This is a genomic window from Azotobacter vinelandii CA (genome assembly GCF_000380335.1).
GTDB lineage: Bacteria > Pseudomonadota > Gammaproteobacteria > Pseudomonadales > Pseudomonadaceae > Azotobacter > Azotobacter vinelandii.
The window spans coordinates 4,796,320-4,850,120 of sequence record NC_021149.1 but is presented as its reverse complement, the minus strand read 5'-3'; the positions used below and the strand labels follow the sequence as shown (position 1 = coordinate 4,850,120).

Below are 53,801 nucleotides of genomic sequence, written 5' to 3'. Positions count from 1 at the left end.
CTGCCGCCGCCACCAGCAGGGCGCGCTTGGCCGCAGCCTGGCCCTGCACCTCGGCGAGGTCGGGGTAGGGAAGCGTCTGTCGCAGCAGGCCGCTGGACCGGTAGGGCGCGAGCGGGGTCCGGCCGTTCAGGTGGGCGGCCAGTTCCAGCAGGTGGTCGATCGCCAGCACGTTCAGGCCCGACGCCAGGCTGGCCTCTTCGGCGTTCGCCCGCGGCACCACCAGGGTGCGTCCGGCGGCGCGCGCGGCCAGCGCGGCGGGCAGCACGCCCCGGACCGGGCGCAGGCCGCCGGAGAGGGCCAGTTCGCCCAGGCATTCCAGGCCGTCCAGCGACCCCGCGGGCAATTGCTCGCTGGCGGCGAGGATGCCGAGGGCGATGGCCAGGTCGAAGCGTCCGCCGTCCTTGGGCAGGTCGGCGGGCGCCAGGTTGAGGGTGATACGCCGTGCCGGAAAATCGAAGCCGGAGGTGAGGATGGCGCTGCGCACGCGGTCCTTGCTCTCGCGGACCGCAGTTTCCGGCAGGCCGACCAGGGTCAGCGCCGGCAGGCCGTTGGCCAGGTGCGCCTCCACGGTGACGGCGGGCGCCTCGACGCCCACCTGGGCGCGGCTGTGGACGATGGCCAGGGACATGGATCTCTCCTTGATCGCATTCCCCGCGCGGTCAGGCCGCGGGCGGGGCGGGGGGCTGTTTGCCCAGGCGCGTCTCGAGTTCGACGACCTTGGCTTCCAGGGCTTCCAGACGGGCGCGGGTGCGGGCGAGGACTGCCATCTGGCTGTCGAACTCCTCCCGGCTGACCAGATCGAGCTTGCTGAAGGCGCTCTGCAGCAAGGCCTTGAGCTGGGCTTCGAGTTCCCGGGGCGGGAGCGGCGTCTCGCCGCCGAGCAGGCGGGAAGCATGGGTGCTGAGGGTGTCGAACAGGGCTTTGGGCGGCAGCATGGTGCGGTTCCGGAATCAGTCGGCCGGCAGTGTAACACGGGCCGTCGACAGGGCTGTCGGGCCGTGCGCGCACGGTTTTCGTGCGGGGGAGCATGTGCCCGTGCGTCGGGTGGGTGCGACATCTTTTCGCGCCCCATCCGGCGAAAGATCCATAACCACGTCGACGATAGGGGTTTTGGCCGTTTGTCGATGGCGGTATGATTTTTGCCTTTGCGAAGACATGGCACTCCGAGGCGTTGGCCAGACACGGATGCCGTCGAGCGGGCCGGTCAGAGGCGGTCACGCGAAAGCCGAACACTGCGCTTAAACTTGAATCGGGATCGTTTATTCCTGGGGCAAGTCCACTTACACGGAGATATGTTTCATGAAGCTAGTCACTGCCATCATCAAGCCGTTCAAGCTGGACGACGTACGCGAATCGCTGTCGGAGATTGGGGTGCAGGGCATCACCGTTACCGAGGTCAAGGGGTTCGGCCGGCAGAAGGGCCATACCGAACTGTACCGGGGTGCGGAATACGTAGTCGACTTTCTGCCCAAGGTGAAGATCGACGTGGCCATCGAGGACAGTCAGCTCGACCATGTCATCGAGGCCATCACCAAGGCCGCCAACACCGGCAAGATCGGTGACGGCAAGATTTTCGTCGTCAATCTGGAACAAGCCATCCGCATCCGTACCGGCGAAACCGGCACCGACGCGATCTGAGCCCACGATCCCCCCGCCCCAGGAGAATAATCAATGACGCTGCGCAAAGGCGCAGGGCTTGCTGCCCTTTCTTCCCTCTTCCTGCCCGTCATGGCCAGCGCCCAGGAGGCTACGCTGGATTCGGGCGATACCGCCTGGATGCTGACCGCCACGGCGCTGGTGCTGTTCATGACCATTCCCGGCCTGGCGCTGTTCTACGGCGGCATGGTGCGTTCGAAGAACCTGCTCTCGGTGATGATGCAATGCTTCGCCATCACCGGCCTGATCAGCGTGCTCTGGGTCCTGTTCGGTTATAGCTTGGCCTTCGACACCGCCGGCATGGAGGAGGGGGTGCTCAACTTCAGTTCCTTCGTCGGCGGTCTGGACAAGGCCTTCCTCAGTGGCCTGACCACCGACAGCCTGGTCGGCACCTTTCCCGAAAGCGTCTTCATCACCTTCCAGATGACCTTCGCCATCATCACTCCGGCGCTGATCACCGGTGCCTTCGCCGAGCGCATGAAGTTCTCGTCGATGCTGGTGTTCATGTCGGCCTGGTTCCTGCTGGTCTACGCACCGATCGCCCATATGGTCTGGAGCGGCAACGGCGCGCTGATGTGGGATTGGGGCGTGCTCGACTTCGCCGGCGGCACCGTGGTGCACATCAACGCCGGTGTCGCCGGCCTGGTCGCCTGCCTGGTGCTGGGCAAGCGCAAGGGCTACCCCGGAGTCGCCATGACCCCGCACAACCTCGGCTACACCCTGGTCGGCGCGGCCATGCTCTGGGTCGGCTGGTTCGGCTTCAACGCCGGCTCGGCGATCGCCGCCAACGGCACCGCCGGCATGGCCATGCTGGTGACCCAGATCGCCACCGCCGCCGCCGCGCTGGCCTGGATGGCCGCCGAGTGGCTGACCCACGGCAAGCCGAGCGCCCTGGGCATCGCCTCCGGCGTGGTCGCCGGCCTGGTGGCCATCACCCCGGCCGCCGGTACCGTCGGCCCGATGGGCGCCCTGGTGATCGGCCTGGCTTCCGGCTCGATCTGTTTCTACTGCGCCACTGCCGTGAAGCGCCGCTTCGGCTATGACGATTCTCTCGACGCCTTCGGCGTGCACGGTGTCGGCGGCATCGTCGGCGCGGTGCTGACCGGCCTGTTCGCGGCTCCGGCCCTGGGCGGTTTCGGCGAAATCGACAGTATCGCCAGCCAACTGTGGATCCAGATCAAGGGCGTGCTCTTCACCGTGATCTACACCGGCGTCGCCACCTTCGTGATCCTCAAGGCGATCGAGCGGGTGATAGGCCTGCGCATCAGCGAAGAGGAAGAAACCATGGGTCTCGACCTCTCCCTGCACAACGAGCGCGGTTACAACCTCTGAGTGTCGGGAGGGCGGCTAGCCGGCCGCCGTTCCCGCCGCGGCCTCGCTCCCATCCAGGGGAGCAGCCGTCAAAAGGGCGCCTCGGGCGCCCTTTGCTTTTTTCCGTGCCGCGCTAGAATTCCCGCGGCACGATTCAGGAGCTGAGGCGGATGTGGCAACAGACGACCGTCATTCTGCGGGCACGGCCACGCGGTTTCCATCTGGTGACCGAGGAGATCCTCGTCGGTCTGCCGGAGCTGGCCTCCTGCCGGGTGGGACTGCTGCACCTCTGGCTGCAGCACACCTCGGCCTCGTTGACGATCAATGAGAATGCCGATGCGGCGGTACGGCGCGATTTCGAGCGCTTCTTCAACCGTCTGGTGCCCCAGGGCGAGGGCGGCTACGAGCATGACTACGAGGGGCCGGACGATCTGCCGGCGCACTTCAAGGCCAGCCTGCTCGGCTGTCAACTGCTCCTGCCGGTGACGGCCGGGCGTCTCGCGCTGGGGACCTGGCAGGGAATCTATCTCGGCGAGCACCGTGATCAGGGCGGTGCCCGTCGTGTCCTGGCCACGCTGCAGGGCCGGGGGAACTGATTTTTTCGGCGGGGCTCTCAGAGCAGGGATCGCCCATCAGATTTGCAACGTCCGTGGGCCAGGGTCCAGGCGATCGCTGGCGGGACTATAACCAACATGCTGTACCCAAGTCGTGAGGTCGAACATGAGCGATGAAGAACTGGAACAGGAAGAGCTGGAGGCGGGAGAGGAGGACGAAGGCGAAGAGCTGAGTGCCGCCGACGAAGCGGCTGGCGAGGAGGACGACGGTAGCGATCGAGTGGCGGCTTCCGGCAAGAAGTCCAAGAATGCGCCGGAAGCCGAGGAAATGCCCAGCATCGAGGCCAAGCAGAAGGACCGCGAAGCGCTGGCGAGGGCCATGGAGGAATTCCTGGCACGTGGCGGCAAGGTGCAGGAGGTCGAGCCGAACGTGGTCGCCGACCCACCGAAGAAGCCCGACAACAAGTATGGCAGTCGCCCCATCTGAGCCTCTCGGCCGGTTGGTGGCGCAAGGGCGGCCCGGGAGCAATCCCCGGCCGCCTTTTTCATGTCCTCAGTCCAGGCGCAATGGGTAGCTGAGCAGCAGGACGTGCAGCAGGTTGACCGCTCCGTGCAGCAGCACGGCCGCACCGAGCCGTCCGGAGCACTGCATGACCCCACCGTAGCCGAGCCCGGCCACGCCGGCGAGCAGGGCGAACGGCAGACCGAAGGGCGCATGGGCCAGGCCGAAGAGGACGGCGCCCAGCGCGATGCCCCGGGCCGGGCCGAAACGCCGTACCAGCGCGCCCTGCAGCAGACCGCGGAACAGCAGTTCCTCGGTCGGTACCGTCACGCCGAGGTTCACCGCCAGCCAGACCGGCAGCTCGGCGGGCCATTTCGGCTGCCAGGCCACCAGGCCGATGGCCAGGGCCAAAGCCGGTACGCCGAGCAGCGTCGCCAGGGTACAGATCCAGGCTCGGCTCGCTTGCGTCCCGGCGCGGTAACGCCCGGCGGACTCCGTCCACCACCAGCCGAGCAGGGTGGCGCCGAGCAGCAGTTTGTCCCATGACAGGCGCACGCCGTAGGGCGGCGCATCGGGGCTGAATCGACGGGGTTCGGCGAGCCACAGCGGTGTGAAGCCGGGCAGCAGGTGGGCGGCCAGGGCCAGGCCGGCGAGCAGCGTGCCGGCGAGCCAGGGACCCTGCGCCAGATGCTGCCGGGCCTGGAGCACCCAGGCGGCGAACGGGATGCCGACGAGCAGGCCGACGGGCTGGATGCCCCCGGCGAGGCTGCCGGCGACCAGCACCAGAGCCGCTGGCAGCAGGCGGTAACGGCTGGGCACAGCCCAGGCGCGGAACACGTTGGGAGTGGGCCCGGGCACGGGCCGTCAGCCGGCCTGCCAGCGGCCGAGCAGCGCCGGCAGCTCCGCCAGGCTGGCGATCTGCGCATCCGGTGTTCCCGCGTGGCTCCAGGGCTTGCCGCCGGGGTTATACCAGATCGCGCGCAGACCGGCGCGCTGGGCGCCCTGGATGTCGTCGTCGGGATGATCGCCGATGTGCACCGTTTCTTCGGCACTCGCTCCGCCGCGCCGCAGGGCCTCATGGAAGGGCTGCGGGTCGGGCTTGCCGATGCCCAGATCCTCGGCGCAGAGGATGAAGTGGAAATAGTCGGCCAGGCCCAGCCGGCGCACATCGGCATTGCCGTTGGTCAGCACGCCGAGGCGGTAGCGGTCGGCGAGGATTGCCAGGGTCGGCCGCGTCTCGGGGAAGAACTCGATGCGGTGGCGCGCGGCGAGGAAGGTCTCGAAGGCCAGTCCGGCCAGTTCGCGGGCTTCGGGCGCGGGATAGCCGGCCTCTTCCAGGGCATGCGAAAGCACGCGGCGGCGCAGTTCGCTGATGCGGTGCTTGAGCGACGGGTCGCCTTCGACCAGGCGGGCGCGGATCGGCTGCAGGTGTTCGACCGGTACCGCGCCGAGCAGCGGCGCATGGCGGCCCAGCCAGTCGCGCAGTTCGGCTTCGGCGCTTTCGATGACCGGGGCGAGGTTCCACAGGGTGTCGTCGAGGTCGAAGGTGATCAGGCGGATGCTCATGAGGTGTCGTCCTTGCGACGGCGCGCCCGCGGATGGGCCTGGTCGTAGACCGCCGCCAGGTGCTGGAAATCGAGATGGGTATAGATCTGGGTAGTGGCGATATCGGCATGGCCGAGCAGTTCCTGCACGGCGCGCAGGTCCTGGGAGGACTCCAGCAGATGGCTGGCGAAGCTGTGGCGCAGCATGTGCGGATGCAGATGCTGGCCGAGTTCGCGCACGCCGGCCTGGCGTACCCGCAACTGTACGGCGCGCGGGGTCAGGCGGCGCCCCGTGCGGCCGACGAACAGGGCGCCGTCGGCCGGACGCGCCTGTGCCCGCAAGGACAGCCAGGCCCGCAGCGCCTCGCGCGCCTTGCTGCCGATCGGCAGGTCGCGGGCCTTGTTGCCCTTGCCGTGCACCCGCACCAGGCCGGCGGCCAGGTCGAGGCGATCCAAGTCCAGGCCGACCAGTTCCGAAAGGCGCAGGCCGGAAGAGTAGAAGAGTTCGAGCATGGCCTGGTCGCGGCGGGCGATGAAGTCGTCCTCGACGGCGCCGTCGAGCAATTGCTGGGTGCGGTCGGCGTCCAGGGTGCGCGGCAGCCGGCGCTCGCCCTTGGGCGGACTCAGGCCGGCGGCGGGATCGTGCCGGCAGCGGCCCTCGCGCAGCAGGTAGCGGTAGAAGCCGCGCAGCGCCGAGAGCAGGCGCGCCAGACTGCGGCTGGAGTGACCCTGCAGGTGCAGCCTGGCGATCAGCCGGCGCAGACGGCCGGCGTCCAGCGCGCTCCAGGCGTCCAGTCCTTCCCGTTCGCAATGGGCGTGAACCTTGGCGAGGTCGCGGCGGTAACCGTCGAGGGTATGCTGCGACACCTGGCGCTCGTTGCGCAGGTGGTCGAGGAAGGCGTCGAGATCGGCCTGCATGCCCTAACGGACCGGGCGCAGCGGGCTGTTGGCCAGGCGCGGCAGCAGCCGGGCGAGGACGTCGGCGATGTAGCCGAGGAAGAGGGTGCCGAGGCTGCTCTTGTAGTGCTGCGGATCGGGACTGCCGACCGCCAGCACGCCGTGCAGGCCTTGGTGGTCGAGGGCAGCCACGGCGGCCGAGCCGATCTGCGGGCGACGTTCCTCGCCGAACAGGAAGCCCAGTTCGTGGCTGCGCAGCACGCCGCACATCGGCTTGCCGCAGGCCAGCAGGCCGCCGATGGTCTGCAGGGCGTCCTCGGTATCGACCCAGCGGCCGGCCGGGCTGGCGTTCTCGCCGAACAGGATCAGCCCGACGAAGGGGATCTGGAATTCGTGGCGCAGGCCGTCCTCGACCAGGCCGACCGCTTCCTCCAGGTTGGTCGCGTCGAGCAGGTCGAGCACCAGGCGCCGGGTCTTCTCGAACAGGCGGTCGTTGTCGCGGGCCACGTCCATCAACTGTCCCAGGCGTTCCCGCAACTCGTGGTTGCGTTCGCGCAGCAGTCCCAACTGGCGCTCCACCAGCGATACCGCCGCGCCGCTCGGATGGGGGACCTGCATTTCCGCCAGCAGTTCTTCCCGTCCCTGGAAGAACCGCGGATTCCGGCGCAGGAATTCTGCGACGGCCGTGGCGTCGACGGGCTCTTGGAGCGGCTCACTCATTTTTGCTACATCCTCATAGACGTACCTGGCCTTCGTATACGCGCACCGCCGGGCCGGTCATCATGACCGACTGATCCGGGCCGGCCCAGGCGATGGACAGCCGGCCACCGGGCAGGTCGACCAGCACCGGCGAGTCCATCCAGCCCTGACGGATCGCCGCTACCGCCGCCGCACAGGCACCGGTGCCGCAGGCCTGGGTTTCGCCGGCGCCACGCTCCCAGACGCGCAACCTGGCGTGCTGGCGGTCGACGACCTGGAGGAAACCGACGTTGACCCGCTGCGGAAAGCGCGGATGATGCTCCAGTTTAGGCCCCAACTCGTGCACCGGTGCGCTTTCGACGTTCTCCACGCGCAGCACCGCATGGGGATTGCCCATGGACAGCGCGGCGAGTTCGACCTCGCAGCCATCGACTTCGACCTGGTAGTCGAGGGCGGCGTTCTCCGCCTGGAAGGGGATTTCCCTCGGTTCGAGGCGTGGCGGGCCCATGTCGACGCAGACCTGGCCGTCCGGGCGGACGTCCAGTTCGATGACGCCGCTCCTGGTTTCCACGCGAATGCGCTTCTTCACCGTCAGGCGCTTGTCGAGCACGAAGCGGGCGAAGCAGCGCGCGCCGTTGCCGCACTGTTCCACCTCCGAGCCGTCGGCGTTGAAGATACGGTAGCGGAAGTCCACATCCGGCCGGCTCGGCGGTTCGACGATCAGCAACTGGTCGAAGCCGATGCCGGTATGGCGGTCGCCCCACTGCTTGGCGTGCTTGGGCTGGATGTGCGCGTGCTGGGTGACCAGGTCTATGACCATGAAGTCGTTGCCGAGGCCGTGCATCTTGGTGAAACGCAGCAGCATGCCTGCCTCCGTGTCAGTTGGGCAGCAGGCTTTCGCCGGCATAGAGATCCTCGATGGTTTCGCGGCGGCGAATCAGATGCATCCGCTCGCCGTCCACCAGCACCTCGGCGGCACGGCCGCGGGTGTTGTAGTTGGAACTCATGACGAAGCCGTAGGCACCGGCCGAGCGCACGGCCAGCAGATCGCCCTCGACCAGGGCCAGCTCGCGGTCCTTGGCGAGGAAGTCGCCGGTCTCGCAGACCGGTCCGACCAAGTCGTAGCTGCAGACCTCGCCGCCGTGGGGGGTGACCGGAACCACATCCATCCAGGCCTGGTAGAGGGCCGGGCGGATCAGGTCGTTCATCGCCGCGTCGATCACCGCGAAGTCCTTGTGCTCGGTGTGCTTGAGGTATTCCACGCGGGTCAGCAGCACGCCGGCGTTGGCGACGATCGAGCGACCGGGCTCGAACACCAGGGCCAGCGCGCGGCCTTCGATGCGTTCGCGCACCGCGGCGATGTAGTCGCCGGGCGCCGGCGGCTGCTCGTCGCGGTAGCGCACGCCGAGGCCGCCGCCGAGGTCCAGATGGCGGATGACGATACCGCGCGCGGCCAGGCGGTCGACCAGCAGCAGCAGGCGGTCCAGGGTGTCGAGGAAGGGCGAGAGGGTGGTCAGTTGCGAGCCGATATGGCAATCGATGCCGAGCACTTCCAGGTTGGGCAGCTCGGCGGCGCGGGCATAGACCTCCTCGGCCTGCTCGATGTCGATGCCGAATTTGTTTTCCTTGAGTCCGGTGGAAATGTAGGGATGGGTCTGGGCATCCACGTCCGGATTGACGCGCAGCGACACCGGCGCCTTCACGCCGAGTTCGGCGGCGACCTCCTGCAGGCGCTCCAGCTCCACGTCGGACTCGACGTTGAAGCAGTGCACGCCGACCTCCAGGGCGCGACGCATGTCCTCGCGGGTCTTGCCGACCCCGGAGAACACCACCCTGGCCGGGTCGCCGCCGGCGGCCAGCACGCGTTCCAGCTCGCCGCGGGAGACGATGTCGAAGCCGGCGCCGAGGCGCGCCAGGAGGTTCAGCACGGCGAGGTTGGAGTTGGCCTTGACCGCGAAGCAAACCAGGTGCGGCATGCCGGCCAGGGCATCGGCATAGGCGCGGTAGCGCTCCTCGATATGGGCGCGGGAATAGACGTAGGTGGGGGTGCCGAAGCGTGCGGCAATGGCGGACAGCGCCACGCCTTCCGCGAACAGCGTGCCGTCGCGGTAGATGAAGGGTTCCATGGGGGCCTCCTGGGAGGAAACTGTCCGGCGGCGTGGCGGCCGGGCAGCTTCCTAGAATTCGAAACGGTCTTTGCGGTGGCCGGCTTTCTTGTCGTCAGGAAGGTAGAGCGGGCCCTTCTGACCACAGCCGGCCAGGGGCGCGGCGAGCACGGCCAGCGCGAGAAGCGGGAGCAGCAGGCGCTTCATGACGGAAATCCTTGTGAACGCATAGTGCGCCGAAGTATACCGGCCCCCCGGCCCCTTGCCTATGCGCGAAGCCCCGCCGGACGGGCTCTGCGGAGCGCCGCCATCCCCGCCGCTGCGCGAATCGGCTATCGTTGCCGCCTCGAGCATCATCATTCCGACAGGGAACCAGCATGAGCCTTACCGAAGCCCGCTTTCACGAACTGATCGACGACCTGCAGCAGAATGTCGAAGACGTTTTCGAAGACAGCGACCTGGACGTCGATCTGGAGAATTCCGCCGGCGTTCTGTCCGTCCGCTTCGAGAACGGCAGCCAGCTCATCCTCAGTCGCCAGGAGCCCCTGCGCCAGTTGTGGCTGGCGGCGCGCTCCGGCGGTTTCCACTTCGACTACGACGAAGCCGGAGGCCGCTGGATCTGCGACGCCAGCGGCGATTCCCTGGGCGAGTTGCTCGCCCGCGTCACCCTCGAGCAGATCGGCGAGGAGCTGGAGTTCCCCGAGCTCTGACCGTCAGCGCGGCCCGGCCAGGATAGTCAGCAGGTTCTGCGCCTGTTCGGCGGCGTCCAGGCCCAGGCTGGTCAGGTAGCCGCCGTCGGGTCGGCTGAGCAGGCCCTTGTCGTGCAGCCGGCGGGCGGCGGCCACGATCTCCGGGGCGGCATCGTTGTGGACCTTGATGCCTTCTTCCTGGGCATTGCCCAGGTTGAACAGGGCGAGGATTTCCAGTTCGGCGACCAGCGCTTGAGTGAAGACCATGGGCTACTCCGCGGGTAAGCCGTCGGCGACGGCGGTTCTTTCCAGTGTAGCGGCCGCTGCGCCGGTCAGCCGGCCGCCTCCGGCAGCTCCGGCAGCGCGCGCAGGGCCCGCTCGTACCAGGCGCCGTCGAAGGGCCGGTCCTCGCGCAGCATGGCGGCGATCTCGTGGGCCAGCACCAGAGCCATCAGATGAAGGCTCTCTTCCCGCTCGTAGCCGACCAGGGTCAGCTTGTTCAGGGTGGCCTTGGCGGCCGGCGGGTCGTCCGCCTCGATCTGGTTTTCGATGGCCTCGATCAGGGTCTGCTCGGCGAAGGCTTCGTCGTCCATCGATTCCTGGGCTGGCTGGCGCATGGGTTCTCCCGTGGCGCTCGGGGCGCCGCTGTCCGGTTGGCTGAGGCCAGCCATCGTCGGCACGGCCGGTCTCGGTGTAACGTACGCGCCGCCCGGTCGACTGTCGGCCGGCAGGCGACCTGCGTGCGTCGGTGGTTCGCTCGTCGCCCATGGCGATGACGCCGTGGCGCGAATCGACTGCCGCATGATACCGCCTGGTACCCGGTCGCGGTCGCCAGGCCTTTCTCCATGCCTCGGAACAGGACAACGTTGCATGATCACCTATTACCTGCTCGACACCGGCGGCCTGCGTCGGCTGCCGGCGGAGGATTTCCAGGCGTTGCCGCCGGGCGTTCTGTGGATCGACCTGCTGCAGCCCAGCCGCGAGGAGGAGCTGTTCCTCGAGCGGCTGCTCGGGGTGGACATCCCGACTCCCGAGGAAATGGCGGAGATCGAGGACTCCTCGCGCTTCTACGAGAACGCCGGCGCCCTTTACATGACCGCGAGCCTGGTCAGCGGCATCAGCGAGCATCAGCCCGACATCGCCGAGGTGACCTTCGTTCTCGGCCGCCAGTGGCTGGTGACGGTGCGCTACGCCGAGCTGTCGGCGTTCCGCACCTTCGTCGGCAAGAACCTGAACCGCCCGGGACTGGGCTGCTGCAGCGAGATGCTGTTCGCGGCGCTGATCGACAGCATCGTCGATCGCATCGCCGACGTGCTGGAGCTGTTGCAGAAGCAACTGAACAGCCTGTCGCGGACGATCTTCAGCGAGTCGGACGAGCGTCACCCGGAAAAGACCGACCTGCAGAAGGTGGTCAAGCAGCTCGGACGGCACAACGGCCTGCAGGCCAAGCTGAGCGAGAGCCTGCTGAGCATCGACCGGCAGATCAGCTACGTCCGCCAGGCCGGCAACGGCTGGCTGGACGAGTCGGCCCGGGGCTGGCTGAAGGCCGTCGAGCGCGACGTGCATTCCCTCAGCGAGTACCAGGCGAAGATGTCGGGGGAGAGCAGCTTCCTGCTCGAGGCCACCCTCGGGCTGATCAACATCGAGCAGAACAGCATCATCAAGGTGTTCTCCATCGCCGCGGTGCTGTTCCTGCCGCCGACCCTGGTCGGCACCGTCTACGGCATGAACTTTCATCACATGCCGGAGCTGGAGTGGTATTTCGGCTACCCGCTGGCGCTGGGCATGATGATCGGTTCCGCCGCGCTGTCCTACGCCTGGTTCAAGTTCAAGGGCTGGCTGTAGCGCGGGCGATTGCCGCCCGCGCCGCTCGCCCGCGACTCAGCGCGCGGCCAGCAGGGCCCTGCCGCGGGCCACGGCGGCGCGCACCTGGGCCGGGGCGGTGCCGCCGACGTGGTCGCGGGCGTTGACCGAGCCTTCCAGGGTCAGCACGGCGAACACGTCCTCGCTGATCTGGTCGCTGAACCGGCGCAACTCGTCCAGGCTCATCTCGGCCAGGTCCTTGCCGCTCTCCACGCCATACTTCACCGCATGGCCGACGATCTCGTGGCAGTCGCGGAACGGCAGGCCCTTGCGCACCAGGTAGTCGGCCAGGTCGGTGGCGGTGGAAAAACCGCGGCGGGCCGCCTCGCGCATCGCCTCGACGCGCGGCTTGATCGCCGGGACCATGTCGGCGAAGGCGCGCAGCGAGTCGCGCAGGGTATCGACGGCGTCGAACAGCGGCTCCTTGTCCTCCTGGTTGTCCTTGTTGTAGGCCAGCGGCTGGCCTTTCATCAGGGTCAGCAGGCCGGTCAGGTGGCCGAACACGCGGCCCGACTTGCCGCGCACCAGCTCGGGCACGTCCGGGTTCTTCTTCTGCGGCATGATCGAGGAGCCGGTACAGAAGCGGTCGGGCAGCTCGATGAAGTTGAACTGCGCGGAGGTCCACAGCACCAGCTCTTCGGAGAAGCGCGACAGGTGCATCATGGCGAGCGATGCGGCGGCGCAGAATTCGATGGCGAAATCGCGGTCCGACACGCCGTCCAGCGAGTTGCCGCCGACGGCCTCGAAGCCGAGCAGCCGGCAGGTGATCTCGCGCTGGATCGGGTAGGTGGTGCCGGCCAGGGCGGCGGAGCCGAGCGGCATGCGGTTGACCCGCTTGCGGCAGTCGACCAGGCGCTCGTGGTCGCGCGCGAGCATCTCGAACCAGGCCAGCAGGTGATGGCCGAAGGTCACCGGCTGGGCGGTCTGCAGGTGGGTGAAGCCGGGCATGATCACCTCGGCATGACGCTCGGCCTGCTCCAGCAGGCCCTGCTGCAGGCGGGTGATCTCGCCGAGGATGGTGTCGATCTCGTCGCGCAGCCACAGGCGGATGTCGGTGGCCACCTGATCGTTGCGCGAGCGGCCGGTGTGCAGCTTCTTGCCGGTGATGCCGATGCGTTCGGTCAGGCGCGCCTCGATGTTCATGTGCACGTCTTCCAGATCGACGCGCCAGTCGAACTGTCCGGCCTCGATTTCGCTCTGGATCTGTTTCAGGCCGTCGATGATCGCGTCGCGCTCGGCGGCGCTCAGCACGCCGGCCTGCTCCAGCATGCTGGCGTGGGCGATGGAGCCCATGATGTCGTGGCGATAAAGGCGCTTGTCGAAGTCGACGGAGGCGGTGAAGCGGGCGACGAAGGCGTCGACCGGCTCGCTGAAGCGGCCGCCCCAGGACTGGTTGGTTTTCTCGGCGCTCATGGCGTTCTCTCGGCTGCTGCGCAGATACGGCCGGCCGCGGAGGCGGCCGGCGGGGTGGATGGACAAGAGTGCGCGGATGATAGCAGGGTCCGCGGGAAAACCCCGCAGGCCCGCCAGCCGCATCGCTGCGGGCACGCGATGCAATTTCTCCCGGTGCGGACCGTGACGGCTGTCACTCCGGCTGTCTACGCTAATTGTTGTCCGGACTGACGCGGGAAGCCGAAGCAACATGAATGTTCTGATCGTCGACGACGACCCTCAGGCCAAGGAGCACCTCAGCCGTCTGGTGAGTGAGCTCGATGGCTATCGCGTGCTCGAGCCTTCGGCCGGCAACGGCGAGGAGGCACTGACCCTGATCGACAGCTTGAAACCGGATATCGTGTTGCTGGATATCCGCATGCCTGGGCTGGATGGCCTGCAGGTGGCCGCTCGGCTGTGCGAGCGCGAGGCCTCGCCAGCCCTGATCTTCTGCACGAGCGCCGACGAGTTCGCCGTGTCGGCGTTGCAGAACGGCGAGGTCGGCTATCTGCTCAAGCCGGTGCGCCAGGAGCCGTTGCGCGAGGCCCTGCAGAAGGCCCAGCGCCCCACCCGTACCCAACTGGCCGCGCTGACCCGTCCGCCGGCGACGGACGGCAATGTGCCGCGCACCCATATCAGCGCCCGTACCCGCCGGGGCATCGAACTGGTTCCGGTGGACAAGGCGATCTTCTTCATCGCCGACCACAAGTACGTGACCTTGCGTCACGAGAGTGGCGAAGTGCTGCTGGACGAGCCGTTGAAGGCCCTGGAGGACGAATTCGGCGACCGCTTCGTGCGCATCCATCGCAATGCGCTGGTCGCCCGCGACCGCATCGAGCGGCTGCAACGAACGCCGCTCGGGCATTTCCAGCTCTACCTGCGCGGCCTCGGCGACGCCGCGCTGACCGTGAGCCGACGACACGTCGCCGGGGTGCGCAAGCTGATGCACAATCAACTGGCCTCCTGAGGCCGGCCGGGGGTTGCCGCCGTACCCCCTGCGAACCGATGGGGTGCTTATTTACTACTATCCGGATGGGCCGCCAGGGCGGCATGCCATCCGGGCGGGACTGCCCAGTTCGCGGCCCGATCCTGCTATCATCCGCGCCAATCCGTCGTCCTGGAATGCCCATGCCCCGCGAGATCCGCATAGCCACCCGCAAGAGTGCCCTGGCCCTGTGGCAGGCCGAATATGTCAAGGCGCGCCTGGAGCAGGCCCATCCGGGACTGGCGGTCAGCCTGGTGCCGATGGTCAGCCGCGGCGACAAGCTGCTCGACGCGCCGCTGGCGAAGATCGGCGGCAAGGGTCTGTTCGTCAAGGAGCTGGAGACCGCCCTGCTGGAGAACGCGGCCGACATCGCCGTGCACTCGATGAAGGACGTGCCGATGGAGTTTCCCGAAGGGCTCGGCCTGTATTGCATCTGCGAGCGCGAGGACCCGCGCGACGCCTTCGTCTCCAATGCCTTCGCCAGCCTCGACGAACTGCCGGCCGGCAGCCTGATCGGCACTTCCAGCCTGCGTCGCCAGGCCCAGTTGCTGGCACGCCGGCCGGACCTGAAGATCCAGTTCCTGCGCGGCAACGTGAATACCCGCCTGGCCAAGCTGGACGCCGGCGAGTACGACGCCATCATCCTCGCCGCCGCCGGTCTGATCCGCCTCGGTTTCGAGGGACGCATCCGTTCCCGCATCGCCATCGCCGACAGCTTGCCGGCCGGCGGCCAGGGCGCGGTGGGCATCGAGTGCCGCAGCGCCGACCGGGAGATCCAGGCCCTGCTCGCCCCGCTCGACCACGCGCCGACCGCCCTCCGGGTCGGTGCCGAGCGTGCCTTGAACAAGCGCCTCAACGGTGGCTGCCAGGTGCCCATCGCCTGCTATGCCGAGCTGGAGGACGGCCAGTTGTGGCTGCGTGGCCTGGTCGGCCAGCCGGACGGCCGCCTGCTGCTGCGCGCTGAGGCCCGTGCTCCCGCCGATGAAGCCGAGGCGCTCGGCGTTCGGGTGGCCGAGGCGTTGCTGGCCCAGGGCGCGCAGCGGATTCTGGCGGCGGTCTACGGCGAAGGCGAACGGCCGTGACGGTACGGTCGGACGCCGGCGGGTGGCGCCTGCTGCTCACCCGTCCGGCCGAGGAATGCGCCGTTCTGGCCGATTGCCTGAGCGAGGCGGGCATCTGCAGCAGCAGCCTGCCGCTGCTGGCCATCGAGCCGCTGGCGGAAGCCCCGGAACTGCGCAGCCTCTTTCTCGATCTCGACCGCTACAGCGCGGTGATCGTGGTCAGCAAGCCCGCCGCTCGCCTGGGGCTGGAGCTGCTCGACCGCTACTGGCCGCAGCCGCCGGCCGATCAATGCTGGTTCGGCGTCGGCCGGGCGACCGGCGAGATCCTCGCCGATTACGGCCTGACGGTCGCCTGGCCGACCGCCGGCGAGGACAGCGAGGCGCTGCTGGCGCTGCCCGGACTGGCCACGGCATTGGCCGTACCCCAGCCGCGGGTGCTGATCCTGCGCGGGGAGGGCGGTCGCGAGTTCATCGCCGAATCGTTGCGCAGTCGGGGGCTGGCCGTCGATCATGTCGAACTCTACCGGCGAACCCTGCCGGACTACCCGCCCGGCACCCTGCTCGAGCGGGTCCGCACGGAGCGCCTGAACGGCCTGCAGATCAGCAGCGGGCAGGGATTCGAGCATCTGCGCCAACTGGCGGCGGCTGACTGGCCGGCACTGCTTCGGATACCCTTGTTCGTGCCGAGCCCGCGGGTCGCCGAACTGGCCCGCGCGGCGGGATTCCGGACCGTCGTGGACTGCCATGGCGCCAGTGCCACTGCCTTGCTGGCCGCGCTTCAGGGCCGCCCAGCGCCGACCTTTTGACCCGAAGGATGTATACGTGAGCGAAGCAGCCCCCCCGAACATTCCCACGAACAATGATGAACAACCGCTCGCCGCGCCCGCCCCGACCAGCCAGAGTGGTGGCGGAGTTTCCGGCGCCGTGGCCGTCCTGGCCCTGCTGATCGGCGCCGGCGGCGCGGGTCTCGGCGGCTGGGGCCTCTGGCAGTTGCGCGAGATGCAGGCCGGCGAACTGGCGCAGAACAGCCGCTTCGAGTCGGCGCTGAGCAGCCAGATGGATGCCCTGAGGCAGAGCGAGCGGAGCATCACCAGCCGCCTGTCGCAGTTCCCGGCGCGCTCCGAACTGGAGGAGCACGAGCGCACCATGGCCATGCTCGAGAGCGGCCAGGAGAAGCTGGTCCAGCGTCTCGACAAGCTGACCGGCGCCAGCCGCGAGGACTGGCGGCTGGCCGAGGCCGAATACCTGCTGCGCCTGGCCAACCTGCGCCTGACGGCCATGCAGGACATCGGCAGCGCCCAGCGTCTGCTCGAGGCGGCCGACGGCATCCTCCGCGAACTGGACGATCCGGCTTCCTTCCCGGTGCGCCAGGCGCTGGCGCGCGGCCTCGAGTCCCTGCGCAGCCTGACGCCGCCGGACCGCATCGGCCTCTTCCTGAGCCTCGGCGCGCTGCGCGAGCAGGTCGCCCAGCTCAAGCCCCTGGCGCCCGTCTACGAGCAGGAGCAGGCACCGGTCGTCGCCGACCGCTGGCAGCAGTGGTGGGAAAAGATCTCCCGCTTCGTGCGCGTCGACCTGCATGCCGATCAGGACATCCGCCCGCTGCTGGCCGGACAGAACCTGGCGCAGGTCCGCCTGACCCTGGCACTGGCCCTGGAGCAGGCCCAGTGGGCGGTGTTGAACGCCTCTCCCGACATTTATCGGCAGGCGCTGCAGCAGGCTCAGGAGGTGCTGGCCGGCCAGTTCAATCCGGACCATCCGCAGAGCGCCGCTCTCGGCAAGCGCCTGAGCGAACTCTCCAGGCAGCCGGTGGCGCAGCAGATGCCCGATCTGTCGCAGACCGTGAGCACCCTGCAGAACTACTTGCAGCGTCGCCAGGCGCAACGTGAGGAGGCCGAAGCCGCCGCCGCGGCGAAGAAGAAGGAGGGCGCCCGTCAATGAGCCGCCTCTATCTGCTCCTGCTGGTGGTCATCGCCGGCGCAGCCCTGCTCGGCATGGCTATCGCCGAGCATCCTGGCTACGTGCTGTTCGCCTACAAGGGTTATCGGTTCGAATCCAGCCTCTGGGTCTTCCTCGGCCTGTTGCTGGTGCTGGTCGCCGCCTTCTTCGTCCTGCGCTGGGTGGTTGGCCTGATCGCCGCCTCGGCCGGCGTGGTGCTGCCCTGGTCGCAGCGCAACCGTAACCGGCGCGCCCGCCAGGCCGCCTTGCACGGCCAGCGCGATTTGGCCGAGGGCAACTGGCAGCAGGCGCTGCACAAGCTGACCCGGGCCGCGGCCACCGACCAGCAGCCGCTGGTGCATTACCTAGGCGCCGCCCGGGCGGCCAACGAGTTGGGCGAGTACGCCCAGAGCGACGACCTGCTGCGCCAGGCCCGCGAGCGCGAGCCGAAGGCGGAGGTCGCCATCGGCCTGACCCAGGCCCGGCTGCTGATCGACCGCAGCGAATACCGTCAGGCGCTGGGCGTCCTGCAGCAATTGAACGAGGACCACCCCCAGCAACCCTATACCCTGAGCCTGCTGCAGAAGCTCTACGTCCAGTTGCAGGACTGGCCGGCACTTTGCCGGCTGCTGCCGGTGCTGCGCAAGCGCCGGGTGCTGCCCGCCGACAAGCTGAACGGACTGGAGCATCTGGCCTGGGCCGCAGCCCTGGAGCAGATCGGCAAGGGCGAGCTGAAGGAGGGCGAAACCGCCCGCAGTCTCGTGACCGGCTGCTGGAGCCAGATCCCCTCGTCGCTGCAGCACGACCCCGACCTGCTCTACGCCTACGCCACACGCCTGCGCGAGCTGGACGCCGAGGACGAGGCCGAGGCGGTCCTGCGGGCGGCCCTCAAGCAGCACTACGAGGGGCGTCTGGCCTACCTCTACGGCCAGGTGCGCAGCAGCGATCCGGCACGACAACTGAATCTGGCCCACAGCCTGCTGGAGAAGCAGCCGAACGATCCGCTGCTACTGCTGACCCTGGGTCGCCTGTCCTTGGTCAACGAGCAGTTCGACAAGGCGCGGGAGTACCTGGAGGCCAGCCTGGCCCTCAGCCGCAGCGCCGAGACCTGCGCCGAGCTGGCACGCCTGCTGGCCCAACTGGGTGAAACCGAGCACAGCAACCGCTTGTTCCAGGAAGGGTTGAAGCTCGAACGGGCTCCTGCCCTGCTGTCCGAGCCGGCCACCCCCTGAGGCTGGCCTTTCTCCTCTTCGTGCGAGCGAATGCAGAGCTCGACACGAATCGAGCGTCCCGGAAGCTTTCGCGCCTTGAAAGCCCGGGGCGCTTTCCTCTACCGTAGCGCCCTTGTCTTCGACTCGGAGCAGCCATGAACCTGGCCAGTCCACGTTCTCTCTTCCTTCTCGCCTTTCTCGGTTGCGTCGCGTTGCTCGGCGGTGCGCTCTACCTGGAGCATGGCGTCGGTCTGGAACCCTGTCCGCTGTGCATCGTGCAGCGCATCTTCGTCATCCTCTTCGGTCTGATCTGCCTGGTCGCCGCTCTGCATGGCCCGGCACTGGCCGGCCAGCGGTTGTATGCCGGCTTCGCCCTGCTCGCCGCGCTGGGCGGTGCGGCCACCGCCGGGCGCCAGGTCTGGCTGCAGAACATTCCGCCGGAGCAGTTGCCGTCCTGCCTGCCCAGCCTGGAATACATGCTGGAGGCCCTGCCATTCCAGGAGATCGTCCGCCAGGTCCTGCACGGGACGGCCGACTGCGCCGAGGTCGGCTGGACACTGTTCGGCATGAGCCTGCCGGAGTGGAGCCTGCTGGCCTTCGTCGCGATGCTGCTGTTCGCCCTGCTCCAGTTGCTACGCCGGGCCTGACCCTTCCCTGGACGCCGCTGCGGCGCCTCGAACAAGCGTATGAACTTTCGTCGGCGCATGGCTTGTCGGTGCGGCGCGACGGGCATACTCTGCGGCCATGTGTCAGTCGATCCCGTCGTTCGATCGCACTTTTCCCAAGCCGGATGCATCGATATAGCGAGCCCTTCGTGGGTCTGAACATAAACAACAGTAGGGAAGCCAGACCATGCTTGAAATCCGCCAAGACGCCCAGGAACGCTGGGATGGTGTCCATCTCCTGATCGATCGCTGGCTGGCCGAGCGCCGGGACCTGCTCGAAGCCTTCGATAGCGTTGTTCGCCAGCAGACCATACCCGCGGCCAGCGCCGAAGCCCTGCAGGTCTTCTGCGAACTGTTGGTCGATTACGTTTCCGCCGGCCATTTCGAGGTCTACGAGCAATTGATGGGCGAAGCCGAGTCCTTCGGCGACCGCCGCGGGCTCGGACTGGCCAGGCAGATCTATCCCCGTCTCGAGGCGATCACCCAGGCGGCGTTGGCCTTCAACGACCGTCTGGATAACGGCGATTGCCTGGATGGTTCGCTGAGCCGGGAGATCGAGGCGCTCGGTGGTCTGTTGCGCGAACGCTTCGAACTGGAGGACTGCCTGATCGAAGTGCTGCACAACGCGCACTGGCAGATCGCCGCCAGCGCCTGACGCTCTGGCGCAGGCCTTTGCCGCCTGTTCGCAGAGGCCGGCTTTTCGTACGCGAGTCTTTTGCCTGCGCTGGTTTCGTTGGCGGTTGTGAGTCGGGTGAGTAGTATGATGGAGTCCCTTCGCTAGGAGCATGTCATGCCGACCAAGAAGCCCCCTGTCACGACCCCGCTGCATCTGCTGCAGCAACTTTCGCAGAGCCTGCTCGTCCATCTGGAGGAAGCCTGTTCCCAGGCGCTGCAGGATGCCGAGAAGGCGCTGGCCAAGCTGGAGAAGCAGCGCAGCAAGGTTCAGGAGAAGCTGCATGAGGCGCGCGCGAAGCTGCAGGATGCCGCGCTGGCCGGCAAAGCCAAGGCGCAGGTCCGGGGCAGGAAGGCGGTCGACGAACTGGAGCCGCTGCTCGACGATCTCAAGGCGCGCCAGGCGGAAACCCGCGACTACATCGTCCGGCTGCGCCATGACACCCTGCAGGCGCTGGAGCTGGCGCAGGGGGTCGCCCAGGTGAGGGAGGCCGTGGCCCAGGCGCTGGTGGCGCCGGCCGAGCGTCCAGAGAGCAAGCCGGTACCGAAAGCGGTGGGGCGCAAGCCGGCCGCATCCCGTCGCGCCAAGCCCCCGGTCGAGACCGTGGCGCCTGCCGGCGAGGCGCCGGCCAAGCGTACGACGACACGCGCGCCACGTCCGGCTGCGGCGGCCGAATCGCCCGCCAAGCCGGCGACGACCCGCAAGCCGGCGGTGAAGCGGAGCCGTGCCAAGGCGGCCGTCAGCCCGGCCGAGCCTGTTGCGGCAAGCGCTCCTGTCGTGCCCGGCGAGCCGGATCTGTCCTGATCCGTACCGCCTCACGTCGCCGCGCGCAGGCTGGCGAGCGCCTCGCGGCAGCCTGCAGCCGGGCCCGCCAGCTTCTCCAGCCAGCTCCTCGCGGCCTCGGGCGCTGCCGGCCAGTCACGACTGGCCGCCTCCAGGCGCTGCAGTTGCGCCCATTCCGCATCCAGCTCCAGTGCTTTCAGGCGCTCCCGCAGCTCGTCCAGAACGGGATCGCTGCTGGCCGCCGGGCGCCAGTCCTGGCGCAGTCGGCGCAGGGGCGCGATCACCTGTGTCCGCCAAGGCTGCGCAAGCCGCTGCAGTTCGGCGCAGCGTTCGGCCGTGCACTCGATGCCGTGTGTCTCCAGCCAGACAGCGCAGAGCAGCAGGCAGACATCGGCCCCTTGCTCCTGCAATTCCAGGCAGGCGGCCTCGACACCCGGACGCAGGTACAACCCCAGAGCGAAAGCCTGCAGATCGCGCGGCATGTCGTGTCCCTCCGCGGCACACGGCGAAGCTGGTAAACTCCGCCGCCATCATGATTCGACTCCAGCATCTTACCCTGCAACGTGGTCCGCAGCGTCTGCTCGAGGACGCCGAGCTGACCCTGCACGCCGGCCAGAAGGCCGGCCTCATCGGTGCCAACGGCGCCGGCAAATCCACCCTGTTCGCTCTGCTGCGCGGCGAACTCTCGCCCGATGCCGGCGACTGCCAGTTGCCGGCGGACTGGCGCATCGCTCACATGCGTCAGGAGGTCGACGACCTCGAACGCCGGGCGGTCGATTACGTGCTCGATGGCGATGCCGAGCTGCGGCGCATCCAGCGCGAACTGGCGGCGGCGGAGTCGAGCCACGACGGTGTAGCCATCGCCCGCCTGCACACCGAGCTGGACAATGCCGACGGCTATACGGCCGACGCCCGGGCGCGCAAGCTGCTGGCCGGGCTGGGCTTCGCCGCCGAGCAGATGGAGCGTCGGGTCGGCGATTTCTCCGGTGGCTGGCGGATGCGCCTGAACCTGGCGCAGGCGTTGATGTGTCCCTCCGACCTGCTGCTGCTCGACGAGCCGACCAACCACCTCGACCTCGACGCCATCCTCTGGCTGGAAGAATGGCTGAAGGGCTATCCCGGCACCCTGCTGCTGATTTCCCACGACCGCGACTTCCTCGATGCCGTGGTCGATCATGTGGCGCATCTGGAGCAGCGCAAGCTGACCCTCTATCGCGGCGGCTACTCGGCCTTCGAGCGTACCCGCGCCGAGCGCCTGGCCCAGCAGCAGCAGGCCTACGAGAAGCAGCAGGCGCAACGCGCCCACATGGAGAGCTTCATCCGCCGCTTCAAGGCCAAGGCGACCAAGGCACGCCAGGCGCAGAGCCGGATCAAGGCGCTGGAGCGGCTGGAGGAGCTGGCGCCGGCGCACGTGGATTCGCCTTTCGATTTTCGTTTTCGCGAGGCCGACAGGGTTTCCAGCCCGCTGCTCGACCTGTCCGAAGGACGCCTCGGCTACGGCGACAAGGCCGTGCTGGAGAAGGTCAAGCTGCAGTTGGCGCCCGGCGCGCGCATCGGCCTGCTCGGCCCCAATGGCGCCGGCAAGTCGACCCTGATCAAGACCCTGGCCGGCGAACTGCAGCCGCTGTCCGGGCGCCTCGCGCGTGGCGAGAACCTGGTGGTCGGTTACTTCGCCCAGCATCAGCTGGATGCCCTGGACGCCAAGGCCAGCCCGCTGCTGCACCTGCAGCGCATCGCTTCCGGCGAGCGCGAGCAGACCCTGCGCGATTTTCTCGGCGGCTTCGATTTCCGCGGTGCTCGCTGCGACGAGCCGGTGGGCAATTTCTCCGGTGGCGAAAAGGCCCGGCTGGCCCTGGCGCTGATCGCCTGGGGCAAGCCCAATCTCTTGTTGCTCGACGAACCGACCAACCACCTCGATCTGGAAATGCGCCTGGCCCTGACCCTGGCCTTGCAGGATTTCGAGGGGGCGGTGCTGGTGGTTTCCCACGACCGCCATCTCCTGAAGAGCACCACCGATGAGTTCCTGCTGGTCGCCGACGGTCGCGTGCAGGGCTTCGACGGCGATCTCGAGGACTACGCCCGCTGGCTGGTGGATTATCGCGCCCGCCAGGCGCCGGTTACCCCGGCCGCCGAGCGCGTCGACAAGCGCACCCAGCGCCAGGCCGCTGCCGCCTTGCGCCAGCAGTTGGCACCGCTTCGGCGGCAGGCCGAGAAGCTGGAGCAGGAACTGGGCCGTGTGCAGGAAAAGCTCGCTGCCTTGGAGGTCCGGCTTGGCGATAGCGCACTCTACGAGGCCGCGCGCAAGGACGAACTGCGCCAGTTGCTGTCCGAACAGGCCACTCTCAAGAGTCGCGAGGGTGAACTGGAGGAAGCCTGGCTGGAGGCCCTGGAAGCCCTCGAGTCTCTGCAGGCTCGGCTGGAGGCCGATGCCTGAGCGCAGGACATGGACAGGATTTTCCATCCCCACCGCGAGAGGTAGCCTCGAATGGAGTGGCTCGCCAACCCGCAGACTTGGGTCGCGCTCCTTACCCTGACTGCTCTGGAAATCGTTCTCGGCATCGACAACATCATTTTCATTTCGATCCTGGTCAGTCGCCTGCCGAAGGGGGAACAAACCAGGGCTCGCCTCCTCGGCATGGCGCTGGCCATGGGGACGCGGATCCTGCTGCTGCTGTCGATCACCTGGGTGATGCGCCTGACCCATGATCTGTTCGCGGTGTTCGGCCAGGGTATCTCCGGACGCGACCTGATCCTGTTCTTCGGCGGTCTGTTCCTACTGTTCAAGAGCACCCTGGAAATCTGGAGCAGCCTCGAGGGCGAAGCGCAGGAGGAAGCCCATGGGGGCCGTGCCAGGGCTGGCCTCGTCGGCGTGATCCTGCAGATCGCGCTGATCGATATCATCTTCTCCCTGGACTCGGTGGTCACCGCGGTCGGGCTGGTGCAGAACCTGCCGGTGATGATCGCCGCGATCATCATCGCCGTGCTGCTGATGATGGCCGCTTCCGGCGCCATCGGCGAGTTCATCGATAAGCACCCGTCGCTGAAGATGCTCGCACTGTCTTTTCTCATCGTGGTCGGCACCCTGCTGGTGGCCGAGTCTTTCGAGGTGCATGTGCCGAGGGGCTACATCTACTTCGCGATGATCTTTTCCCTGATCGTCGAGACGCTCAATATCCGCATGCGCAGCGTTCTCAAGCGCAAACCCGGCGAGCCGGTGAAATTGCGCAAGGATTTGCCGGGCTGAGGCTTCGGCGCGGCAGGGCGCTGTCGATCGCCGCCGCTGCCCTTTTGTTGCACTTGGCTGCCGCATCCGCCAACATTAATAATCAATCTCGATTATTGAGACTCAGGAATGCCCAGTAAAACCTTCGACGGCAGCGACGCATCGTCCGCCCACACCCCTTTGCACCGGCTACCCAAGGGCTCCAGGGCCAGGGTCGTGGAAATCGCCGCCAGCGCCCTGTTCGGCGACATGGACGATCAGGTGACCTTGCGGCTGAAAGAGTTGGGCTTTCTGCCCGGCGCCACACTGCAGGTCATCGGCTTCGGCCTGTTCGGCACCGATCCGATCGCCGTGCGCATCAACGGTACCAAATTCGGCCTGCGCCGCGCCGAAGCCGAGAAAGTCCTCGCCATCCTTCATTCCGCGTGATGCCCCCCATGTCCCAGTCCGTTCTGCACTTCGCTCTGGTGGGCAACCCCAACTGCGGCAAGACCGCGCTCTTCAACTGCCTGACCGGCGCCAGGGCCAAGGTGGCGAACTATGCCGGCGTCACCGTGGAAAAGCGCAGCGGCCCGCTGGCCGGCCTGTCCCGCCCGGCCGAACTGATCGACCTGCCCGGCACCTACAGCTTGTACGTGGCCTCGCCGGACGAGCAGGTGGCGCGTCGCGTCATCCTCGGCGAGATGCCCGGCGAAGTGCGTCCCGACGCGCTGGTGGCGGTCGTCGACGCAACCAACATCAAGCTGGGCCTGCGCCTGGTGCTGGAGCTGAAGGCGCTGGGCCTGCCGATGATCCTGGTGCTCAACCTGGCCGACGCCGCCCGCCAGCGCGGCATCAACATCCGTACCGACCTGCTGGCCGAGCGCCTGGGCATGCCGGTGGTGGAAACCGTCGCCGTGCGCCGCAACGGCGTGGCCGCCCTGCAGGCCGCCCTGCGCACCCTGGCCCTCGACCTGAAGAGCCGCACGGGCAGTCTCGGCCTGCCCGAGCGAGGCGAGGCGGTGGAGTCCCTGTATGCGCGCATCGACGCCCTGCTGGCCGACTGCGTCGAGGCGCCGGCATCCGCACCGCGCTGGCAGGACCGGCTGGATGCGCTGGTCATGCACCCGGTGCTGGGACTGGTGATCCTCGCGGCTACCCTGCTGTTGATGTTCCAGGCGGTATTCGCCTGGGCGGCGCCGCTGATGGATGGCATCGAGGCTCTGGTCGGCTGGTTGGGCGGGCAGGTCGGCGCACTGCTGCCGGAGGGCATCCTGCATGACTTCGTGGTGGACGGCCTGATCGCCGGGATGGGCAGCGTGCTGGTCTTCCTGCCGCAGATCATCATCCTGTTCGCCTTCATCCTGGCGCTGGAGGATTCCGGCTACCTGCCCCGTGCGGCCTTCCTGCTCGATCGCATGATGCGCGGCGTCGGCTTGTCCGGCCGCTCGTTCATCCCGCTGCTGTCCAGCTTCGCCTGCGCGGTGCCCGGGATCATGTCCACGCGCTCGATTTCCAATCCGCACGAGCGTCTGGTCACCATCATGACGGCGCCGCTGATGACCTGTTCGGCGCGCCTGCCGGTATATGCGCTGGTGATCGGCGCCTTCGTGCCGCAGCGCACGGTCTGGGGCCTGTTCAATCTGCAAGGAGTCACCCTGTTCTGCCTGTACGTCGCCGGGATCGCCAGTGCCGCGCTGGTGGCCTGGGTCTGCCGCCGGCGGCAGGGGAAGAGCGAGTCCTTCCCGCTATTGCTGGAGCTGCCCAATTACCGCTGGCCCAATCTGTACCACTTCCTGCTGGGTCTGAAGGAACGCGCCTGGATTTTCCTCCGCCGCGTGGGGACCATCATCCTCGCGCTGTCCATCGTGCTGTGGTTCCTGGCGACCTTCCCCGGTGCGCCGGAGGACGCCGCCCTGCCGGCCATCGAATACAGCTTCGCCGGTAAGCTGGGTGCGCTCATGCAGCCGCTGTTCGAGCCGCTGGGCTTCAGTTGGCAGATGTGCATCGCCCTGATTCCGGCCATGGCCGCGCGCGAGGTGGCGGTCAGCACGCTGGCCACCGTCTATGCGGTGGGCGGTGGCGACGCCGCGCTGGGCAGCACCCTGGCCCATAGCTGGAGCCTGCCGGTGGCACTGGCCTATTTGGCCTGGTTCGTCTATGCGCCGCAGTGCCTGTCGACCATCGCCGTGGTCAGGCGCGAAACCAACTCCCGGCGGGCCACGCTGATCTTCACCGCGTACCTGTTCGCCCTGGCCTATGTCGCGGCGCTGCTGGTGCGCCATCTGGCTGCGGCCTGGGCCTGAAGGAGCGCGACGGGATGGACGGGCAGTGGATTCAGGGCGCCATCGTCGGGTTGATGGTCATCGGCGCGCTGCTCTATCTGCTGCGCCGCTACCTGCCGCGTCGGCACAAGGCGACGGAGGCGGGGAAGCGTGGCAAGTGCGACGGCTGCTCCGGCGGCGGTTGTCACTAGGAGCCCCGTTCCGGGGGCCTTGTCCGGCTGTTTTTCGTCATGTTGGCGTTTTCCCGAAGGAGTCGAGACGTGCGCGTGTGGATCGATGCCGACGCCTGCCCGCGGGCGGCCAAGGATCTGGTGATCAAGTTCGCCTTGAAGCGCAATTTCGAAGTGCTGCTGGTGGCCGGCCAGAGCCAGGCCAAGCCGGCGTTCGCCTGCGTACGGCTGATCGTGGTGCCGAGCGGTCTCGATGCGGCCGACGATTACCTGGTGGAGCACGCCGAATCAGGGGATCTGGTGATCTGCAGCGACATCCCGCTCGCCGACCGCCTGTTCAAGAAGGGGGTGGCCGCGCTGGACCCGCGCGGCCGGGAGTTCGACGAGCGCAACATGGGCGAGCGTCTGGCGCTGCGCAACCTGCTCAGCGACCTGCGCGACCAGGGCCAGATGGGTGGTGGCCAGCCGCCCTACGGCGAGCGCGAGCGGCAGGCCTTCGCCAATGCCCTGGATCGCCTGCTGGTGCGTCTGAGCCGCTGAGCCGGCTCAGGCCAGTTCGAGGACGCGATCGACCAGCTTGTTGATGCCGCCGGCGGTTTCGCCGATCGACTTGGCGAGCATGTAGGCAGGCGTGGTGACCAGCTTGCGCTCGGTGTCGACGACGATCTCGTCCACCGCGCAGTTTTCATGCTGGGCGCCCATCTTGGTCAGGGCGGCGGCGGTGTCCGGATCGTTGCCGATGGTGCAGACCACGCCGGGACCGTAGATTCTCGCAGCCAGCGCCGGCGCGATGCAGATCAGGCCCACCGGCTTGCCGGCCCGGGCGAAGGCCTGGGCGAAGGCCAGCACGTCGGGCTGCACCGTGCAGTTGGCGCCGCTGACCGCGAAGTCGGAGAGGTTCTTCGCCGCACCGAAGCCGCCGGGCAGGATCAGCGCATCGAAGTCCTCCACCTTGCCTTCGCGGACATCCTTGATGTTGCCACGGGCCAGGCGTGCCGCCTCCACCAGCACGTTGCGGCTTTCCTGTACTTCCTCGCCGCGGTAGTGGTCGATCACATGCAGTTGCGGAACGTTCGGCGCGAAGCACTGCACCTGGGCGCCGCGCTGGTCGAGGCGCAGCAGGGTGAGCACGCTCTCGTAGATTTCGGAGCCGTCGTAGACGCCGCAACCGGAGAGGATGACGGCAACTTTCTTGCTCATTGGAACCTCCTGGAGTGGGCCGGGCTCCCGCATGTGCGGCAGATCCCGGCAGGACTGGTGAAGGATACCGCCGATCCGTGCGGGATGGGCGACCGTTGGCCAATCCTAGCCGCTCGCCGCCCGGAGCGACATGGCGGCGATATGGCCGGGACGGCCTCGGGGCTTTGCCATGCGCTTTTCGGGACGGGCTTTGTGGCGCCTTCCCGGGCAAAGTGCTGGCTCTCGGCGGCGGGGCTGGCGACAATGGGCATGGAGCGATGAGCTGCCAGCACTCGCGCCCTGATTGTCATATTTCGGTCATCTACTCGGCTTATAACTGTCATGCTGCGCCCGCCTGTCCGGGTCCTGGAGTCCGCCGTGAGCTTTATCCCCGCCAATCGCCTGTTCCCCGCCACCCGCCTGCGCCGCAACCGCCGCGACGAGTTTTCCCGTCGTCTGGTACGCGAGAACGTGCTCACTCCCGACGATCTGATCCTCCCGGTGTTCGTGCTCGACGGCGAGAATCGCCGTGAGCCGATTCCGTCGATGCCCGGCGTCGAGCGTCTGTCGATCGACCTGCTGCTTAAGGAGGCCGAAGCGCTGGTGGAGCTGGGGATCCCGCTCGTCGACCTGTTCCCCTACATACCCGCCGAGCGCAAGTCGCTGGACGCCGCCGAGGCGTGGAATCCGGACGGCCTCATCCAGCGCGCGATCCGTGCCCTTCGCGAACGCTTCCCCGAGCTTGGCGTAATGACCGACGTGGCGCTCGATCCCTATACCACCCATGGCCAGGACGGGATCATCGACGAGGACGGCTACGTGCAGAACGACGTGACCATCGACGCCCTGGTCAAGCAGGCTCTGTCCCATGCCGAGGCTGGCGCGCAGATCGTTTCGCCCTCGGACATGATGGACGGGCGCATCCAGGCCTTGCGCGAGGCCCTGGAGCTGGCCGATCACACCAACGTGCGGATCATGTCCTATTCGGCGAAATACGCCAGTGCCTATTATGGTCCTTTCCGCGATGCCATCGGCTCCGCCGGCAATCTCGGCAAGGGCAACAAGTTCACCTATCAGATGGACCCGGCCAATGGCGACGAGGCCCTGCACGAAGTGGCCCTCGATCTGGCCGAAGGCGCCGACATGGTGATGGTCAAGCCGGGCATGCCCTACCTGGATGTGGTCCGCCGGGTGAAGGACGAATTCCGCGTGCCGACCTTCGTCTACCAGGTCAGCGGCGAGTACGCCATGCACATGGCGGCGATCCGGAACGGCTGGCTGGGAGAGGCGGTGATCCTCGAGTCCCTGATCGCCTTCAAGCGCGCCGGAGCCGATGGCATCCTCACCTACTTCGCCAGGCGTGCGGCGGAGCTGCTAAAACAAGGGCATTAACTTTCCCGGGAAGTACAGATGAACACTGAAGGTCTCAACGACAAAGCCTTGCTCGAAGCCGAACCGGCGGACGAGGCGTCCGCCGGGCTGCAGAAGGGTGAGCCCGGACAGGAGGAGGCACCCGTCCAGGGCGAGCCGGCCGCGGAGGCGCCGCACGCATCGGTGCAGAGCCTGGACGACACCAGCCTGTACATCCATCGCGAACTGTCCCAGTTGCAGTTCAATGCCCGCGTATTGGCGCAGGCGCTGGACGAATCCTATCCGCCGCTCGAGCGGCTGAAGTTCCTGCTGATCTTCTCCAGTAACCTCGACGAGTTCTTCCAGATCCGCGTCGCTGGTCTGAAGAAGCAGGTCGCCTTCGCCCGCGAACTGGCCGGCGCCGATGGCTTGCAGCCGCATCAGGTGCTGCCCTGGATCAGCGATCAGGTGCATGAACTGGTGGATCGTCAGTACGCCATCCTCAACGAGGTGCTGCTGCCCGAGCTGGCGCGCCACCAGATCAATTTCATCCGTCGCCGGAACTGGACGCTCAAGGTCAAGGCCTGGGTGCGCCGCTACTTCCGCGAAGAGATTGCGCCGATCATGACGCCGATCGGTCTCGATCCGACGCACCCCTTCCCGTTGCTGGTGAACAAGAGCCTGAACTTCATCGTCGAGCTGGAGGGGCTGGACGCCTTCGGCCGCGATTCCGGTCTGGCGATACTACCGGCACCGCGCCTGCTGCCGCGGGTGATCCGTATACCGGAGGAGGTCGGCGGTCCGGGCGACAACTTCGTCTTCCTTTCCTCGATGATCCATGCGCATGCCGACGACCTGTTCCAGGGCATGAAGGTCAAGGGCTGCTACCAGTTTCGCCTGACCCGCAACGCCGACCTGTCGGTGGACGAGGATGTCGAGGACCTGGCCCGCGCCCTGCGCGGCGAACTGTACTCCCGGCGTTTCGGCGATGCGGTGCGGCTGGAGGTGGTGGACACCTGCCCGCAGCACCTGACCGGCTATCTGCTCAAGCAGTTCGGATTGTCCGAGGCGGAGCTGTACCGGGTCGACGGCCCGGTCAACCTGACCCGCCTGTTCAGCATCACCGGCCTGGACAGTCATCCCGAACTGCAGCATGCACCCTTCACTCCGGCGATTCCCAAGGCGCTGCAGAACAGCGAGAACATGTTCAACGTGATCGGCAAGCAGGACATGCTGCTGCTGCATCCGTTCGAGTCCTTCACGCCGGTAGTCGATCTGCTGCGCCAGGCGGCCAAGGACCCCCATGTACTGGCGATCAAGCAGACGCTGTACCGCTCGGGGGCCAACTCGGAGATCGTCGACGCCCTGGTGGAAGCGGCGCGCAACGGCAAGGAGGTCACTGCGGTGATCGAGTTGCGCGCGCGCTTCGACGAGGAGTCCAACCTGCAACTGGCCAGTCGCCTGCAACAGGCCGGCGCGGTGGTCATCTACGGGGTGGTCGGCTTCAAGACCCATGCCAAGGTGATGCTGATCCTGCGCCGCGAGAACGGCGAGCTGCGCCGCTATGCGCACCTCGGGACCGGCAACTACCACACCGGCAATGCCCGGCTGTATACCGACTACAGCCTGCTGACCGCCGACGTGGCGCTGTGCGAGGACGTCTCCAAGCTGTTCAGCCAGTTGATCGGAATGGGCAAGACCCTGCGCATGAAGAAGCTGCTGCACGCGCCCTTCACCCTGAAGAAGGCCCTGCTCGACATGATCGCCCAGGAGACTCAGCATGCCAGCGAAGGCCGGCCGGCGCACATCATCATCAAGGTCAACGGCCTGACCGACGCGAAGATGATCCGGGCGCTGTACAAGGCCAGCCAGACCGGGGTGCGGGTCGATCTGATCGTGCGCGGCATGTGCTGCCTGCGTCCGGGCATCCTGGGGGTTTCGCATAACATCCAGGTGCGCTCGATCATCGGCCGTTTCCTCGAGCACACGCGAGTGTTCTACTTCCTCAACGGCGGCGAGGAAAAGATCTATCTGTCCAGTGCCGACTGGATGGAGCGTAACCTCGACCGGCGGGTCGAGACCTGCTTCCCGGTCGAGGGCAAGAAGCTGATGCTGCGGGTGAAGAAGGAGCTGGAGGCCTACCTCGGCGACAACACGCAGAGCTGGCAGTTGCTGCCCGACGGCAGTTACGTGCGCAACAGCCCGAGCGGCAACCAGAACCCGCGCAACGCGCAGGCCATGCTGCTGGAGAAGCTGAGCAGTCCCACGCTGGGTACCCGCTGAGGATACGCGGCGGAGCCCACCGGATGGCGGGCCCGCCGCCAGGCCCTCAGCGCGCCTGGATGGTATAGCCGACCCGCGCCAGCCACTCGGCTTCCTGGGCGAAGTCGGCCTGGGTCAGCGGATTGGCGTTCAGCCAGCCCTCGGGGAAGATCAGCTCCAGCGTGCGTTCGCTGGCGCGGAACTGCACCTTGGGCATTTCCTGGGTTCCCCTGATGTGGTGGAAGAGGATCGCGACCCGCAGCAGGATGCACAACCGCACCAGTTTGTCGCCATCGTCGCTGCTGAACTCGCTGAACTTGTCCCGCGGGATGTTGCGCCGGTGGCCACGGACCAGCAAGGCAAGCATCTGCTGATCCTTGCGCGAGAAGCCGGCCAGGTCGGAGTGCTCGATCAGGTAGGCGCCGTGCTTGTGGTAGTGATAGTGGGCGATGTCCAGGCCGATCTCGTGCACCCGCGCCGCCCAGCTCAGCAGTTCGCGATAGCTGTCGTCCTCCAGGCCCCAGGCCTCGGCCACCTGGTCCAGCGCGGAGAGCGCCTTGGCCTCGACCCGCGCCGCCTGCTCCACATCGACGCGATAGCGCTCCATCAGCGAGACCAGGGTGCGCTCGCGGACGTCCTCGTGATGGTGGCGGCCGAGCAGGTCGTAGAGCACGCCTTCGCGCAGGGCGCCGTCGGAATAGATCATCGTCTGCAGCGACAGGGCGTTGAACACGGCCTCCAGCACCGCCAGGCCGGCAGGGAAGATGGCGCGGCGGTCCGGCTTGATGCCTTCCAGGTCGAGCTTGTCCACCTCGCCGATCTTGAACAGCTTGCGCTTCAGCCAGGCGATGCCTTCGGCGGTCACCTCGCCGTTGCTGTAGCCGCCGGCCTGGATCGCCTGGCCGATCGCGCGGATGGTCCCCGAGGAGCCCACCGCCTCCTGCCAGCCCGTGCGCTGCAGGGCGTTCTCGATGGCCATCAGCTCCAGGCGCGCCGCGGTATAGGCTCGGGTATAGCGGGCCGGGGTGATCTTGCCATCGGCGAAATGCTGGCGGGTGTAGCTGACGCTGCCCATCTGCAGGCTTTCGCGCAGCAGCGGCTCGAAACTCTCGCCGATGATGAATTCCGTGCTGCCGCCGCCGATGTCGACGACCAGGCGCTTGCCGGCTGCGCTGGGTAGTGTGTGGGAGACGCCGAGATAGATCAGGCGCGCCTCCTCGCGGCCGGAGATCACCTCCACCGGATGCCCGAGTATTTCGTTCGCGCGGCGGATGAATTCGTTGCGGTTGCGCGCTTCGCGCATGGCGTTGGTGGCGACGATACGCACCGCCCCCCTGGGCAGGCCGTTGATCAACTGGGCGAAGCGGCGCAGGCAGTCGAGGCCGCGTTGCATGGCTTCCTCGCTGAGCTGGTGCTGGTCGTCGAGCCCCGCTCCCAACTGGACCTTCTCGCCCAGGCGCTCGAGCGGGCGGATCTCGGTCTGGTCGGCTTTGGCCAGCACCATGTGGAAGCTGTTGGAGCCAAGATCTATGGCGGCAATCAGGGGAAAGTTCTCGGCTTGGGTCTTTGGCATGTCAGGGTCTCGATGGCAGAACCGCGCCGTCCGGCCACGGGAAGAGCGGTTGTACCAGTTTACGGATGAAGGGTCCAAGGGCCTGTATGGTAAACGGTTCATTATAAGGCCCGACCCCGCTCGAGGACGATGCGCCCGAATGTCCCTTGGTGAAGCTGCGGGGCGACGGGCAGGCGGCGGCCCCGCACGGCCGGATGCCCCCGGCCGCTCTGCCGGGGCCGGGGTGGCGCGCTCGCCTTCCTGTGCCGATCAATGCGGGCTATCATGTCCGGAAATTTGTGCTTCCGACCACGGAGATTTTCCATGAGCGAACTCATCACCAATGTCAGCGACGCCAGCTTCGAGCAGGACGTGCTTCAGGCCGAGGGGCCGGTGCTCGTCGACTATTGGGCCGAATGGTGCGGGCCGTGCAAGATGATCGCCCCGGTGCTCAACGAAATCGCCAAGGATTACGAAGGCCGGCTGAAAATCTGCAAGCTCAACATCGATGAAAACCAGGGTACTCCGGCGAAGTACGGGGTGCGTGGCATTCCGACCCTGATGCTGTTCAAGGGCGGCAATGTCGAGGCGACCAAGGTGGGCGCCTTGTCGAAATCGCAGTTGGCCGCCTTTCTCGACAGCAATATCTGAGTTCGCCCGTCAAGCGCATCCTTCGCTCCCGGGCCGGCTGGAAGCATGAAAGCCAGGAGTGGCTGGTCCCGGTCCGGCGAGTCTTGCGTATCGAGAGAAAGGCCGGGAGCGCCCCGCTCGCCGCATTCGGGGTCATGGTTTTTGTCGCGCGAGGCTGGACGCACCTTTTTCAGGGTGTTAGATTCGGCTCTCGCAGCGAATCTATCTTTATCGCTGTCCTCCGTCAGTCGTCGCCGACGCACCTCTTTTAGAACAAGTACAGCGATCCGATCGCCTTCCCTGCGGCGCGGCTTTCCCAAGCTCAACGCTTTCTGCCCTCTTATCGTCTTATGAATCTGACCGAACTCAAGCAAAAGCCTATTACCGAACTGCTGGAAATGGCCGAACAGATGGGCCTGGAGAACATGGCCCGTTCGCGCAAGCAGGATGTGATCTTCTCCCTGCTGAAGAAGCATGCGAAAAGCGGCGAGGAAATCTCCGGTGATGGCGTGCTGGAGATTCTTCAGGATGGTTTCGGATTCCTGCGCAGCGCGGATTCCTCCTATTTGGCCGGGCCGGACGACATCTACGTCTCGCCGAGCCAGATCCGCCGCTTCAACCTGCGCACCGGCGACACCATCGTCGGCAAGATCCGCCCGCCGAAGGAGGGCGAGCGCTACTTCGCGCTGCTCAAGGTCGACTCGATCAACTTCGACCGGCCGGAAAACGCGAAGAACAAGATCCTCTTCGAAAACCTCACCCCGCTGTTCCCCAATGCTCGTCTCACCATGGAAGCCGGCAACGGCTCCACCGAAGACCTCACCGGCCGCGTGATCGACCTCTGCGCGCCGATCGGCAAGGGCCAGCGTGGCCTGATCGTCGCGCCGCCGAAGGCCGGCAAGACGATCATGCTGCAGAACATCGCCAGCAACATCACGCGCAACAATCCCGAGTGTCACCTGATCGTCCTGCTCATCGACGAGCGTCCGGAAGAGGTGACCGAGATGCAGCGCACCGTGCGCGGCGAAGTGGTCGCCTCCACCTTCGACGAGCCGCCGACCCGCCACGTGCAGGTCGCCGAGATGGTCATCGAGAAGGCCAAGCGCCTGGTCGAACACAAGAAGGACGTGGTGATTCTGCTCGACTCCATCACCCGCCTGGCGCGCGCCTACAACACCGTGATCCCCAGCTCCGGCAAGGTACTCACCGGCGGTGTCGACGCCCATGCACTGGAAAAGCCCAAGCGTTTCTTCGGTGCCGCGCGCAACATCGAGGAGGGCGGCAGCCTCACCATCCTCGCCACTGCGCTGGTGGAAACCGGCTCGAAGATGGACGAAGTGATCTACGAGGAGTTCAAGGGTACGGGCAACCTGGAGCTGCAGCTCGACCGGCGCGTCGCCGAGAAGCGTGTGTTCCCGGCGATCAACATCAATCGCTCCGGTACCCGCCGCGAAGAACTCCTGACCGGTGAAGAGGAACTGCAGCGCATGTGGATCCTGCGCAAGATCCTGCATCCCATGGACGAGATCGCCGCCATCGAATTCCTGCTCGATCGTCTGAAGGATACCAAGACCAACGAGGAATTCTTCCAGTCGATGAAGCGGAAGTAATCCGCCGCGACAAGTCGCGAGCCTCGGACTGCAAGGGGGCAGGTTGGTGCCGTCACCCTCCGGCATGGGGCTTGCCGCCAGAGGCTCGCAGTTTCCATGAAATACTCCGATCTTCGCGACTTCCTGCGCGCCCTGGAGGCGCGTGGCGAGCTCAAGCGCATCCAGACGCCGGTCTCGCCCATACTGGAAATGACCGAAATCTGCGATCGTACCTTGCGTCGCAGCGGGCCCGCTCTGCTGTTCGAGAAGCCGATAGGTTTCGACATGCCGGTGCTCGGCAACCTGTTCGGCACACCGCAGCGCGTGGCGTTCGGCATGGGGGCCGAGGATGTCTCCGAACTGCGCGAGATCGGCCGGCTGCTGGCCCTCCTCAAGGAGCCGGAGCCGCCCAAGGGGCTCAAGGATGCCTGGGACAAGCTGCCGCTTTTCAAGAAAGTGCTCAGCATGGCGCCCAAGGTGCTGAAGGATGCGCCCTGCCAGGAAGTGATCCTCGAAGGCGAGGATGTCGATCTCGGCAGGCTGCCCGTGCAGCATTGCTGGCCAGGCGATGCCGCGCCGCTGATCACCTGGGGGCTGACCATCACCCGCGGACCGAACAAGGAGCGGCAGAACCTCGGCATCTACCGGCAGCAGGTGCTCGGCCGCAACAAGGTGATCATGCGCTGGCTCAGCCACCGTGGCGGCGCCTTGGATTACCGCGAATGGTGCCAGAAACACCCTGACCGGCCCTATCCGGTGGCGGTGGCGCTCGGGGCCGACCCGGCGACCATCCTCGGTGCGGTCACGCCGGTGCCGGACACCCTGTCCGAATACGCCTTCGCCGGCTTGCTGCGTGGCCAGCGTACCGAACTGGTCAAGGCGGTCGGCAGCGATCTGCAGGTGCCGGCCAGCGCCGAGATCGTGCTGGAGGGGCACATCCATCCGGGAGAGATGGCCGATGAGGGGCCCTATGGCGACCATACCGGCTACTACAACGAGGTCGACCGTTTCCCGGTGTTCACCATCGAGCGCATCACCCGCCGACGCGATGCCATCTACCACAGCACCTACACCGGACGTCCGCCGGACGAGCCCGCCGTGCTCGGCGTGGCGCTGAACGAAGTGTTCGTGCCGATCCTGCAGAAGCAGTTCCCCGAGATCGTCGATTTCTACCTGCCGCCGGAGGGCTGCTCCTACCGCATGGCGGTGGTGACCATCAGGAAGCAGTATCCGGGCCACGCCAAGCGGGTGATGCTGGGGGTCTGGTCATTCCTGCGCCAGTTCATGTATACCAAGTTCGTCATCGTCACCGACGACGACATCGACGCCCGTGACTGGAACGATGTGATCTGGGCCATCACCACACGCATGGACCCCAAGCGCGACACCGTGCTGATCGACAACACGCCCATCGATTATCTCGATTTCGCCTCGCCGGTCTCCGGCCTGGGTTCGAAGATGGGGCTGGATGCCACCCACAAGTGGCCGGGCGAGACCAGCCGCGAATGGGGGCGGGCCATCCGTCAGGATCCGGCTGTGAAGCAGCGTGTCGACGAGCTCTGGCCGCTGCTGGGCCTCGACTGAGAGGTGCCTGCCTTGGCCCGCATGGGCAGGGGCGCCTTCCCGATTCACCCTTGCCGTGACGGAACATCATGAAAGTGACCCTGCAACCCTGTGGCGCCGAGATCGATGTGAATGTCGGCGAGTCCATTCTCGATGCTGCGCTGCGTCTCGGTTATGAATGCCCGCAGGGCTGTCGCAACGGCAACTGTCATGTCTGCGCGGCGCGCCTGCTCGAAGGGCGGGTGCGCCAGGGGGACGAGGTGCTCGCCCAGGGCGAGGTGCTGACCTGCCAGGCCGAGCCGCTGGAGGATTGCGTGCTGCACTGGGACGCTGTGCTGGCGCCGGGCGAGCTGCCGGTACGCGAACTGAGCTGCCAACTGGTCGATTGCGAGGATCTCGGCGGCGACGTGTTCCGGGTGCGGCTACGGGCGCCGGCGGGCAAGCCGCCGCGCTACCACGCCGGGCAGTACCTGCAACTGCAGCGCGAGGACGGCAGCTTCTCCTCCTTTTCCCTGGCCTCGGCACCCGACATGGGACGAGAGCTGGAACTCCACGTTCTGGCGCGCGAGAACTCGGCTCGGGACCTGCTGGCTTTCATCCGCCGCCAGGGCTTCGCCCGCGTGCGCCTGCCATTCGGCGACGCCCATATGGCCGCGCTGCCGGATGGTCCCCTGGTGCTGATCGCCGCCGGCACCGGCATGGCGCAGATGCAGAGTCTGGTAGAGCATTGCCGGGCGAACGGCTTCACTTGGCCGATCCATCTCTACTGGGGCGCGCGGCGGCCCGAAGACTTCTATCGGTTGCCCTGTGAGGAAGAGTGGCGGCACCTGCCCAATCTGCACCTGCATCGGGTGGTCAGCGACCTGTGCGGCTGGGAGGGACGCTGCGGTCTGCTGCACGAGGCTGTGCGCCAGGACTTCGACGATCTGCGGGCGTTGCAGGTCTATGCCAGCGGTTCGCCGGGCATGGTCTACGCCACCCTGGATGCGCTGGTCGAGGCTGGCATGGATGCCCGGCAGATGCGTGCCGACGTCTTCGCCTATGCCCCCAGGCCCTGAGGCCGGCTGGCTCAGCGCAGCGCCAGTACGGCGGCCCATTCGCCAGCGCTTACCGGCATCACCGAGAGCCGGTTGCCCTTCTTCAGCAGCGGTAGCTGCGCCAGGTCCGGTGTGCTACGCAGGCGCATCAGCTCGATGACGTCGCCGAAGGCTTCGACGAACTCCACATCGACCGCGACCCACGGATTCCTTTCCGCGCCGGCCTTGGCATCGAAGTAGGGGCTTTGCGGTTCGAGGGCGCTGGGGTCGGGATAGGCGCCGCTGACGATGCGGCCTATCCCGACGATTCCCGGTCGTGGACAACTGGAGTGATAGAAGAAAAACAGCTCGCCGGGCTGCATGCTCCGCAGAAAATTACGTGCCTGGTAATTGCGTACTCCGTCCCAACATGCCCGCTGGCGGTGCTGTAGTGTAGCCACGGAGAAGGCATCGGGTTCGGATTTCATCAGCCAGTACGGCATGGGAATTGGCTCCGGATGCCGGTCATCGGAACGCCGAAAAAAGCATCGATCTTATCGATGACCGGGGTTTGATTGGCCGATCGAGTTGGCGGAGAATTCCGCCGCTTCATGGGGGGAGGGTGGCTGTCGCAGCCGCCCGTTCATCGCCGTTCATCATCGTGATGTGCCTTGAAGGGGGAGGCAATCGATGAAGCGCAAGCCAGATCTACTGTGGGTTCTCGTCATTCTCTTCGGATTGGGGGTGGTCACCACAGGCTACGCGCAAAGCCACTGGGAACAACAGCGGAGCATTCAAGCGCCGAGTCTGTCCCGCGGTTTTTGATCTATTCGCAGGCACCGCAGGGATTGCGGTGCAACTGCCCCTTCCTCGCCACTTTCCTGTTGTCGGCCGCATACCAGGCCCGATCCGTCACCGTGGCCGCCAATGGCACGTCCCAACTGGCCAGCGCCAGTCGATCGACCTTTTGACATTCGTGGGCCAGGCCCAGCAGCACGGGTTTGCGGCAGTATCTGTGGCGGGCTCGATAGGCCAGGCTGCGGTCGTAGAAGCCGCCGCCCATGCCCAGTCGTCCGCCTTCGGCATCGAAGCCGACGAGGGGCATCAGCAACAGATCCAGCGTCCAGACCTTGCGTTGCCGGGCCCGGTTCGGGTGGGGCTCGCGGATGCGGAAGCGGTTCGGGAGCAGTGGTTCGCCGGAGTGAACGCGCTGGAACACCATGCGCGTCGCCGGCCAGGCGTTGAGCACCGGCAGATAGGTCGCCTTGCCGCGGCGCTGGGCGGCCGCGAGCAGCAGTCCGGGGTCGATCTCGCCGTCGTTGGGCAGATACAGCGCCAGGTGGCGGCTGCGACGGAACAGCGGATGCTGCGCCAACTGGCGATAGAGCCGGCGAGCGGCCTGGCGCTGGCGATGAGGATCGAGCGCACGCCGTCGCTCGCGAAGCAGGCGGCGCAGCTGGGCGCGGGAAAGGCTGGCGGTTTCGATCATGCCGAATCAGCGGGTGCCGGGAGGGGGCCGACAGCCATGCCGGAAATTTCGTCGCGGCACGGCAAGCGATGTGAAATGGACTCCCCGACGTGCCGCTGCCGGCTTGACCCTTGAACCCGAAAGTTCAAGGTGGCGACTGCCGATGACCTTAAGGCTTTCCGTCAGGCGGACATGCACACGGGTCACACGTACAGCCTCCGAGGTTTTGCGTATCGGGAGAGGGACGTGGCCGACTGGCGTACACACCAGGGAGTGATCGCCAGTATATCCGAATCAGATGGGACTCAGGTCGTCAGCTCATCCGGATTGTTGGTCAGCGCGCGGTCGACACGCTCGAGCAGGGTACGCACCTGCTCGCGGGTCGAGCTGGCCTGCAGGTCCAGGCGCTCCTGCTTGTGCAGCAGGTCGTGGGTGATGTTGAGGGCGGCCATCACCGCGATGCGCTCGGCACCGATGACCTTTCCGCTCGAGCGGATTTCCCGCATTTTCCCATCCAGGTAACGGGCGGCGCTTTCCAGGTTGGCCCGTTCTTCCGGTGGGCAGGCGATGCAGTAATCCTTGTCGAGAATGTGGACGGTGATGGTGTGCGACTGGCTCATGAGTCCTGCTCCAGGGCTTTCAAACGTGAAATCATCGATTCGACCTTGTGCCTGGCGATTTCGTTCTTTTCGATGAGGTGGGCGCGCTCTTCCCGCCAGGCTTTTTCATTCGCCAGGAGAAACCGGTTGTGGGCCTTGATCTGCTCGAGACGCTGGATCAACAGTTCCAACTGACGGGCAAGGGCTTTCAGGTCGTCGTCTTCCATGGCGCCTCTTTTTCTCTGCGAATGAACGGGGTTCGAGACTCCGGCGGCGCTCCGATGGTCTTGGTGCGCCCGCCGGTGCTAGGATACGCGATCACATTCTAGTCATTTGCTTCCCGTGGCGCCTCATGAGCGTCGGCGCTTTTGCAGAGCGCCGCCAACTCGGGTGCACGAAGAAGGCGAGTCCGATATGTCCACCGACAAATCCCCCTACGCGGCGTTTTCCGCTCTGCTGGCCAGTAGCGGCAGGGACCGGTCCCCGGCGGAGCTGCACGGCCAGTTGCTCGGCCGCAGTTGTGCCGGAGCCGGTTTCGAGGTCGACGCCTGGCTGGCCGATGCCGCCGACCTGCTCGGCGGCCAGATCCCGGACAACGTGCGCCAGGCGCTGATCGGCCTGCAGGAAATGGTCAAGGGCGAACTGACCGGCGGCGAGGTCGCCGTGGTCCTGCTGCTGCCTTCCGACGAAGCGCCGCTGGCCGAGCGGGCCGCCGCTCTGGGGCAGTGGTGCCAGGGCTTTCTCGGCGGCTTCGGTCTGGCTGCCGGCGACCGGCCGCTGAGCGCGGAAGCCATGGAGGTGCTGCAGGACCTTGCCGCCATCTCCCAGGTGCAGAGCGCGCTGGAGGATTCCGAGGAGGGAGAGGGTGCCTACATGGAGGTCATGGAATACCTCCGGGTCGCGCCGCTCCTGTTGTTCACCGAGTGCGCCGGTCCGGTCGCGCCGGCGCCCAAGCCGTCCGTGCATTGAGGCGCAGACGCCTGTCCAGTCAACGAGGAGCGCACATGACCTGCATCCCGAAGTCGGAATACGCCCGCCGGCGCAAGGCGCTGATGGCGCAGATGGAGCCCAACAGCATCGCCATCCTGCCGGCGGCACCGGTGTATATACGCAATCGCGACGTCGAGCACGTATACCGGCAGGATAGCGATTTCCAGTACCTCTCCGGCTTCCCCGAGCCGGAGGCGGTGATCGCCCTGATTCCCGGTCGCGAGCATGGCGAATACGTGCTCTTTTGCCGCGAGCGCGATCCCGAGCGCGAACTCTGGGACGGCCTGCGCGCCGGCCAGGAGGGCGCGGTGCGCGACTTCGGCGCGGATGACGCCTTCCCCATCGCCGACATCGATGACATCCTGCCCGGCCTGATCGAGGGACGCAGCCGCGTCTACTACGCCATCGGCAGCAACGAGACCTTCGATCATCAGTTGATGGAGTGGATCAAGACCATCCGCTCCAAGGCCCGCCAGGGAGCGCAGCCGCCGAGCGAGTTCGTCGCCCTCGACCACCTGCTGCACGAGATGCGCCTGTACAAGAACGCCGCCGAGCTGGCGGTGATGCGCGAGGCCGCGGTCGTCTCCGCCCGCGCCCACGTGCGCGCCATGCAGGCCTGCCGCCCGGGGCTCCACGAATACCACCTGGAGGCCGAGCTGGAATACGAGTTCCGCAAGGGCGGGGCGCGGATGCCGGCCTATGGCTCGATCGTCGCCGGCGGCCGCAATGCCTGCATCCTGCACTACCGGGAAAACGACCGGCCGCTGCGCGACGGCGATCTGGTGCTGATCGACGCCGGCTGCGAGCTCGACTGCTATGCCAGCGACATCACCCGCACCTTTCCGGTCAATGGCCGCTTCTCGCCCGAGCAGAAGGCCATCTACGAACTGGTGCTGGCCGCCAATCTGGAGGCGTTCGGGCACATCGCCCCCGGCCGCCGCTGGAACGAGGCCCACGAGGCCACGGTGCGGGTGATCACCGCCGGACTGGTGGAGCTGGGGCTGCTGCGCGGCGAGGTCGACGAACTGATCGCCGCCGAGGCCTACAAGCCCTTCTACATGCACCGTGCCGGTCACTGGCTGGGCATGGACGTGCACGACGTCGGCGACTACAGGATCGACGGTCAGTGGCGCCTGCTCGAACCGGGCATGACGATGACCGTCGAGCCGGGCATCTATATCGCCGCCGACAACGACAAGGTCGAGCGGAAATGGCGCGGCATCGGCGTGCGCATCGAGGACGATGTGGCAGTCACCGAGTCCGGCTACGAGATCCTCACCGACGGCGTGCCCAAGAGCGTCGCCGAGATCGAGGCACTGATGGCCGCGACACGCGGCCGGGCGGCCTGAGCATGGCCCGGGTGGAACTGGCGATCGTCGGCGGCGGCCTGGTCGGGGCGAGCCTGGCCCTGGCCCTGCAGGAGGGCGCCAGGGCGCGTGGCTGGCGGATCGTGCTGATCGAGCCGCATGCCCCCGGCGAGCCTTATCAGCCGAGTTACGACGCGCGTTGCTCGGCGCTGTCCTTCGGTACACAGCGGATCTACGAGCGCCTCGGCCTGTGGCCGGCGATCGCCCGCCGCGCCGAGCCGATCCTGCAGATCCACGTCTCCGAGCGTGGGCGTTTCGGCGCCGCGCGCCTGCGCGCCTCGGAAGAGGGCGTGCCGGCCCTCGGCTACGTGGTGGAGAACGCCTGGCTCGGCGAGTGCCTGTGGCAGGCGCTGGATTCCTCGGTGGTCGCCTGGCGCTGCCCGGCCGAAGTGCAGCGCATGACCCCGCTCGACGATGGCTACCGGCTGCACCTGGACGACGACAGCCATCTCGACTGCGCCCTGGCGGTGCTCGCCGACGGCGGTCGCTCCGAACTGCGCGAGCGGCTCGGCATCCACGTGCGCTATCGGCCCTACGGGCAGGCGGCCCTGATCGCCAACGTCACGCCCAGCGAGCCGCACCGTGGCCAGGCCTTCGAGCGTTTCACCCAGGACGGCCCGCTGGCCCTGCTGCCGCTGGCGGAGAACCGTTGCGCGCTGGTCTGGACCCGCCAGACCGGCGATGCCGGGCGCCTGCTGGCGCTGGACGAGCGGCAGTTCCTCGGCGAGCTGCAGCAGCAGTTCGGCTACCGCCTCGGCGCCTTCCGCCACCTGGGGGCCCGTCATCTCTACGCCCTGGCGCTGGTCGAGGCCGAGGAGCAGGTGCGGCCGCATCTGGCCCTGCTCGGTAATGCCGCCCACAGCCTGCACCCCATCGCCGGTCAGGGCTACAACCTGTCCCTGCGCGACACCCTGTGCTTGGCCGAGGAACTGCTGGCGAGTCCGGCCGAGCCCGGCGACTTCGCCACCCTGCTGCGCTACCAGGCCCGCCAGCGTCTCGACCAGCAACTGACCGTGGGCTTCTCCGACCGGGTCACCCGGCTGTTCGCCACGGCCATGCCGCTGCTCGCCGACGGGCGCAGCCTCGGCCTGCTCGGTCTCGACCTGCTACCGCCGGCGAAGCACTGGTTCGCCCGCCAGGCCATGGGACTCGGCACCCGTGCGCAGGCCTGAGGCCGGCGCACGATCATCGAAAACGGCGGGCGTGGCCGGACGCCCCTTGCGAATTGAGGAAAGCATGCACGCGGATCTGATCATCGTCGGCGCCGGAATGGTCGGCAGCGCCCTGGCGCTGGCCCTGCAGGACAGCGGTCTGGATATCCTGCTGCTGGACCGCGGGCCGCTCGAGGTGGCTCCCTGGAATCCCGCGGCGCCCTTCGAGCCGCGGGTCAGCGCACTGTCCGCCGCCAGCCAGCGCATCCTCGAGCGCCTCGGCGCCTGGGACGGCATCCGCGCCCGGCGCGCCGCTCCCTACGGCGAGATGCAGGTGTGGGACGGCTCCGGCACCGGGCGGATCCACTTCTCGGCGGCCAGCGTGCATGCCGAGGTACTCGGTCACATCGTCGAGAACCGGGTGGTGCAGGATGCCCTGCTCGAGTGCCTGGCCGGCAGTGGGGTCGGCCTGCTGCCCGGCATCCGCCTGGACGGACTGCGCCGCTCCGGCGACGGTTGGCTGGTCCGCCTGGGCGACGGCCGCCAGTTGCGCTCGCCGCTCCTGGTCGCCGCCGACGGCGCCAACTCGACGATCCGTCGCCTGGCCGGCTGCGCCACCCGCGAATGGGATTACCTGCACCACGCCATCGTCACCAGCGTGCGTTGCGCCGAACCGCACCGCCGCACCGCCTGGCAGCGCTTCACCGACGACGGGCCGCTGGCCTTCCTGCCGCTGGAGCGGGACGCCGACCGGCACTGGTGCTCGATCGTCTGGTCGGTCACTCCGCAGCAGGCCGGGCGGCTGATGGCCCTAGACGATGCGGCCTTCGCCAGGGCCCTGGGCGCTGCCTTCGAGTGGCGTCTCGGCGAAGTGCTGGAGGTCGATCCGCGACACTGCATCCCGCTGCGCCAGCGGCATGCCCGGCGCTACGTCGAGCCCGGCCTGGCGCTGATCGGCGATGCCGCCCATGTCATCCATCCGCTGGCGGGGCAGGGGGTCAACCTCGGTTTCCTCGATGCCGCGACCCTGGCCGAAGCGCTGCTGCAGGCCCGTTCGCGTGGCGAGCGACTGGCCGATCTGCGCGTGCTGAGCCGTTTCGAGCGCCGGCGTATGCCCCACAACCTGGCGATGATGGCGGCGATGGAAGGCTTCGAGCGGCTGTTCCAGGCCGATCCGTTGCCGCTGCGCTGGCTGCGCAACAGCGGCCTGAAGTGGATGGACAATCTGCCCGAGGGCAAGGCGCTGTTCGTCCGCCAGGCCCTCGGCTTGAGCGGCGACCTTCCAGCGCTGGCGCGCGCCTGACCCCCGAACCCCCTCTGCCGGCGACATACCGCGCGACATTTGCCAAGTTGTGAAGCTAAATGCTAGTCACTATTATTCGCTGCACTTAATGCACACGAGGGGGGTTCCATGCAGGCAAGCAAGCACATTCTCGCCGTCCTGGTCCTGGGCGCGCTCTCCGGCGCCGCCCTGGCCGCCGACGACGAGATCGTGGTCTATTCGTCGCGCATCGACGAGTTGATCAAGCCGGTCTTCGATGCCTATACCGCCGAAACCGGAGTCAAGGTGAAATTCATCACCGACAAGGAAGCCCCGCTGATCGCCCGCCTCAAGGCCGAAGGCAAGAACACACCGGCCGACCTGTTGATCACCGTGGATGCCGGCAACCTCTGGCAGGCCGAGCAGGAAGGCGTCCTGCGGCCGATCGACTCGCCCGTCGTCAAGGCCAACATCCCGCCCCAGTACCGCTCCGCCACCGGCGCCTGGAGCGGCCTGTCGCTGCGCGCACGGACCATCTTCTATTCCACCGAACGGGTCAGGCCCGAAGAGCTTTCCACCTACGAAGCCCTGGCCGACGAGAACTGGGAAGGCCGCCTGTGCCTGCGCACCAGCAAGAAGGTCTACAACCAGTCGCTGACCGCCACCCTGATCGAGGCCCATGGCGCGGAGAAGGCCGAGCAGATCGTCAGGGGCTGGGTGAACAACCTGGCCACCGACGTGTTCGCCGACGACAACGCCCTGCTGCTGGCGATCGACGCCGGCCAGTGCGACGTGGGCATCGCCAACACCTATTACTACGGCCGCCTGCACAAGGAGAACCCGGGCCTGAAGGTGAAGCCCTTCTGGCCGAACCAGGGCGATCGCGGCGTGCACGTCAACCTCTCCGGCGCCGGCGTGACCAAGTACGCCCCGCACCCGCAGGCCGCGCAGAAGCTGGTGGAGTGGATGACCGCCGAGAAGGCCCAGCGCCTGCTGGCCGACCTCAACCAGGAATACCCGGCCAATCCGCAGGTGGCTCCGTCCAAGGAAGTCGCCGCCTGGGGCAGCTTCAAGGCCGACAGCGTGCCGGTCGAGATCGCCGGCAAGCGCCAGGCCGAGGCGATCCGCCTGATGGACCGTGCCGGCTGGAACTGAGGCGTACGCCAGGAGCGTGAGCCTCGGGCCGCAGGCGGAGCGTTCCGCCTGCGGCCCGATTCGTTTTCCGTATCGGGGAGCTGTCGTGTCCCATTCCGCCCAGCGTCGCTGGTATCCCATCGTCTTCTCCATCGCTGCCCTGGTGCTGCTGCCTCTCAGCGTGCTGGTACTTTCCTGGCACAGCGTCGATGGCGAAATCTGGCGGCATCTGTGGGATACCCAGATGCCGCGCCTGCTCGGCAACACCCTGACCCTGTTGCTGGGCGTCGGCACCGGCGTCACCCTGCTGGGGGTGAGTCTGGCCTGGCTGACCAGTCTCTGCGAATTCCCCGGCCGGCGCTGGCTGGACTGGGCGCTGATGCTGCCCTTCGCGATTCCCGCCTATGTGCTGGCCTTTGTCTTCGTCGGCCTGCTGGATTTCTCCGGTCCGTTGCAGAGCCTTCTGCGCGAGTGGTTCGGCAGCGGTCTGCGGCTGCCGCGGGTGCGTTCCACCGGCGGGGTGATCCTGGTCCTGGTGCTGGTCTTCTATCCCTACGTCTACCTGCTCGCGCGCAGCGCCTTCCTGGCCCAGGGCAAGGGCCTGATGGAAGCCGCGCGGGCCCTGGGCCTGTCGCCCTGGCAGGCCTTCTGGCGCGTGGCCCTGCCGATGGCGCGGCCGGCCATCGGTGCCGGCCTGGCCCTGGCGATGATGGAAACCCTGGCCGACTTCGGCGCCGTCTCGGTGTTCAACTACGACACCTTCACCACCGCCATCTACAAGACCTGGTACGGCTTCTACAGCCTGTCCAGCGCCACCCAGCTCGCCAGCCTGCTGCTCCTGGCGGTGATGCTGGTGGTCTACGGCGAGCGCCGCGCCCGCGGCATGCCGCGGCCGAGCAGCGAGCGACCGCGCGGGCGGGCGCTGTACCGGCTGCACGGCTTCAAGGCCACGGCGGCCAGCGCCTGGTGCATTCTGGTGTTCCTTTGCGCCTTCGTCATACCGGTCCTGCAACTGCTGGCCTGGTTCTGGCAACGTGGCCGCTTCGACCTCGACGAGCGCTACGCCGCGCTGATCCTGCATACCCTCTGGCTGGGCGGTTGCGCCGCGCTGCTCACCGTCGCCTGCGCCATGCTGCTGGCCTTCGCCCGGCGCCTGGTGCCGGGGCGGACCATGGGCACGGCGGTCGGCCTGGCCAATCTGGGCTACGCCCTGCCGGGCTCGGTGCTGGCGGTGTCCATCATGCTCGCCTTCAGCTATCTCGACCGCGAACTGGTGATCCCCTTGTCCTCCTGGCTCGGCGGCGCCGGCAAGCCGCTGCTGCTGGGCAGCCTGACGGCCCTGTTGCTGGCCTATCTGGTGCGCTTCCTGGCGGTGGCCTTCGGCCCTCTGGAAAGCAGCCTGGCGCGGGTCCGCCCGTCGCTGCCGGAGGCCGCGCGCAGTCTGGGCGTCGGCGGTTCGCAGCTGTTCCGGCGGATCTACCTGCCCCTGCTGCTGCCCGGCACCCTGAGCGCCGTGCTGCTGGTGTTCGTCGACGTGCTCAAGGAAATGCCGGCGACCCTGCTGATGCGCCCGTTCGGCTGGGACACCCTGGCGGTGCGCATCTTCGAGATGACCAGCGAAGGCGAATGGGCCCGCGCCGCGCTGCCGGCGCTGACCCTGGTGCTGGTCGGACTGCTGCCGGTGATCGGCCTGATCCGCCGCTCGGCACGCCAGCCGGGCTGAGGCCGCCGGTCGGTCCGGCGCCGTGACCGGGCCCGGCCTTGCGGCTACAATGCGCGCCATCCGTGGCCTGCTTTGAGGGCCGGCGCACCGCGATGCGTCGGGTACGGAAGGAGAACCCCATGGGACTGCGCACGCCGCTCTACGACCAGCATCTCGCACTGGGCGCCAGGATCGTCGATTTCGGCGGCTGGGACATGCCCCTGCACTATGGTTCGCAGGTCGAGGAACATCACCAGGTGCGACGCGACTGCGGCGTCTTCGACGTCTCCCACATGACGGTGGTGGATGTCCTGGGCGCGGATGCCGGGATCTGGCTGCGGCGCCTGCTGGCCAACGACGTGGCGCACCTGAAAAGCCCCGGCAAGGCCCTCTACAGCGTCATGCTCAACGAGCGCGGCGGGGTGATCGACGACCTCATCGTCTATCTCGCCGATTTCGGTTACCGCCTGGTGCTCAACGCGGCTACCCGCGAGCGCGACCTGGACTGGATACGCGGGCAGGCCGCCGGCTTCGTCGTCGAACTGCGCGAGCGTCGGGATCTGGCCATGCTCGCCATCCAGGGGCCGAAGGCGCGGGCGCGCACCGGCGAGTTGCTCGCCGCTTCGCGCGCCGCGCTGATCCACGAACTGCGCCCGTTCGAGGGCCTGACCGAAGGCGACTGGTTCATCGCCCGCACCGGCTATACCGGCGAGGACGGCCTGGAAATCCTGCTGCCGGCGGCGCAGGCGCCGGACTTCTTCAACGACCTGGTCGGCGCCGGCATCGCTCCCGGCGGCCTCGGCGCCCGCGACACCCTGCGCCTGGAGGCGGGCCTGAACCTCCACGGCCGGGAGATGGACGAGAGCGTCTCGCCGCTGGCGGCGAACCTCGGCTGGACCATCGCCTGGGACCCCGCCGGGCGCGACTTCATCGGCCGCGCGGCGCTGGAAGCGCAGCGCCGCGCCGGCGGTCAGCCTAAACTGGTGGGGTTGCTGCTGGAGGAGCGCGGCGTGCTGCGCGCCCGCCAGGTGGTGCGGGTGGACGGTCTCGGCGAAGGCGAGATCACCAGCGGCAGCTTCTCGCCGACGCTGGGCAAGTCCATCGCCCTGGCCCGGGTACCGGCCGCCACCGGCGAGCGCGCCGAGGTGGAGATCCGCGGCCGCTGGCTGCCCGTCCGCGTCGTCCGGCCGAACTTCGTCCGCCACGGCAAGGCCTTGATCTAGATTTTTCCGGGCGAGCCCTTTCGCCCCCAACCCGAGGACACGACATGAGCAATATCCCCGCCGATCTGCGTTACACGGCCAGCCACGAATGGGCCCGACTGGAAGCGGACGGCACCGTCACCGTGGGCATTTCCGACCACGCCCAGGAAGCCCTGGGCGACGTGGTGTTCGTCGAACTGCCGGAAGTCGGCAAGGCGCTGGCCGCCGAACAGGAGGCCGGGGTGGTGGAATCGGTGAAGGCCGCCTCCGATATCTACGCGCCGGTCGCCGGCGAGGTGATCGCGATCAACGAAGCGCTGACCGACAGCCCCGAGCTGGTCAACAGCGATCCCTATGGCAGCTGGTTCTTCAAGCTCAAGCCGAACGACGCCGGCGACCTGGGCAAGTTGCTCGACGCGGCCGGCTACGAAGCCGCCTGCGCCGCCGGAGCCTGATCGCCGCGCGTCTGCGTTGTCCGTGGGCGCCGCCAGCCGATCCATTTCTCCTGAAGCCTCGCCCGTCGGGGCTTCGTCTTTTCAGCCGAGAGCCGCCATGTCCCAGACTCCCAGTCTCGTCCAACTCCAGCAGCCCGACGCCTTCCTGCGGCGCCACCTCGGTCCCGACGCGGCCGAGCAGCGCGCTATGCTCGCCAGCCTCGGCCTGGCCAGCCGCGACCAGTTGATCGAGCAGACGGTGCCGCCGGCGATCCGCCTGAACCGCGCCCTGGAGCTGCCGGCGGCGCTGGACGAGCGGGCGGCCCTGGCCAGGCTCAGGGGCTATGCCGAACGCAACGAGCCGTGGACCAGCCTGATCGGCATGGGCTACCACGGCACCGTCACCCCGCCGGTGATCCTGCGCAACGTGCTGGAGAACCCCGGCTGGTATACCGCCTACACCCCCTACCAGCCGGAGATCGCCCAGGGCCGGCTGGAGGCGCTGCTGAACTTCCAGCAACTGACCATCGACCTCACCGGCCTCGATCTGGCCAGCGCCTCGCTGCTCGACGAGGCCACCGCCGCCGCCGAGGCCATGGCCATGGCCCGTCGCGTGGCCAGGAGCAGGAGCAACCGCTTCTTCGTCGACGAGAACTGCCATCCGCAGACCCTCTCGGTGGTGCGTACCCGCGCCGCCGGTTTCGGCTTCGAGGTGGTGGTGGATGCCGTGGAGAACCTCAGCGAGCACGCGGTGTTCGGCGCGCTGCTGCAGTATCCGGACAGCCACGGCGAGATCCGCGATCTCGAGCCGCTGATCGAGCAACTGCACGCGCAGCAGGCGCTCGCCTGCGTCGCCGCCGACCTGCTCGCCCTGCTGGTGCTGACCCCGCCCGGCGAACTGGGCGCCGACGTGGTGCTCGGTTCGGCGCAGCGCTTCGGCGTGCCGATGGGCTACGGCGGCCCGCACGCGGCCTACTTCGCCACCCGCGACGAATTCAAGCGCGCCATGCCCGGACGGATCATCGGCGTGTCCAGGGACGCCCGCGGCAACACCGCCCTGCGCATGGCCCTGCAGACCCGCGAGCAGCACATCCGCCGCGAGAAGGCCAATTCGAACATCTGCACCTCCCAGGTGCTGCTGGCCAACATGGCCGGCTTCTACGCCGTCTACCACGGTCCCGAGGGGCTCGAGCGCATCGCCCGGCGCGTCCACCGGCTGACCGCGATCCTCGCCGAGGGTCTGGCGCAGCGCGGGATCGAACGCCTCAACCGACACTTCTTCGACACCCTGACCCTGGAGGTCGGCGGCGCCCAGACGGCGATCATCGAGAGCGCGAAGGAGGCGCGGATCAATCTGCGCATTCTCGGCCGCGGCCGGCTCGGCGTCAGCCTGGACGAGACCTGCACGGCCGAGACCGTGGAGCGCCTGCTGGCGATCTTCCTCGGCGCCGACCACGGCCTCGACCTCGCCACGCTGGACGACGCCGCCGCCTCGGGCATTCCCGCCGCCCTGCAGCGTACCTCGGCCTACCTGCGGCACCCGGTGTTCAACAGCCATCACAGCGAAACCGAGATGCTGCGCTACCTGAAGCAACTGGAGCGCAAGGACCTGGCGCTCGACCAGGCGATGATCCCGCTCGGCTCCTGCACCATGAAGCTCAACGCCACCAGCGAGATGCTGCCCGTCACCTGGCCGGAGTTCGCCGACCTGCATCCCTTCGCCCCGCGCGAGCAGGCCGAGGGCTACCGGCTGATGATCGAGGAGCTGGAAACCTGGCTGTGCGCCATCACCGGCTTCGATGCCATCTGCATGCAGCCCAACTCCGGCGCCCAGGGCGAATACGCGGGCCTTCTGGCGATCCGCGACTACCACCGGAGCCGCGGCGAGGCGCAGCGCAACGTCTGCCTGATCCCGTCCTCGGCGCATGGCACCAATCCGGCCTCGGCGCAGATGGCCGGCATGCAGGTGCGCATCGTCGACTGCGACAGGTCCGGCAACATCGACCTCGCCGACCTCAGGCGCAAGGCCGAGGCGGCGGGCGATACGCTGGCCTGCCTGATGCTCACCTACCCCTCGACCCACGGCGTCTACGAGGAGGGCGTGCGGGAGATCTGCGAGGTGATCCACGGCCACGGCGGCCAGGTCTACATGGACGGCGCCAACCTCAACGCCCAGGTCGGCCTGGCGCGGCCGGCGGACATCGGCGCCGACGTCTCGCACCTGAACCTGCACAAGACCTTCTGCATCCCGCACGGTGGTGGCGGCCCCGGCATGGGGCCGATCGGCGTCAAGGCGCATCTGGTGCCCTTTGTCGCCAACCACCCGGTGGTGCCGCTGGACGGCCCGAACCCGGACAATGGCGCGGTCAGCGCGGCGCCCTGGGGCAGCGCCGGCATCCTGCCGATCAGTTGGATGTACATCGCCATGATGGGGCCGCAACTGAAGGACGCCACCGAGGTCGCCATTCTCAACGCCAACTACCTGGCGCACTGCCTGGGCGGTGCCTTCCCGGTGCTCTACAGCGGCCGCAACGGGCGGGTCGCCCACGAGTGCATTCTCGACTTGCGTCCGCTCAAGGCGGAAACCGGGATCACCGAGGAGGATGTCGCCAAGCGCCTGATGGACTACGGCTTCCACGCGCCGACCATGTCCTTCCCTGTGCCCGGCACGCTGATGATCGAACCCACCGAGAGCGAGTCCCTGCACGAGCTGGAGCGCTTCGTCGAGGCCATGTTGAGCATCCGCGCGGAGATCGCCAAGGTCCAGGCCGGCGACTGGCCGGCCGAGGACAACCCGCTCAAGCACGCCCCGCACACCCTGGCCGATCTGCTCGGCGACTGGCAGCGTCCCTACAGCCGTGAGGAGGCGGTGGCGCCGACCGCCCATAGCCGCGCCCACAAGTACTGGCCGGCGGTGAACCGGGTGGACAACGTCTACGGCGACCGCAACCTGTTCTGTGCCTGCGTGCCGCCTGACGACTACCGCGAGTGAGGTCGATGGGGCCGGCGGCGTTCGGCCGCCGGCCTCAATCGAAACCGTGGAAGGTGGCGAATTCCGCCACCGGCACCCGCTCGGTGACCAGGCCGTTTTCCGGCGCTTCGGGGGCCTCGCGGCCGAGGGCCACGGCACAGAGCAGGATCTCTTCTTCGCCGAGCAATCCCTGCTCGCGCACCACCTGGTGATAGTCGGCGAAGACCCCCTGGGGACAACTGTGCAGTCCTTCGCCGCGGGCCGCCAGCATCAGGTTCTGGATGAACATGCCCATGTCGAGAAAGCTGCCGGTGTTCATCCGCCGGTCCATGGAGATCAGCAGGCCGACCGGCGCGTCGAAGAACTGGAAGTTGCGCAGCGCCTGCCGTTCCCGTGCCGCCCGGTCGCCGCGGGCGATGCCGAGTGTGTCGTAGAGGCTGAAGCCCATGGTCCGCCGGCGCTCGAGATAGGGCTCGAACCAGGGATCGGGATAGTAGCCGTACTCGGCATGGTGCCGCTGCGGCTCCCGTTCGGCCGCCGCGCTCACCGCCCGGCACAATGCGTCGCGGACCGCGCCGCTTACCGCGCGGACTTTCCATGGCTGGGTATTGGCGCCGCTCGGCGCTTGCGCCGCCAGTTCCAGGATGCGCTCGATCTGGGCGCGCGGAACGGGATCGGGACGGAAGCGGCGTATCGACTTGCGCGAACGGATGGCATCTTCGACCTGCATGGGCGGGCTCCTCGAATCGGGCGAGAAGGCGCAGGTATACCCCAGGTGACGGGGGTTTTCATCCTCGGGTGTCTTGCGTCGTCCGCTCGCCGGTCGCCGGTTCGTCGCGAAATCCCCGGGGAAAAACGTTAGATTGCACTGCGAAGCGATTCGTGAATCCGACCCACACGGCATCAGGCAGCGATAGATAATGGCGAAGAAATTTCCCTTGAACCCCAAGCATCCCGAGCGAATCTGCTGGGGCTGCGACCGCTATTGTCCGGCGACGTCCCTGGCATGCGGGAACGGCGCCGACCGGACGATGCACCCGGCCGAACTGCTCGGCGAGGACTGGCATCTGTTCGAGGACGGCGGTTTCGATCCGGCCGTGGAAACGAAGGAAGCGACGGAGCCTGCGTGCTGACCGGCCGGGAGGATCGGCGCCCCGCCGGGGCGCGGAAGGAGTCGGCCGGGCTTCTTCCTGCGGCCTCCGTGGGACGGGACGCCACAGCCCTCGGGCGAGGCCGTGCCCGTCCCGCGGGAGGGCACGGTTCGGCTTCCGCCGGCCTTCAGTCGTCCTGGTGATCCTTGAGCACCTGGCCGTTGCTGGCGTCCAGATGCACGTCCCATTTCAGGCCCTGGGCGTCGCGCAGTTCGACCTGGTAGATGTAGCGGCCGTATTCCTCTTCCAGTTCGGTTTCGTGGATGGTCGAGCCGGGGTGCTTGGCCTGCGCGGCGGCGTTGAGCGTCTCGAACGGCTGGATGGTCCCGGCCTTGAGCAGCTTCGTGGCTTCGTCCGGGCCGAGGTCGCGGGCCTGGGCGAGGCCGACACCGGCGGCGAGCAGGGCACTGGCGAAGAGGACGGTGAGGGTTTTCATCTTGGCTCTCCTGGGAGTCATCGGCTGTCGATGCTTCCAACTCTAGGCCAGCCCGCTTAAACCAAGCTGAATCGGGCGCTGCGTTCGTTCGGCGGAGAACTGTTGCGGGTGCCGGGCCGATGGCTGACCATAGAGCCGTCGTCGATCCCCTATCCCATCCCGGAGGCCGTGTCCGAGTGGGTTGTCACAGCAATGCCGCCGCACTATCCGTGGACCGTCGCGCGTGCGATTGAGCCTGTCGTCCTGTCCACGAACCGTCCTTCCCGTTTCCGTCACCTGTCCGGCTCGCCTGCCGGCTGGCTGGCGTCCGTATTCCGAGTCGAGAGGTTTCACCCGATGAAAGCGTCCCCTTCCGTTGCCCTGGTCGCCCTGCTGAGCCTGGCGAGCGTTCCGGTCTTCGCCTTCGACCTGAATTCCGCCGCCCAGGCGTACTCCGCTCTCAAGGGCGGGCAGGCCGGCGACGACAAGACCTCGCAGGTGCTCGGGCTGGTCCAGTCCCTGAGCGCGCTGCCGATCACGCCGCTGCAGATGCTGGGCGGTACCGGCGCCCTGCTGGGACTGGCGCAGAGCCAG

Annotated in this window: 58 protein-coding genes and 1 other RNA gene (2 of these 59 only partly in view); 37 read left to right on the top strand and 22 right to left on the bottom strand. The window is 67.4% G+C overall.

What is annotated here, in order from left to right; genetic code table 11:
* Together AVCA_RS21840 and AVCA_RS21835 are read right to left on the bottom strand one after the other, a co-directional pair.
* Window positions 1-628 carry the start of a YifB family Mg chelatase-like AAA ATPase gene (locus AVCA_RS21840; RefSeq protein ID WP_012703247.1) on the bottom strand. It extends 869 nt beyond the left edge of the window, so only the first 628 of its 1,497 coding nucleotides appear in the window; the start codon lies at window positions 626-628; the stop codon falls past the left edge of the window.
* Window positions 629-659: 31 nt separating this feature from the next.
* The gene (locus AVCA_RS21835) at window positions 660-935 is read right to left on the bottom strand and encodes an accessory factor UbiK family protein (protein WP_012703246.1); all 276 of its coding nucleotides are present in this window, start codon (window positions 933-935) and stop codon (window positions 660-662) included.
* A 364-nt stretch (window positions 936-1,299) separates the two neighbouring features.
* On the opposite strand from AVCA_RS21835, the gene glnK reads away from it, so the two are divergent.
* The 4 genes from glnK to sutA all read left to right on the top strand — a co-directional run bounded on the left by glnK (window position 1,300) and on the right by sutA (window position 4,008).
* Window positions 1,300-1,638, top strand: a complete 339-nt coding sequence (gene glnK, locus AVCA_RS21830; protein WP_012703245.1) for a P-II family nitrogen regulator — start codon at window positions 1,300-1,302, stop codon at window positions 1,636-1,638.
* Window positions 1,639-1,671: 33 nt separating this feature from the next.
* Window positions 1,672-2,988 carry an ammonium transporter gene (locus AVCA_RS21825; RefSeq protein WP_012703244.1) on the top strand — a complete coding sequence of 439 codons (1,317 nt, stop codon included), beginning with the start codon at window positions 1,672-1,674 and terminating at the stop codon, window positions 2,986-2,988.
* 149 nt (window positions 2,989-3,137) lie between these two features.
* Entirely contained in the window at window positions 3,138-3,563 is a 426-nt protein-coding gene (locus tag AVCA_RS21820) for a secondary thiamine-phosphate synthase enzyme YjbQ (protein WP_012703243.1), read from the top strand.
* Between the two features lie 124 nt (window positions 3,564-3,687).
* Window positions 3,688-4,008 carry a transcriptional regulator SutA gene (sutA, locus tag AVCA_RS21815; RefSeq protein ID WP_012703242.1) on the top strand — a complete coding sequence of 107 codons (321 nt, stop codon included), beginning with the start codon at window positions 3,688-3,690 and terminating at the stop codon, window positions 4,006-4,008.
* Between the two features lie 66 nt (window positions 4,009-4,074).
* Here the strand turns inward: sutA and AVCA_RS21810 are convergent, their stop codons facing one another.
* From AVCA_RS21810 to lptM, 7 genes are read right to left on the bottom strand one after another with little or no spacing between them, the layout of a single operon-like run.
* Window positions 4,075-4,842, bottom strand: a complete 768-nt coding sequence (locus tag AVCA_RS21810; protein ID WP_012703241.1) for a CPBP family intramembrane glutamic endopeptidase — start codon at window positions 4,840-4,842, stop codon at window positions 4,075-4,077.
* Window positions 4,843-4,887: 45 nt separating this feature from the next.
* Window positions 4,888-5,589, bottom strand: a complete 702-nt coding sequence (locus AVCA_RS21805) for an HAD family hydrolase (protein ID WP_012703240.1) — start codon at window positions 5,587-5,589, stop codon at window positions 4,888-4,890.
* The gene (gene xerC / locus AVCA_RS21800) at window positions 5,586-6,485 is read right to left on the bottom strand and encodes a tyrosine recombinase XerC (protein WP_012703239.1); all 900 of its coding nucleotides are present in this window, start codon (window positions 6,483-6,485) and stop codon (window positions 5,586-5,588) included. The genes AVCA_RS21805 and xerC overlap by 4 nt, the downstream gene beginning before the upstream one ends.
* 3 nt (window positions 6,486-6,488) lie before the next feature.
* Window positions 6,489-7,184, bottom strand: a complete 696-nt coding sequence (locus tag AVCA_RS21795) for a DUF484 family protein (RefSeq protein WP_012703238.1) — start codon at window positions 7,182-7,184, stop codon at window positions 6,489-6,491.
* 13 nt (window positions 7,185-7,197) lie between these two features.
* Complete coding sequence (gene dapF / locus AVCA_RS21790) at window positions 7,198-8,028, bottom strand: diaminopimelate epimerase (protein ID WP_012703237.1); 831 nt, start codon at window positions 8,026-8,028, stop codon at window positions 7,198-7,200.
* Window positions 8,029-8,041: 13 nt separating this feature from the next.
* The gene (lysA, locus tag AVCA_RS21785; RefSeq protein WP_012703236.1) at window positions 8,042-9,289 is read right to left on the bottom strand and encodes a diaminopimelate decarboxylase; all 1,248 of its coding nucleotides are present in this window, start codon (window positions 9,287-9,289) and stop codon (window positions 8,042-8,044) included.
* 51 nt (window positions 9,290-9,340) lie between these two features.
* On the bottom strand, window positions 9,341-9,475 hold the full coding sequence (gene lptM / locus AVCA_RS21780; RefSeq protein ID WP_012703235.1) for an LPS translocon maturation chaperone LptM: 135 nt from the start codon (window positions 9,473-9,475) through the stop codon (window positions 9,341-9,343).
* A gap of 170 nt (window positions 9,476-9,645) precedes the next feature.
* Between lptM and cyaY the strand changes: the two genes are divergently transcribed.
* The gene (gene cyaY, locus AVCA_RS21775; RefSeq protein ID WP_012703233.1) at window positions 9,646-9,978 is read left to right on the top strand and encodes an iron donor protein CyaY; all 333 of its coding nucleotides are present in this window, start codon (window positions 9,646-9,648) and stop codon (window positions 9,976-9,978) included.
* A gap of 3 nt (window positions 9,979-9,981) precedes the next feature.
* Here cyaY and AVCA_RS21770 read toward each other — a convergent pair whose 3' ends face one another.
* On the bottom strand, window positions 9,982-10,224 hold the full coding sequence (locus AVCA_RS21770; protein WP_012703232.1) for a TIGR02647 family protein: 243 nt from the start codon (window positions 10,222-10,224) through the stop codon (window positions 9,982-9,984).
* A 65-nt stretch (window positions 10,225-10,289) separates the two neighbouring features.
* A complete protein-coding gene (locus AVCA_RS21765; protein ID WP_012703231.1) occupies window positions 10,290-10,574 on the bottom strand; it encodes a hypothetical protein in 285 nt (94 codons plus the stop codon).
* Between the two features lie 253 nt (window positions 10,575-10,827).
* On the opposite strand from AVCA_RS21765, the gene AVCA_RS21760 reads away from it, so the two are divergent.
* Window positions 10,828-11,802, top strand: a complete 975-nt coding sequence (locus tag AVCA_RS21760; RefSeq protein WP_012703230.1) for a magnesium transporter CorA family protein — start codon at window positions 10,828-10,830, stop codon at window positions 11,800-11,802.
* 36 nt (window positions 11,803-11,838) lie between these two features.
* Here AVCA_RS21760 and argH read toward each other — a convergent pair whose 3' ends face one another.
* Window positions 11,839-13,233, bottom strand: a complete 1,395-nt coding sequence (argH, locus tag AVCA_RS21755; RefSeq protein ID WP_012703229.1) for an argininosuccinate lyase — start codon at window positions 13,231-13,233, stop codon at window positions 11,839-11,841.
* 229 nt (window positions 13,234-13,462) lie between these two features.
* Between argH and AVCA_RS21750 the strand changes: the two genes are divergently transcribed.
* The 8 genes from AVCA_RS21750 (at window position 13,463) to AVCA_RS21715 (ending at window position 20,585) form a co-directional block, all read left to right on the top strand.
* The gene (locus AVCA_RS21750; RefSeq protein ID WP_012703228.1) at window positions 13,463-14,218 is read left to right on the top strand and encodes a LytR/AlgR family response regulator transcription factor; all 756 of its coding nucleotides are present in this window, start codon (window positions 13,463-13,465) and stop codon (window positions 14,216-14,218) included.
* A 161-nt stretch (window positions 14,219-14,379) separates the two neighbouring features.
* Window positions 14,380-15,318 carry a hydroxymethylbilane synthase gene (gene hemC, locus AVCA_RS21745; RefSeq protein ID WP_041807441.1) on the top strand — a complete coding sequence of 313 codons (939 nt, stop codon included), beginning with the start codon at window positions 14,380-14,382 and terminating at the stop codon, window positions 15,316-15,318.
* A complete protein-coding gene (locus AVCA_RS21740; protein WP_012703226.1) occupies window positions 15,315-16,103 on the top strand; it encodes a uroporphyrinogen-III synthase in 789 nt (262 codons plus the stop codon). The genes hemC and AVCA_RS21740 overlap by 4 nt, the downstream gene beginning before the upstream one ends.
* 16 nt (window positions 16,104-16,119) lie before the next feature.
* Window positions 16,120-17,235 (top strand): uroporphyrinogen-III C-methyltransferase, encoded by a 1,116-nt coding sequence (locus AVCA_RS21735; protein ID WP_231876220.1) that lies wholly within the window; start codon window positions 16,120-16,122, stop codon window positions 17,233-17,235.
* Entirely contained in the window at window positions 17,232-18,464 is a 1,233-nt protein-coding gene (locus AVCA_RS21730; RefSeq protein ID WP_012703224.1) for a heme biosynthesis HemY N-terminal domain-containing protein, read from the top strand. The genes AVCA_RS21735 and AVCA_RS21730 overlap by 4 nt, the downstream gene beginning before the upstream one ends.
* A 134-nt stretch (window positions 18,465-18,598) precedes the next feature.
* Window positions 18,599-19,090, top strand: a complete 492-nt coding sequence (locus AVCA_RS21725) for a disulfide bond formation protein B (RefSeq protein WP_012703223.1) — start codon at window positions 18,599-18,601, stop codon at window positions 19,088-19,090.
* Between the two features lie 205 nt (window positions 19,091-19,295).
* Window positions 19,296-19,763: an Rsd/AlgQ family anti-sigma factor gene (locus AVCA_RS21720; protein ID WP_012703222.1), complete on the top strand. Its 468-nt coding sequence runs from the start codon at window positions 19,296-19,298 to the stop codon at window positions 19,761-19,763.
* Window positions 19,764-19,898: 135 nt separating this feature from the next.
* A complete protein-coding gene (locus AVCA_RS21715) occupies window positions 19,899-20,585 on the top strand; it encodes an AlgP family protein (RefSeq protein WP_012703221.1) in 687 nt (228 codons plus the stop codon).
* Between the two features lie 11 nt (window positions 20,586-20,596).
* Here the strand turns inward: AVCA_RS21715 and AVCA_RS21710 are convergent, their stop codons facing one another.
* Window positions 20,597-21,046 carry a TIGR02444 family protein gene (locus AVCA_RS21710; RefSeq protein ID WP_012703220.1) on the bottom strand — a complete coding sequence of 150 codons (450 nt, stop codon included), beginning with the start codon at window positions 21,044-21,046 and terminating at the stop codon, window positions 20,597-20,599.
* Between the two features lie 50 nt (window positions 21,047-21,096).
* On the opposite strand from AVCA_RS21710, the gene abc-f reads away from it, so the two are divergent.
* The 6 genes from abc-f to AVCA_RS21685 all read left to right on the top strand — a co-directional run bounded on the left by abc-f (window position 21,097) and on the right by AVCA_RS21685 (window position 26,761).
* Window positions 21,097-22,998 carry a ribosomal protection-like ABC-F family protein gene (abc-f, locus tag AVCA_RS21705; RefSeq protein WP_012703219.1) on the top strand — a complete coding sequence of 634 codons (1,902 nt, stop codon included), beginning with the start codon at window positions 21,097-21,099 and terminating at the stop codon, window positions 22,996-22,998.
* A 51-nt stretch (window positions 22,999-23,049) separates the two neighbouring features.
* A complete protein-coding gene (locus tag AVCA_RS21700; RefSeq protein ID WP_012703218.1) occupies window positions 23,050-23,808 on the top strand; it encodes a TerC family protein in 759 nt (252 codons plus the stop codon).
* Window positions 23,809-23,916: 108 nt separating this feature from the next.
* A complete protein-coding gene (locus AVCA_RS21695; RefSeq protein WP_012703217.1) occupies window positions 23,917-24,216 on the top strand; it encodes a FeoA family protein in 300 nt (99 codons plus the stop codon).
* 8 nt (window positions 24,217-24,224) lie between these two features.
* A complete protein-coding gene (gene feoB / locus AVCA_RS21690) occupies window positions 24,225-26,072 on the top strand; it encodes a ferrous iron transporter B (protein WP_012703216.1) in 1,848 nt (615 codons plus the stop codon).
* A gap of 14 nt (window positions 26,073-26,086) precedes the next feature.
* Window positions 26,087-26,242 (top strand): FeoB-associated Cys-rich membrane protein, encoded by a 156-nt coding sequence (locus AVCA_RS25610; RefSeq protein ID WP_012703215.1) that lies wholly within the window; start codon window positions 26,087-26,089, stop codon window positions 26,240-26,242.
* Window positions 26,243-26,311: 69 nt separating this feature from the next.
* Complete coding sequence (locus AVCA_RS21685; protein WP_041807439.1) at window positions 26,312-26,761, top strand: YaiI/YqxD family protein; 450 nt, start codon at window positions 26,312-26,314, stop codon at window positions 26,759-26,761.
* A 6-nt stretch (window positions 26,762-26,767) separates the two neighbouring features.
* On the opposite strand, the gene elbB is transcribed toward AVCA_RS21685, so the two are convergent.
* On the bottom strand, window positions 26,768-27,421 hold the full coding sequence (elbB, locus tag AVCA_RS21680; protein WP_012703213.1) for an isoprenoid biosynthesis glyoxalase ElbB: 654 nt from the start codon (window positions 27,419-27,421) through the stop codon (window positions 26,768-26,770).
* Between the two features lie 357 nt (window positions 27,422-27,778).
* On the opposite strand from elbB, the gene hemB reads away from it, so the two are divergent.
* On the top strand, window positions 27,779-28,792 hold the full coding sequence (gene hemB / locus AVCA_RS21675; protein ID WP_012703212.1) for a porphobilinogen synthase: 1,014 nt from the start codon (window positions 27,779-27,781) through the stop codon (window positions 28,790-28,792).
* A gap of 18 nt (window positions 28,793-28,810) precedes the next feature.
* Window positions 28,811-31,033: a polyphosphate kinase 1 gene (gene ppk1 / locus AVCA_RS21670; RefSeq protein WP_012703211.1), complete on the top strand. Its 2,223-nt coding sequence runs from the start codon at window positions 28,811-28,813 to the stop codon at window positions 31,031-31,033.
* 46 nt (window positions 31,034-31,079) lie between these two features.
* Here ppk1 and ppx read toward each other — a convergent pair whose 3' ends face one another.
* Window positions 31,080-32,585: an exopolyphosphatase gene (gene ppx, locus AVCA_RS21665; RefSeq protein ID WP_012703210.1), complete on the bottom strand. Its 1,506-nt coding sequence runs from the start codon at window positions 32,583-32,585 to the stop codon at window positions 31,080-31,082.
* Window positions 32,586-32,888: 303 nt separating this feature from the next.
* Here ppx and trxA point away from each other — a divergent pair, with 303 nt between their 5' ends.
* From trxA to AVCA_RS21645, 4 genes are all read left to right on the top strand, one after another.
* On the top strand, window positions 32,889-33,215 hold the full coding sequence (trxA, locus tag AVCA_RS21660) for a thioredoxin TrxA (protein WP_012703209.1): 327 nt from the start codon (window positions 32,889-32,891) through the stop codon (window positions 33,213-33,215).
* A 329-nt stretch (window positions 33,216-33,544) separates the two neighbouring features.
* Window positions 33,545-34,804, top strand: coding sequence for a transcription termination factor Rho (gene rho, locus AVCA_RS21655; protein ID WP_012703208.1), 1,260 nt, complete (start codon window positions 33,545-33,547; stop codon window positions 34,802-34,804).
* A 96-nt stretch (window positions 34,805-34,900) separates the two neighbouring features.
* Window positions 34,901-36,367 carry a 4-hydroxy-3-polyprenylbenzoate decarboxylase gene (ubiD, locus tag AVCA_RS21650; RefSeq protein WP_012703207.1) on the top strand — a complete coding sequence of 489 codons (1,467 nt, stop codon included), beginning with the start codon at window positions 34,901-34,903 and terminating at the stop codon, window positions 36,365-36,367.
* Window positions 36,368-36,435: 68 nt separating this feature from the next.
* Window positions 36,436-37,404, top strand: a complete 969-nt coding sequence (locus AVCA_RS21645) for a CDP-6-deoxy-delta-3,4-glucoseen reductase (protein ID WP_012703206.1) — start codon at window positions 36,436-36,438, stop codon at window positions 37,402-37,404.
* 11 nt (window positions 37,405-37,415) lie between these two features.
* Here AVCA_RS21645 and AVCA_RS21640 read toward each other — a convergent pair whose 3' ends face one another.
* The 5 genes from AVCA_RS21640 to AVCA_RS21625 form a co-directional block, all read right to left on the bottom strand.
* Complete coding sequence (locus AVCA_RS21640; protein ID WP_050764406.1) at window positions 37,416-37,865, bottom strand: EVE domain-containing protein; 450 nt, start codon at window positions 37,863-37,865, stop codon at window positions 37,416-37,418.
* Between the two features lie 323 nt (window positions 37,866-38,188).
* Window positions 38,189-38,851, bottom strand: a complete 663-nt coding sequence (locus AVCA_RS21635) for a 5-formyltetrahydrofolate cyclo-ligase (RefSeq protein WP_012703204.1) — start codon at window positions 38,849-38,851, stop codon at window positions 38,189-38,191.
* Window positions 38,852-38,928: 77 nt separating this feature from the next.
* Window positions 38,929-39,106: non-coding RNA, 6S RNA (gene ssrS / locus AVCA_RS25605), on the bottom strand.
* A gap of 29 nt (window positions 39,107-39,135) precedes the next feature.
* Window positions 39,136-39,450 carry a cell division protein ZapA gene (locus AVCA_RS21630; protein WP_012703203.1) on the bottom strand — a complete coding sequence of 105 codons (315 nt, stop codon included), beginning with the start codon at window positions 39,448-39,450 and terminating at the stop codon, window positions 39,136-39,138.
* Entirely contained in the window at window positions 39,447-39,656 is a 210-nt protein-coding gene (locus tag AVCA_RS21625) for a TIGR02449 family protein (RefSeq protein ID WP_012703202.1), read from the bottom strand. The genes AVCA_RS21630 and AVCA_RS21625 overlap by 4 nt, the downstream gene beginning before the upstream one ends.
* Before the next feature lie 187 nt (window positions 39,657-39,843).
* Between AVCA_RS21625 and AVCA_RS21620 the strand changes: the two genes are divergently transcribed.
* The 9 genes from AVCA_RS21620 to gcvP all read left to right on the top strand — a co-directional run bounded on the left by AVCA_RS21620 (window position 39,844) and on the right by gcvP (window position 51,662).
* Window positions 39,844-40,398, top strand: a complete 555-nt coding sequence (locus AVCA_RS21620; protein WP_012703201.1) for a YecA/YgfB family protein — start codon at window positions 39,844-39,846, stop codon at window positions 40,396-40,398.
* A 35-nt stretch (window positions 40,399-40,433) separates the two neighbouring features.
* A complete protein-coding gene (gene pepP, locus AVCA_RS21615; RefSeq protein ID WP_012703200.1) occupies window positions 40,434-41,768 on the top strand; it encodes a Xaa-Pro aminopeptidase in 1,335 nt (444 codons plus the stop codon).
* A 2-nt stretch (window positions 41,769-41,770) separates the two neighbouring features.
* Complete coding sequence (ubiH, locus tag AVCA_RS21610; RefSeq protein ID WP_012703199.1) at window positions 41,771-42,958, top strand: 2-octaprenyl-6-methoxyphenyl hydroxylase; 1,188 nt, start codon at window positions 41,771-41,773, stop codon at window positions 42,956-42,958.
* A 64-nt stretch (window positions 42,959-43,022) separates the two neighbouring features.
* On the top strand, window positions 43,023-44,240 hold the full coding sequence (locus AVCA_RS21605) for a 2-octaprenyl-3-methyl-6-methoxy-1,4-benzoquinol hydroxylase (protein ID WP_012703198.1): 1,218 nt from the start codon (window positions 43,023-43,025) through the stop codon (window positions 44,238-44,240).
* Between the two features lie 108 nt (window positions 44,241-44,348).
* Window positions 44,349-45,353: an extracellular solute-binding protein gene (locus AVCA_RS21600; protein WP_012703197.1), complete on the top strand. Its 1,005-nt coding sequence runs from the start codon at window positions 44,349-44,351 to the stop codon at window positions 45,351-45,353.
* An 85-nt stretch (window positions 45,354-45,438) separates the two neighbouring features.
* Window positions 45,439-47,055, top strand: coding sequence for an ABC transporter permease (locus AVCA_RS21595; RefSeq protein WP_012703196.1), 1,617 nt, complete (start codon window positions 45,439-45,441; stop codon window positions 47,053-47,055).
* A 119-nt stretch (window positions 47,056-47,174) separates the two neighbouring features.
* Window positions 47,175-48,257 (top strand): glycine cleavage system aminomethyltransferase GcvT, encoded by a 1,083-nt coding sequence (gene gcvT, locus AVCA_RS21590; protein ID WP_012703195.1) that lies wholly within the window; start codon window positions 47,175-47,177, stop codon window positions 48,255-48,257.
* Window positions 48,258-48,301: 44 nt separating this feature from the next.
* Window positions 48,302-48,691, top strand: a complete 390-nt coding sequence (gene gcvH, locus AVCA_RS21585) for a glycine cleavage system protein GcvH (RefSeq protein ID WP_012703194.1) — start codon at window positions 48,302-48,304, stop codon at window positions 48,689-48,691.
* Between the two features lie 97 nt (window positions 48,692-48,788).
* A complete protein-coding gene (gene gcvP, locus AVCA_RS21580) occupies window positions 48,789-51,662 on the top strand; it encodes an aminomethyl-transferring glycine dehydrogenase (protein ID WP_012703193.1) in 2,874 nt (957 codons plus the stop codon).
* A 34-nt stretch (window positions 51,663-51,696) separates the two neighbouring features.
* Here gcvP and AVCA_RS21575 read toward each other — a convergent pair whose 3' ends face one another.
* Complete coding sequence (locus AVCA_RS21575) at window positions 51,697-52,371, bottom strand: nitroreductase (RefSeq protein WP_012703192.1); 675 nt, start codon at window positions 52,369-52,371, stop codon at window positions 51,697-51,699.
* Between the two features lie 190 nt (window positions 52,372-52,561).
* Here AVCA_RS21575 and AVCA_RS21570 point away from each other — a divergent pair, with 190 nt between their 5' ends.
* The gene (locus AVCA_RS21570) at window positions 52,562-52,774 is read left to right on the top strand and encodes a DUF3079 domain-containing protein (RefSeq protein WP_012703191.1); all 213 of its coding nucleotides are present in this window, start codon (window positions 52,562-52,564) and stop codon (window positions 52,772-52,774) included.
* A 145-nt stretch (window positions 52,775-52,919) separates the two neighbouring features.
* On the opposite strand, the gene AVCA_RS21565 is transcribed toward AVCA_RS21570, so the two are convergent.
* The gene (locus AVCA_RS21565) at window positions 52,920-53,228 is read right to left on the bottom strand and encodes a PepSY domain-containing protein (protein ID WP_012703190.1); all 309 of its coding nucleotides are present in this window, start codon (window positions 53,226-53,228) and stop codon (window positions 52,920-52,922) included.
* A gap of 336 nt (window positions 53,229-53,564) precedes the next feature.
* Between AVCA_RS21565 and AVCA_RS21560 the strand changes: the two genes are divergently transcribed.
* Window positions 53,565-53,801 carry the 5' end (the start) of a DUF2780 domain-containing protein gene (locus tag AVCA_RS21560; RefSeq protein WP_012703189.1) on the top strand. The gene runs 465 nt beyond the window's last position, so 237 of the gene's 702 nt are visible here — the first part of the coding sequence; its start codon is at window positions 53,565-53,567; its stop codon lies beyond the right edge, outside the window.

Excerpts from the sequence above, each read along its gene's own strand:
- argH (WP_012703229.1), bottom strand. The coding sequence starts at position 13,233 with ATGAGCGCCGAGAAAACCAACCAGTCCTGGGGCGGCCGCTTCAGCGAG.
- AVCA_RS21575 (WP_012703192.1), bottom strand. The coding sequence starts at position 52,371 with ATGCAGGTCGAAGATGCCATCCGTTCGCGCAAGTCGATACGCCGCTTC.
- AVCA_RS21750 (WP_012703228.1), top strand. The coding sequence starts at position 13,463 with ATGAATGTTCTGATCGTCGACGACGACCCTCAGGCCAAGGAGCACCTC.
- AVCA_RS21640 (WP_050764406.1), bottom strand. The coding sequence starts at position 37,865 with ATGCCGTACTGGCTGATGAAATCCGAACCCGATGCCTTCTCCGTGGCT.
- feoB (WP_012703216.1), top strand. The coding sequence starts at position 24,225 with ATGTCCCAGTCCGTTCTGCACTTCGCTCTGGTGGGCAACCCCAACTGC.
- cyaY (WP_012703233.1), top strand. The coding sequence starts at position 9,646 with ATGAGCCTTACCGAAGCCCGCTTTCACGAACTGATCGACGACCTGCAG.
- lysA (WP_012703236.1), bottom strand. The coding sequence starts at position 9,289 with ATGGAACCCTTCATCTACCGCGACGGCACGCTGTTCGCGGAAGGCGTG.
- elbB (WP_012703213.1), bottom strand. The coding sequence starts at position 27,421 with ATGAGCAAGAAAGTTGCCGTCATCCTCTCCGGTTGCGGCGTCTACGAC.
- AVCA_RS21645 (WP_012703206.1), top strand. The coding sequence starts at position 36,436 with ATGAAAGTGACCCTGCAACCCTGTGGCGCCGAGATCGATGTGAATGTC.
- AVCA_RS21820 (WP_012703243.1), top strand. The coding sequence starts at position 3,138 with ATGTGGCAACAGACGACCGTCATTCTGCGGGCACGGCCACGCGGTTTC.
- AVCA_RS21730 (WP_012703224.1), top strand. The coding sequence starts at position 17,232 with ATGAGCCGCCTCTATCTGCTCCTGCTGGTGGTCATCGCCGGCGCAGCC.
- ppk1 (WP_012703211.1), top strand. The coding sequence starts at position 28,811 with ATGAACACTGAAGGTCTCAACGACAAAGCCTTGCTCGAAGCCGAACCG.
- AVCA_RS21760 (WP_012703230.1), top strand. The coding sequence starts at position 10,828 with ATGATCACCTATTACCTGCTCGACACCGGCGGCCTGCGTCGGCTGCCG.
- AVCA_RS21635 (WP_012703204.1), bottom strand. The coding sequence starts at position 38,851 with ATGATCGAAACCGCCAGCCTTTCCCGCGCCCAGCTGCGCCGCCTGCTT.
- abc-f (WP_012703219.1), top strand. The coding sequence starts at position 21,097 with ATGATTCGACTCCAGCATCTTACCCTGCAACGTGGTCCGCAGCGTCTG.
- AVCA_RS21710 (WP_012703220.1), bottom strand. The coding sequence starts at position 21,046 with ATGCCGCGCGATCTGCAGGCTTTCGCTCTGGGGTTGTACCTGCGTCCG.
- hemC (WP_041807441.1), top strand. The coding sequence starts at position 14,380 with ATGCCCCGCGAGATCCGCATAGCCACCCGCAAGAGTGCCCTGGCCCTG.
- sutA (WP_012703242.1), top strand. The coding sequence starts at position 3,688 with ATGAGCGATGAAGAACTGGAACAGGAAGAGCTGGAGGCGGGAGAGGAG.
- AVCA_RS21625 (WP_012703202.1), bottom strand. The coding sequence starts at position 39,656 with ATGGAAGACGACGACCTGAAAGCCCTTGCCCGTCAGTTGGAACTGTTG.
- AVCA_RS21570 (WP_012703191.1), top strand. The coding sequence starts at position 52,562 with ATGGCGAAGAAATTTCCCTTGAACCCCAAGCATCCCGAGCGAATCTGC.
- ubiD (WP_012703207.1), top strand. The coding sequence starts at position 34,901 with ATGAAATACTCCGATCTTCGCGACTTCCTGCGCGCCCTGGAGGCGCGT.
- AVCA_RS21825 (WP_012703244.1), top strand. The coding sequence starts at position 1,672 with ATGACGCTGCGCAAAGGCGCAGGGCTTGCTGCCCTTTCTTCCCTCTTC.
- AVCA_RS21630 (WP_012703203.1), bottom strand. The coding sequence starts at position 39,450 with ATGAGCCAGTCGCACACCATCACCGTCCACATTCTCGACAAGGATTAC.
- glnK (WP_012703245.1), top strand. The coding sequence starts at position 1,300 with ATGAAGCTAGTCACTGCCATCATCAAGCCGTTCAAGCTGGACGACGTA.
- AVCA_RS21605 (WP_012703198.1), top strand. The coding sequence starts at position 43,023 with ATGCACGCGGATCTGATCATCGTCGGCGCCGGAATGGTCGGCAGCGCC.
- AVCA_RS21795 (WP_012703238.1), bottom strand. The coding sequence starts at position 7,184 with ATGAGTGAGCCGCTCCAAGAGCCCGTCGACGCCACGGCCGTCGCAGAA.
- gcvP (WP_012703193.1), top strand. The coding sequence starts at position 48,789 with ATGTCCCAGACTCCCAGTCTCGTCCAACTCCAGCAGCCCGACGCCTTC.
- ppx (WP_012703210.1), bottom strand. The coding sequence starts at position 32,585 with ATGCCAAAGACCCAAGCCGAGAACTTTCCCCTGATTGCCGCCATAGAT.
- gcvH (WP_012703194.1), top strand. The coding sequence starts at position 48,302 with ATGAGCAATATCCCCGCCGATCTGCGTTACACGGCCAGCCACGAATGG.
- gcvT (WP_012703195.1), top strand. The coding sequence starts at position 47,175 with ATGGGACTGCGCACGCCGCTCTACGACCAGCATCTCGCACTGGGCGCC.
- AVCA_RS25610 (WP_012703215.1), top strand. The coding sequence starts at position 26,087 with ATGGACGGGCAGTGGATTCAGGGCGCCATCGTCGGGTTGATGGTCATC.
- xerC (WP_012703239.1), bottom strand. The coding sequence starts at position 6,485 with ATGCAGGCCGATCTCGACGCCTTCCTCGACCACCTGCGCAACGAGCGC.
- AVCA_RS21600 (WP_012703197.1), top strand. The coding sequence starts at position 44,349 with ATGCAGGCAAGCAAGCACATTCTCGCCGTCCTGGTCCTGGGCGCGCTC.
- lptM (WP_012703235.1), bottom strand. The coding sequence starts at position 9,475 with ATGAAGCGCCTGCTGCTCCCGCTTCTCGCGCTGGCCGTGCTCGCCGCG.
- AVCA_RS21805 (WP_012703240.1), bottom strand. The coding sequence starts at position 5,589 with ATGAGCATCCGCCTGATCACCTTCGACCTCGACGACACCCTGTGGAAC.
- AVCA_RS21720 (WP_012703222.1), top strand. The coding sequence starts at position 19,296 with ATGCTTGAAATCCGCCAAGACGCCCAGGAACGCTGGGATGGTGTCCAT.
- dapF (WP_012703237.1), bottom strand. The coding sequence starts at position 8,028 with ATGCTGCTGCGTTTCACCAAGATGCACGGCCTCGGCAACGACTTCATG.
- rho (WP_012703208.1), top strand. The coding sequence starts at position 33,545 with ATGAATCTGACCGAACTCAAGCAAAAGCCTATTACCGAACTGCTGGAA.
- pepP (WP_012703200.1), top strand. The coding sequence starts at position 40,434 with ATGACCTGCATCCCGAAGTCGGAATACGCCCGCCGGCGCAAGGCGCTG.
- AVCA_RS21700 (WP_012703218.1), top strand. The coding sequence starts at position 23,050 with ATGGAGTGGCTCGCCAACCCGCAGACTTGGGTCGCGCTCCTTACCCTG.
- AVCA_RS21770 (WP_012703232.1), bottom strand. The coding sequence starts at position 10,224 with ATGGTCTTCACTCAAGCGCTGGTCGCCGAACTGGAAATCCTCGCCCTG.
- ubiH (WP_012703199.1), top strand. The coding sequence starts at position 41,771 with ATGGCCCGGGTGGAACTGGCGATCGTCGGCGGCGGCCTGGTCGGGGCG.
- trxA (WP_012703209.1), top strand. The coding sequence starts at position 32,889 with ATGAGCGAACTCATCACCAATGTCAGCGACGCCAGCTTCGAGCAGGAC.
- AVCA_RS21695 (WP_012703217.1), top strand. The coding sequence starts at position 23,917 with ATGCCCAGTAAAACCTTCGACGGCAGCGACGCATCGTCCGCCCACACC.
- AVCA_RS21765 (WP_012703231.1), bottom strand. The coding sequence starts at position 10,574 with ATGCGCCAGCCAGCCCAGGAATCGATGGACGACGAAGCCTTCGCCGAG.
- AVCA_RS21835 (WP_012703246.1), bottom strand. The coding sequence starts at position 935 with ATGCTGCCGCCCAAAGCCCTGTTCGACACCCTCAGCACCCATGCTTCC.
- AVCA_RS21715 (WP_012703221.1), top strand. The coding sequence starts at position 19,899 with ATGCCGACCAAGAAGCCCCCTGTCACGACCCCGCTGCATCTGCTGCAG.
- AVCA_RS21725 (WP_012703223.1), top strand. The coding sequence starts at position 18,599 with ATGAACCTGGCCAGTCCACGTTCTCTCTTCCTTCTCGCCTTTCTCGGT.
- AVCA_RS21565 (WP_012703190.1), bottom strand. The coding sequence starts at position 53,228 with ATGAAAACCCTCACCGTCCTCTTCGCCAGTGCCCTGCTCGCCGCCGGT.
- AVCA_RS21620 (WP_012703201.1), top strand. The coding sequence starts at position 39,844 with ATGTCCACCGACAAATCCCCCTACGCGGCGTTTTCCGCTCTGCTGGCC.